The 55,717-nt window shown below is 64.7% G+C and carries 51 protein-coding genes, 1 tRNA gene and 1 pseudogene (2 of these 53 cut by a window edge); 21 read left to right on the plus strand and 32 right to left on the minus strand.

Features of this window, described 5'->3' with window-relative positions:
* Positions 1-504, plus strand: partial view of a PhzF family phenazine biosynthesis protein gene (locus ABIA40_RS06550; RefSeq protein WP_404540021.1) — the 3' portion only. The gene continues 411 nt to the left of window position 1, outside the view; the window shows 504 of its 915 coding nt (coding positions 412-915); the start codon falls outside the window, past its left edge; the stop codon is at positions 502-504.
* A 59-nt stretch (positions 505-563) separates the two neighbouring features.
* Here the strand turns inward: ABIA40_RS06550 and ABIA40_RS06555 are convergent, their stop codons facing one another.
* Both ABIA40_RS06555 and ABIA40_RS06560 read right to left on the minus strand, forming a co-directional pair.
* Positions 564-1,025, minus strand: a complete 462-nt coding sequence (locus ABIA40_RS06555) for a DUF488 family protein (protein WP_404540024.1) — start codon at positions 1,023-1,025, stop codon at positions 564-566.
* A gap of 6 nt (positions 1,026-1,031) precedes the next feature.
* Positions 1,032-1,868 (minus strand): DUF72 domain-containing protein, encoded by an 837-nt coding sequence (locus tag ABIA40_RS06560; RefSeq protein ID WP_404540027.1) that lies wholly within the window; start codon positions 1,866-1,868, stop codon positions 1,032-1,034.
* A 98-nt stretch (positions 1,869-1,966) separates the two neighbouring features.
* On the opposite strand from ABIA40_RS06560, the gene ABIA40_RS06565 reads away from it, so the two are divergent.
* From ABIA40_RS06565 to ABIA40_RS06580, 4 genes are all read left to right on the plus strand, one after another.
* Positions 1,967-2,362, plus strand: a complete 396-nt coding sequence (locus ABIA40_RS06565; RefSeq protein ID WP_404540030.1) for a hypothetical protein — start codon at positions 1,967-1,969, stop codon at positions 2,360-2,362.
* A gap of 142 nt (positions 2,363-2,504) precedes the next feature.
* Entirely contained in the window at positions 2,505-2,708 is a 204-nt protein-coding gene (locus ABIA40_RS06570) for a hypothetical protein (protein ID WP_036043631.1), read from the plus strand.
* A 242-nt stretch (positions 2,709-2,950) separates the two neighbouring features.
* The gene (locus ABIA40_RS06575; RefSeq protein WP_404540033.1) at positions 2,951-4,078 is read left to right on the plus strand and encodes a glycosyltransferase family 2 protein; all 1,128 of its coding nucleotides are present in this window, start codon (positions 2,951-2,953) and stop codon (positions 4,076-4,078) included.
* Between the two features lie 6 nt (positions 4,079-4,084).
* Positions 4,085-5,587, plus strand: coding sequence for a glycosyltransferase family 39 protein (locus ABIA40_RS06580; protein ID WP_404540036.1), 1,503 nt, complete (start codon positions 4,085-4,087; stop codon positions 5,585-5,587).
* Positions 5,588-5,841: 254 nt separating this feature from the next.
* Here ABIA40_RS06580 and ABIA40_RS06585 read toward each other — a convergent pair whose 3' ends face one another.
* The gene (locus ABIA40_RS06585) at positions 5,842-7,731 is read right to left on the minus strand and encodes a CHASE2 domain-containing protein (protein WP_271544819.1); all 1,890 of its coding nucleotides are present in this window, start codon (positions 7,729-7,731) and stop codon (positions 5,842-5,844) included.
* 56 nt (positions 7,732-7,787) lie between these two features.
* A complete protein-coding gene (locus ABIA40_RS06590) occupies positions 7,788-8,312 on the minus strand; it encodes a FecR domain-containing protein (protein WP_271544817.1) in 525 nt (174 codons plus the stop codon).
* A 661-nt stretch (positions 8,313-8,973) separates the two neighbouring features.
* Between ABIA40_RS06590 and ABIA40_RS06595 the strand changes: the two genes are divergently transcribed.
* Complete coding sequence (locus tag ABIA40_RS06595; RefSeq protein ID WP_225139793.1) at positions 8,974-10,053, plus strand: tlde1 domain-containing protein; 1,080 nt, start codon at positions 8,974-8,976, stop codon at positions 10,051-10,053.
* Between the two features lie 34 nt (positions 10,054-10,087).
* Here the strand turns inward: ABIA40_RS06595 and ABIA40_RS06600 are convergent, their stop codons facing one another.
* From ABIA40_RS06600 to ABIA40_RS06610, 3 genes and pseudogenes are all read right to left on the minus strand, one after another.
* Positions 10,088-11,425, minus strand: a complete 1,338-nt coding sequence (locus tag ABIA40_RS06600) for a caspase family protein (protein WP_271544813.1) — start codon at positions 11,423-11,425, stop codon at positions 10,088-10,090.
* A gap of 104 nt (positions 11,426-11,529) precedes the next feature.
* Positions 11,530-12,168, minus strand: coding sequence for a glutathione binding-like protein (locus tag ABIA40_RS06605; RefSeq protein ID WP_271544811.1), 639 nt, complete (start codon positions 12,166-12,168; stop codon positions 11,530-11,532).
* A gap of 13 nt (positions 12,169-12,181) precedes the next feature.
* Positions 12,182-12,762: pseudogene (locus ABIA40_RS06610) on the minus strand (isochorismatase family protein).
* Positions 12,763-12,888: 126 nt separating this feature from the next.
* Here ABIA40_RS06610 and ABIA40_RS06615 point away from each other — a divergent pair.
* Both ABIA40_RS06615 and lepB read left to right on the plus strand, forming a co-directional pair.
* Positions 12,889-13,728, plus strand: a complete 840-nt coding sequence (locus ABIA40_RS06615) for a LysR family transcriptional regulator (protein WP_404540042.1) — start codon at positions 12,889-12,891, stop codon at positions 13,726-13,728.
* A 1,323-nt stretch (positions 13,729-15,051) separates the two neighbouring features.
* Positions 15,052-15,795 (plus strand): signal peptidase I, encoded by a 744-nt coding sequence (gene lepB, locus ABIA40_RS06620; protein WP_404540046.1) that lies wholly within the window; start codon positions 15,052-15,054, stop codon positions 15,793-15,795.
* 241 nt (positions 15,796-16,036) lie between these two features.
* On the opposite strand, the gene groL is transcribed toward lepB, so the two are convergent.
* Complete coding sequence (gene groL, locus ABIA40_RS06625; protein ID WP_057029537.1) at positions 16,037-17,677, minus strand: chaperonin GroEL; 1,641 nt, start codon at positions 17,675-17,677, stop codon at positions 16,037-16,039.
* A gap of 47 nt (positions 17,678-17,724) precedes the next feature.
* Positions 17,725-18,039, minus strand: coding sequence for a co-chaperone GroES (locus ABIA40_RS06630; RefSeq protein WP_025037205.1), 315 nt, complete (start codon positions 18,037-18,039; stop codon positions 17,725-17,727).
* Positions 18,040-18,438: 399 nt separating this feature from the next.
* Here ABIA40_RS06630 and ABIA40_RS06635 point away from each other — a divergent pair, with 399 nt between their 5' ends.
* Positions 18,439-18,726 carry an usg protein gene (locus tag ABIA40_RS06635; protein WP_036015394.1) on the plus strand — a complete coding sequence of 96 codons (288 nt, stop codon included), beginning with the start codon at positions 18,439-18,441 and terminating at the stop codon, positions 18,724-18,726.
* 115 nt (positions 18,727-18,841) lie between these two features.
* On the opposite strand, the gene ABIA40_RS06640 is transcribed toward ABIA40_RS06635, so the two are convergent.
* Positions 18,842-20,977 (minus strand): tetratricopeptide repeat protein, encoded by a 2,136-nt coding sequence (locus ABIA40_RS06640; protein WP_404540050.1) that lies wholly within the window; start codon positions 20,975-20,977, stop codon positions 18,842-18,844.
* 419 nt (positions 20,978-21,396) lie between these two features.
* Here ABIA40_RS06640 and ABIA40_RS06645 point away from each other — a divergent pair, with 419 nt between their 5' ends.
* Both ABIA40_RS06645 and ABIA40_RS06650 read left to right on the plus strand, forming a co-directional pair.
* Positions 21,397-21,924 carry a cupin domain-containing protein gene (locus ABIA40_RS06645; protein WP_404540053.1) on the plus strand — a complete coding sequence of 176 codons (528 nt, stop codon included), beginning with the start codon at positions 21,397-21,399 and terminating at the stop codon, positions 21,922-21,924.
* Between the two features lie 150 nt (positions 21,925-22,074).
* The gene (locus ABIA40_RS06650; protein ID WP_404540056.1) at positions 22,075-23,274 is read left to right on the plus strand and encodes a rhomboid family intramembrane serine protease; all 1,200 of its coding nucleotides are present in this window, start codon (positions 22,075-22,077) and stop codon (positions 23,272-23,274) included.
* A gap of 118 nt (positions 23,275-23,392) precedes the next feature.
* Here ABIA40_RS06650 and ABIA40_RS06655 read toward each other — a convergent pair whose 3' ends face one another.
* The 7 genes from ABIA40_RS06655 to ABIA40_RS06685 form a co-directional block, all read right to left on the minus strand.
* On the minus strand, positions 23,393-24,643 hold the full coding sequence (locus ABIA40_RS06655; RefSeq protein WP_404540059.1) for a NupC/NupG family nucleoside CNT transporter: 1,251 nt from the start codon (positions 24,641-24,643) through the stop codon (positions 23,393-23,395).
* A 295-nt stretch (positions 24,644-24,938) separates the two neighbouring features.
* A complete protein-coding gene (locus ABIA40_RS06660) occupies positions 24,939-25,697 on the minus strand; it encodes an SDR family oxidoreductase (RefSeq protein WP_275511250.1) in 759 nt (252 codons plus the stop codon).
* Between the two features lie 26 nt (positions 25,698-25,723).
* On the minus strand, positions 25,724-26,482 hold the full coding sequence (locus ABIA40_RS06665) for a proteasome-type protease (RefSeq protein ID WP_025037198.1): 759 nt from the start codon (positions 26,480-26,482) through the stop codon (positions 25,724-25,726).
* Positions 26,483-26,696: 214 nt separating this feature from the next.
* Complete coding sequence (locus tag ABIA40_RS06670) at positions 26,697-27,104, minus strand: carboxymuconolactone decarboxylase family protein (protein ID WP_271544789.1); 408 nt, start codon at positions 27,102-27,104, stop codon at positions 26,697-26,699.
* Between the two features lie 70 nt (positions 27,105-27,174).
* A complete protein-coding gene (locus ABIA40_RS06675) occupies positions 27,175-28,023 on the minus strand; it encodes a transglutaminase domain-containing protein (protein ID WP_404540064.1) in 849 nt (282 codons plus the stop codon).
* Positions 28,024-28,141: 118 nt separating this feature from the next.
* Positions 28,142-29,086 carry an alpha-E domain-containing protein gene (locus ABIA40_RS06680; protein ID WP_036015356.1) on the minus strand — a complete coding sequence of 315 codons (945 nt, stop codon included), beginning with the start codon at positions 29,084-29,086 and terminating at the stop codon, positions 28,142-28,144.
* Between the two features lie 4 nt (positions 29,087-29,090).
* Positions 29,091-30,509, minus strand: coding sequence for a circularly permuted type 2 ATP-grasp protein (locus ABIA40_RS06685; RefSeq protein WP_036015353.1), 1,419 nt, complete (start codon positions 30,507-30,509; stop codon positions 29,091-29,093).
* 278 nt (positions 30,510-30,787) lie between these two features.
* Between ABIA40_RS06685 and ABIA40_RS06690 the strand changes: the two genes are divergently transcribed.
* From ABIA40_RS06690 to ABIA40_RS06700, 3 genes are read left to right on the plus strand one after another with little or no spacing between them, the layout of a single operon-like run.
* The gene (locus ABIA40_RS06690) at positions 30,788-31,525 is read left to right on the plus strand and encodes a molybdopterin-binding protein (protein WP_271544785.1); all 738 of its coding nucleotides are present in this window, start codon (positions 30,788-30,790) and stop codon (positions 31,523-31,525) included.
* Positions 31,526-31,561: 36 nt separating this feature from the next.
* The gene (gene gpt, locus ABIA40_RS06695) at positions 31,562-32,089 is read left to right on the plus strand and encodes a xanthine phosphoribosyltransferase (RefSeq protein ID WP_404540069.1); all 528 of its coding nucleotides are present in this window, start codon (positions 31,562-31,564) and stop codon (positions 32,087-32,089) included.
* 23 nt (positions 32,090-32,112) lie between these two features.
* Positions 32,113-32,775, plus strand: coding sequence for a hypothetical protein (locus ABIA40_RS06700; RefSeq protein WP_271544781.1), 663 nt, complete (start codon positions 32,113-32,115; stop codon positions 32,773-32,775).
* A gap of 18 nt (positions 32,776-32,793) precedes the next feature.
* Here ABIA40_RS06700 and ABIA40_RS06705 read toward each other — a convergent pair whose 3' ends face one another.
* The gene (locus ABIA40_RS06705) at positions 32,794-33,816 is read right to left on the minus strand and encodes a methionine synthase (protein ID WP_404540072.1); all 1,023 of its coding nucleotides are present in this window, start codon (positions 33,814-33,816) and stop codon (positions 32,794-32,796) included.
* A 118-nt stretch (positions 33,817-33,934) separates the two neighbouring features.
* On the opposite strand from ABIA40_RS06705, the gene ABIA40_RS06710 reads away from it, so the two are divergent.
* The 3 genes from ABIA40_RS06710 (at position 33,935) to ABIA40_RS06720 (ending at position 36,348) form a co-directional block, all read left to right on the plus strand.
* Complete coding sequence (locus ABIA40_RS06710; RefSeq protein ID WP_271544777.1) at positions 33,935-34,636, plus strand: glutathione S-transferase N-terminal domain-containing protein; 702 nt, start codon at positions 33,935-33,937, stop codon at positions 34,634-34,636.
* A gap of 126 nt (positions 34,637-34,762) precedes the next feature.
* Positions 34,763-35,371 (plus strand): 2-hydroxychromene-2-carboxylate isomerase, encoded by a 609-nt coding sequence (locus ABIA40_RS06715; protein WP_271544775.1) that lies wholly within the window; start codon positions 34,763-34,765, stop codon positions 35,369-35,371.
* A complete protein-coding gene (locus ABIA40_RS06720) occupies positions 35,371-36,348 on the plus strand; it encodes an NADPH:quinone oxidoreductase family protein (RefSeq protein WP_271544773.1) in 978 nt (325 codons plus the stop codon). The genes ABIA40_RS06715 and ABIA40_RS06720 overlap by 1 nt, the downstream gene beginning before the upstream one ends.
* Before the next feature lie 104 nt (positions 36,349-36,452).
* On the opposite strand, the gene ABIA40_RS06725 is transcribed toward ABIA40_RS06720, so the two are convergent.
* The 8 genes from ABIA40_RS06725 to ABIA40_RS06760 all read right to left on the minus strand — a co-directional run bounded on the left by ABIA40_RS06725 (position 36,453) and on the right by ABIA40_RS06760 (position 46,796).
* Positions 36,453-37,343 (minus strand): crotonase/enoyl-CoA hydratase family protein, encoded by an 891-nt coding sequence (locus ABIA40_RS06725; protein ID WP_404540077.1) that lies wholly within the window; start codon positions 37,341-37,343, stop codon positions 36,453-36,455.
* Positions 37,344-37,482: 139 nt separating this feature from the next.
* Positions 37,483-38,901 (minus strand): amidase, encoded by a 1,419-nt coding sequence (locus ABIA40_RS06730; RefSeq protein WP_404540080.1) that lies wholly within the window; start codon positions 38,899-38,901, stop codon positions 37,483-37,485.
* Positions 38,894-40,066, minus strand: coding sequence for a M20 aminoacylase family protein (locus ABIA40_RS06735; RefSeq protein WP_404540083.1), 1,173 nt, complete (start codon positions 40,064-40,066; stop codon positions 38,894-38,896). Before ABIA40_RS06735 ends, ABIA40_RS06730 begins: the two co-directional genes overlap by 8 nt.
* Before the next feature lie 14 nt (positions 40,067-40,080).
* A complete protein-coding gene (locus ABIA40_RS06740) occupies positions 40,081-41,586 on the minus strand; it encodes a M81 family metallopeptidase (RefSeq protein ID WP_404540085.1) in 1,506 nt (501 codons plus the stop codon).
* Positions 41,587-41,819: 233 nt separating this feature from the next.
* The gene (locus ABIA40_RS06745) at positions 41,820-43,469 is read right to left on the minus strand and encodes an ABC transporter ATP-binding protein (RefSeq protein ID WP_271544765.1); all 1,650 of its coding nucleotides are present in this window, start codon (positions 43,467-43,469) and stop codon (positions 41,820-41,822) included.
* Between the two features lie 128 nt (positions 43,470-43,597).
* Positions 43,598-44,485, minus strand: coding sequence for an ABC transporter permease (locus ABIA40_RS06750; protein WP_271544763.1), 888 nt, complete (start codon positions 44,483-44,485; stop codon positions 43,598-43,600).
* A gap of 18 nt (positions 44,486-44,503) precedes the next feature.
* On the minus strand, positions 44,504-45,445 hold the full coding sequence (locus ABIA40_RS06755) for an ABC transporter permease (protein ID WP_271544761.1): 942 nt from the start codon (positions 45,443-45,445) through the stop codon (positions 44,504-44,506).
* A 220-nt stretch (positions 45,446-45,665) separates the two neighbouring features.
* A complete protein-coding gene (locus tag ABIA40_RS06760) occupies positions 45,666-46,796 on the minus strand; it encodes a M20/M25/M40 family metallo-hydrolase (RefSeq protein WP_157280662.1) in 1,131 nt (376 codons plus the stop codon).
* Positions 46,797-47,062: 266 nt separating this feature from the next.
* Between ABIA40_RS06760 and ABIA40_RS06765 the strand changes: the two genes are divergently transcribed.
* The gene (locus ABIA40_RS06765; RefSeq protein WP_404540089.1) at positions 47,063-48,670 is read left to right on the plus strand and encodes an ABC transporter substrate-binding protein; all 1,608 of its coding nucleotides are present in this window, start codon (positions 47,063-47,065) and stop codon (positions 48,668-48,670) included.
* Between the two features lie 393 nt (positions 48,671-49,063).
* Here the strand turns inward: ABIA40_RS06765 and ABIA40_RS06770 are convergent, their stop codons facing one another.
* Positions 49,064-50,314 (minus strand): multidrug effflux MFS transporter, encoded by a 1,251-nt coding sequence (locus ABIA40_RS06770; RefSeq protein WP_404540093.1) that lies wholly within the window; start codon positions 50,312-50,314, stop codon positions 49,064-49,066.
* 326 nt (positions 50,315-50,640) lie between these two features.
* Between ABIA40_RS06770 and ABIA40_RS06775 the strand changes: the two genes are divergently transcribed.
* A complete protein-coding gene (locus ABIA40_RS06775) occupies positions 50,641-51,948 on the plus strand; it encodes a hypothetical protein (RefSeq protein WP_404540096.1) in 1,308 nt (435 codons plus the stop codon).
* A 124-nt stretch (positions 51,949-52,072) separates the two neighbouring features.
* Here ABIA40_RS06775 and ABIA40_RS06780 read toward each other — a convergent pair whose 3' ends face one another.
* The 3 genes from ABIA40_RS06780 to ABIA40_RS06790 form a co-directional block, all read right to left on the minus strand.
* Positions 52,073-52,486 (minus strand): Fic/DOC family protein, encoded by a 414-nt coding sequence (locus ABIA40_RS06780; protein ID WP_404540099.1) that lies wholly within the window; start codon positions 52,484-52,486, stop codon positions 52,073-52,075.
* Between the two features lie 174 nt (positions 52,487-52,660).
* Positions 52,661-52,861: a hypothetical protein gene (locus ABIA40_RS06785; RefSeq protein ID WP_404540101.1), complete on the minus strand. Its 201-nt coding sequence runs from the start codon at positions 52,859-52,861 to the stop codon at positions 52,661-52,663.
* 93 nt (positions 52,862-52,954) lie between these two features.
* Positions 52,955-53,043 (minus strand) — tRNA-Leu (locus ABIA40_RS06790).
* Between the two features lie 169 nt (positions 53,044-53,212).
* On the opposite strand from ABIA40_RS06790, the gene ABIA40_RS06795 reads away from it, so the two are divergent.
* Positions 53,213-53,623 carry a twin-arginine translocation pathway signal gene (locus ABIA40_RS06795; RefSeq protein WP_157280657.1) on the plus strand — a complete coding sequence of 137 codons (411 nt, stop codon included), beginning with the start codon at positions 53,213-53,215 and terminating at the stop codon, positions 53,621-53,623.
* 25 nt (positions 53,624-53,648) lie between these two features.
* Here ABIA40_RS06795 and ABIA40_RS06800 read toward each other — a convergent pair whose 3' ends face one another.
* Positions 53,649-54,851, minus strand: a complete 1,203-nt coding sequence (locus ABIA40_RS06800) for an FAD-dependent monooxygenase (RefSeq protein WP_404540103.1) — start codon at positions 54,849-54,851, stop codon at positions 53,649-53,651.
* A gap of 20 nt (positions 54,852-54,871) precedes the next feature.
* Positions 54,872-55,117 (minus strand): zinc-finger domain-containing protein, encoded by a 246-nt coding sequence (locus tag ABIA40_RS06805; RefSeq protein ID WP_008562814.1) that lies wholly within the window; start codon positions 55,115-55,117, stop codon positions 54,872-54,874.
* Between the two features lie 308 nt (positions 55,118-55,425).
* On the opposite strand from ABIA40_RS06805, the gene ABIA40_RS06810 reads away from it, so the two are divergent.
* Positions 55,426-55,717: the beginning of a hypothetical protein gene (locus ABIA40_RS06810; protein WP_275503286.1), read on the plus strand. The gene runs 845 nt beyond the window's last position; the window shows 292 of its 1,137 coding nt (coding positions 1-292); its start codon is at positions 55,426-55,428; the stop codon falls past the right edge of the window.

Genomic DNA, 55,717 nt, shown 5'->3' on the forward strand with positions numbered 1-55,717 from the left:
GCCGCGAGCTGCATCTCGCTCGTTGCCGACGACATCAGGGCCGACAATCACGAGCCGCAGATTGTCACCGTCGGAAACGCGTTTCTGGTGATGGAGCTGCATTCGCGTGAGGCGCTGAAGCGGGCCCGGCCCGATGCTGCGGCCTTTGGCAAGGTCTTGCCGCGCGATGGTGCCCGCGCGGTGTGGTTCTATACGCGCGATGTGCCGGCGGCGGAGGCGCCTTGCGAGCGACAGGCGCGCATGTTCATGCGCGGTGCCAGCGGCCTCGTCGAGGATCCCGCCACCGGCAGCGCCACGGTTGCCGCCGCCGCGCTGTTCGCCGATCTCGATCCCACGCGCGACGGCGAGCTGAAGCTGACCGTCGGCCAGGGTTTTGACATGGGTCGTCCAAGCATCCTCTCGACCCGCGTGCGCAAGCAGGACGGCAAGATCGTCTCCGCCCACGTCGGCGGCGCTTGCGTGCAGATGATGGAGGGGACGTTCCGGCTGGCGGGGGAGGGGTAGGTCAATCTATCCGTCATTCCAGGGCGCGACGAAGTCGCGAACCGGAATGACGGCGACAACTACACCTGCCGCCCCGCCAAATTCTTCACCGCAACCCCATCGCGCTCCTCGATGATCTCCGCGATCATCTGGCGGTGGCAGTGGGTGTGGTCGCGCTCGTAGCACAGCAGGCACACCGGGCCGGCCTTTTTCACCAGCGCAGAAAGCTCGTCCATCTCTTCTTTCGCCTGCGGCGTCTTCAGGTGCTTGGAGAATATCTTCTCCAGCACGTCGTATTGACCGCTGCGGGCGGCGAGGCGGCCTTCCTTCGGCGTGCCGAGCGCGGCGAGATGGACATAGCCGATGCCGCGCTCGTCGAGGCCCGCCGAAAGCTGCTTCTTGGAAAAGCCTGGCCGGCGCGACGAGGTCACCGCGCGCACGTCGACCACGAGCTTGACGCCGGCCTGTTCCAGCTCGTCCAGCACGGCCTTCGGCGGTGTCTGCTCGTAGCCGATGGTGAAGAGCTTCTTCGCCTTTGCCATGGGGCCTCAACTCACCCGTGCGATCAGTTCCATGGCGCCGTGCGGTGCGCGCACCTTGCCCTCGTGGATGACGTAAGCGAACACGTCGCGCGGCTCCTTCTTCGGCTTGGCCTTGTCAACCTTCGGGAGATCGTCGGGTTCACCGCCCGAAGCCCAGTCCTGGAAGCGCTCGGCCCAGGCGTCGAGCTGCTTCGGCGGATAGCAGGTCTTGATCTCGTCATTGCCCTTCTGCAGCCGTGCATAGACGAAATCGCCGGCGACATCTGCGATGGCGGGATATTTGCCGTGCTCGGCGAAAACCACGGGCGTCTCGAACTCGCGGATCAGCGCCACGAAGTCCGGCGTGCAGAAGCTGTCATGGCGCACTTCCACGACATGGCGCAGCGCGCGCCCCTCAAGCTTGCGCGGCAACAGCTCCAGGAACTTGCCGAAATCGGCACCATCGAACTTCTTCGTCGGCGCAAACTGCCACAGCACCGGCCCGAGATGATCGCCGAGTTCCAGCACGCCGGAATCGTAGAACCGCTTGATGGAATCGCCGGCCTCCGCGAGCACGCGGCGGTTGGTCGCAAAGCGCGGTCCTTTCACCGAGAATACGAAACCGTCAGGCACCTCGCTCGCCCATTTGCGAAAGCTCTCCGGCTTCTGCGAGCCGTAATAGGTACCGTTGATTTCGATCGAGGTCAGCTTCGAGGCGGCATAGGACAGCTCCTTCGCCTGCGCGAGCTTCTCCGGATAGAACACGCCGCGCCAGGGCTCGAAGGTCCAGCCGCCGATTCCGATGAAGATGTTGCCGGATTTTTTGGACGCAGTTTTTGCTTTGGCCACGGGAGTATCTCGCATCGACGGGGAGGGATCTCATCCTAATCAAACCAGATGTGATTGGCCAGTTGGCCGGTCCGGTCTAAGCTCGCGACGGACCCGCGAAGAAGGAGAACAAGATGCGGATGCTGCCGGTGGGGGTCGCGCTCGTCATGATGACATCTGCTGCCATGACAAGTTCTGCCGTGACAAGTTCTGCCGTGGCGGATGACGACGACACGAAGGGCGCGCAAAAGCTCGCTCAGCAGGGCCGCGACGGCTACTGGCATTGCCTCGCGCGGGAATATTCGCGCGAGTCCAATCAGGGCCTGTCGGAGCAGGATTTCGGCCGCTCGGTTGCGGGCGCCTGTCCGTCGGAGCGGCAATATTACCGGGTCACGCTGCTCGATTATCTCACCACGCAATATCCTGATATCGATGCCGGCGCCCATCTCGCCACCGCGAATAGAGCGGTGGAGGCGGCGCAGAAGGACATCGTGATGGCCTTCGTCAAGCACCGGCCGCCCCAGAAGTAGGGGAGTGGCGAATGGCGAATAGCGAATAGGGCGACAAGGCAGGCCATGCTCATTCGCCACTCGCCATTCGCTATTCGCCCTGGGCCTTCCAGTCGCGCGCTCATCCATGGTATCAGTGAGCCCGTCTGGAGCAGGAACTTGCATGTCGTCTGAGTCGGTGGGTGGCATTCTGGGGGCGATCGTCGCGGCGGTCGTCCTTGCGGTTGCCGTCGTGTTCGGGCCGATCGGCCAGTACGGCAAGCCGCCCAAGCCGGCGAAGGCCGAGCCGGCTCCTGCGGCGGCGCCCGCAGCCCCGGTCGCGCCCGCGCCGCGCGGGCCGGTCATCCGGGAAGTGCCCAACCAATAGGACATGAGAATCGGGCTTCCAACCCCCTTGCGGAACGCCTTTGCCATCCCCATCTAGCTTCTAACGGCGGCGTTGAGCGTAAAGACCTCCGTCGCTGGAACGACCTTGGAATAGCTTAAGGCTTGCGCCGGATGTACGCGCAGCCCGCCGTTCCGGGGTCGTTGGCATTTTAGGCCTCTTTTCGGCCATTCCCCAGAACCTCGGCTTGGCAGCGCAGGATGCGGCGGATATACGCTGCCGTCATGAACGAAGCGATCAGACCGGGCATCGACAACTGGGCTCAAGAGGGGCCGGAACTGTCGGTCATCGTCCCGACCTTCAACGAGCGCGACAACGTCACCGTGCTGTACCGGCGCCTCGAGGCGACGTTCGCCAACGTCGCCTGGGAGGTCGTGTTCGTCGACGACAATTCGCCCGACGGCACCTGGGATGTCGTGCGCGAGCTGGCGCAGCGCGACAGCCGCGTGCGCTGCGTCCGCCGCATCGGCCGCCGCGGCCTGTCGGGCGCCTGCATCGAGGGCATCCTTGCCTCCAGCGCGCCCTATGTGGCCGTGATCGATGCCGACCTCCAGCACGACGAGACGCAGCTGCCCAAGATGCTGCTCTTGCTCGCGAGCGATCAGGCCGACCTCGTCGTCGGCAGCCGCTACATCGAGGGCTACAGGAGCGAAGGCTTCAACAGGCAGCGCGCCGGCGCCAGCGCGCTCGCGACCGAGGTCGCCAAGAAGATGCTGCGGGTCGAGATTGCCGACCCCATGAGCGGCTTCTTCATGATCCGCCGCGACCGCTTCGAGCAGCTCGCGCCAAAACTCTCCGTGCACGGCTTCAAGATCCTGCTCGACATCGTCGCGACCGCGCATGGCAGCTTGCGGGCGGTCGAGATTCCCTACACCTTCGGCGCCCGCCAGCACGGCGAGAGCAAGCTCGATTCCATGGTCGCGCTCGACTTCCTCGGTCTCGTCTTCGCCAAGCTGACCAACGACGTCGTCTCGCTGCGCTTCATCCTGTTTGCGATGGTCGGCGGCATCGGCCTCGTTGTGCACCTGACCACGCTGTTCATCGCGCTTCGCCTGTTCAACGCGCCGTTCCCGGAGGCGCAGGCCGCCGGCGCCATCGTCGCCATGACCAGCAATTTCATCCTCAACAATTTCCTCACCTATCGCGACCAGCGGCTGAAGGGCTTTGCGCTGCTGCGCGGCCTGATCGCCTTCTACATCGTGTGCAGCGTCGGCCTGCTCGCCAATGTCGGCGTCGCCTTCTCGGTCTACGACCAGGAGCCGATCTGGTGGCTGGCCGGCCTGGCCGGCGCGTTGATGGGCGTGGTGTGGAACTACGCGATGTCCGGACTGTTCGTCTGGCGCAAGAAATAGCGCGTGATGGGCGGGGCCGATGCGCGGATCGTCCGCAACACCGCGCTGCTGATTGTCGCGCTGGTGGGATTGCGGCTCGTCGCAGCCGCCTTCACGCCGATCACGTTCGACGAAGCCTATTACTGGATGTGGTCGAAGAGCCTCGCCGGGGGCTATTACGACCACCCGCCCATGGTCGCCTATGTGATCCGCGCCGGCACCATGATCGCGGGCGATACCGAGCTCGGCGTCCGCCTCGTCTCGGTCCTGTTGGCGCTGCCGATGAGCTATGCGGTCTATCGCTCGGCCGCGATCCTGTTCGGCGGCACACGCGTGGCCGCGACCAGCGCCATCCTCCTCAACGTGACACTGCTGGCCTCCGTCGGCACGCTGATCGTCACGCCCGATGCGCCGCTGCTGGTCGCCTCGAGCTTCGTGCTGTTCTTCCTCGCCAAGGTGCTGGAGACGGGACGGGGCGCCTGGTGGCTCGCGGTCGGCGCCGCAGTCGGCGCGGCGCTATTGTCGAAATACACCGCGATGTTCTTTGGCGCCGCGATCCTGATCTGGCTCGCTTGCGTGCCGAAGCTGCGGCGCTGGTTCCTCTCGCCCTGGCCCTATCTCGGCGGCCTCGTGGCGCTGGCACTGTTCTCGCCGGTGATCCTCTGGAATGCCGACCATCAATGGGTCTCGTTCGCAAAGCAGCTCGGGCGTGCCAAGATCGAGGACTTCCGCCCCGTCTTCATCGCCGAACTGATCCCGACCCAGATCGCGTTCGCAACGCCGCTGGTCTTCATCCTCGGTGCGATGGGCCTGCACGCGCTGACCTGGCAGCGCGCCGGCGCGCTCGCCTCGCGCGTGCTGATCGAGACGATGTTCTGGACCATCGTCGCCTATTTCGTCTGGCATTCGCTGCATGCCCGGGTCGAGGCCAACTGGTTCGCGCCGGTGTATCCGCCGTTCGTCATTGCCGCGGCCGCCGCTGCCAATCTTGCGCAATGGAAGCCGCGCCAACGGCGCCTCGTCGACTTCTGCTTGCGCTGGGCCGCGCCTGTGGGCATCGTGATGTTTGCAGCCTTGATCGTGCAGGCCAACACTGGCTGGCTTTCGGGCTACCGCCGTGACGCCACGGTCCGCAGCGTCGGTGTCGGCTGGCGCGAGCTCGCCTCGGAGATCGAAGCGGTGCGCGTGCGCGTGGGTGCGAGCTGCGTGCTTGCACAGGATTACGGCACCACGAGCTGGCTCGCCTTCTATCTGCCGCGCGGCACCTGCGTCGTGCAGCAAAGCCAGCGTATCCGCTGGGTCAACATGGCTGAGCCGGATCCCAAGCTGCTCGCGGGCAAGCTGCTCTATGTCGACGAGCTGCGCGCCGACGGTCATCCCGCCCTCAATGCTCTCTTTGCAAAGGTGACGCAGGTGGCGCAACTGCAGCGCAAGCGCGGGCCGCTCGTGGTCGAGACCTACGGCATCGACCTGCTGGAAGGCGCCAGAGGCGAAGTGCTGGACCGCTCGCCGCCACCGGAAGCGCGGTAGCGCCTTAGAGCGGAATGGCTTGAGGTCGAATCAATTGCCGCGCGCTCGGTGCAACCTCTCCCGCTTGCGGGAGAGGTCGCGCCCACCGGGTCGCGCCGTAGGCGCGCCCGATGACAGGCTCCGGCGCGGGTGAGGGTTTTCTCCTCTAGGGGATTGTCCCATTGCGGAAACACCCTCTCCCCAACCCTCTCCCGCAAGCGGGAGAGGGAGCGCACCTCCGTCTTTGCTACGATCGAGCATCACTTCATCGCGCTTTAGTCGATCATCTCGGCCTTGTCAGCATCCTGTCCCGGCCCGTCGCGATCGCGCCAGAACCAGACGGTTACGACGCCGGAACGGCCGCGGACCTGGGCGAGCAAGGGGCCGGACAGAACACCGTCGGGCGCGCCCTGGAAGTCGGCCGCATCCAGCAGCGTGTCGCTCAGCGCGAGGCGCGCATCGTTCTGGGCGGCAATCTCCATCAGCCGGCTTGCGACGTTGACGGTGTCGCCTGTCGCCGTGATGTGCTGATGGCTTTCGCCGAGTCGCGAGGCGACGATCGGGCCGCAATGTGCGCCGATCTTGTAGCCGAGTTGACCTGCGATCGCCGGCGGCAGCGAGGCGATCCAGCGTGCGAGGCCGCGATGCAGATCGACCGCGCATTTCAGCGCGCGCGCCGAATCGTCGGGCATCGCGCGCGGTAGCCCGAACAGGATCATGGCGCCGTCGCCGAGAAAGCCCGTGATCATGCCGCCGCAATCGATCGCGATCCGGTCGACCAGCGCATGAAACGCCTTCAGAATATCCGTGAGCTCGTCCGGATCGATCCGCTCGCTCAAACCGGTGAAACCGGAGAGATCGACGAACACCACGGCTGCATCCTGCCGCACCGGCTTCGACAGGAAGTTCGGATCTCGCGAGAGCCAATCCCGCAGCGCCGGAGCCTGGAATTGCGCAAGCGACCTGCTCTTAGCGGCGAAATATTGCGTGCGGCGGCCTCCGGCCCACAGCTGCACGCCGGCAAAGACCGCAACCGGCGGCACGGCGGCGGCGAGCGTGGTCGCGGCGTTCAGCCAGACGCCGTGCGTGAACGCGAACAGGTTGAGCCCGGCCCAGGCGATCATCACCGCGGCCGCCGCCATGGTGCCGAGCGCGATGCGCCGCCAGGCGAGCAGGCCGACCAGCAGCACCGGCAGCAGGATCGCCGTGAGCGCGTCGGCAATGCGGACCCGGTGGTCACGCAGGATGGCATCGCCGGCGACGAGATGCGTGATTGCGGTCGAGACCACCTCGACGCCGGGCATCAGGGAATCGAACGGCGTCGGATAGAAGTCGCCGCCGCCGGCGACGGAGGCGCCGATCACGACGATACGGTTCTCGATGGCCGCGCGATCGAGCGTGCCGTCGAAGATGCTCTGTGCGCTGACGGTGCGGATGGTGCGGCGCGGGCCGTAATAGGTGATCGGCAATGCCAGATTGCTGTCGGTCGGCACCACGCGATCCCCGAGCATGAGATGGCCTGGCGCGACGGTCAGCGGCTCGTCGAGCGCGCGGGCCGCGACGCGCAACGGAAACGACAGCTCGACCTTGTCGCGGGTCCGGAACAGCATCGGCACCGAGAGCGGCGAGCCTGATTGCCCGGTCGCGACATTGACGATGCCGACCTCGGCGTGCTCGGCGAATGCGGGCAATGGCTGCAGGAAACGCTCGGCCTCCGGCAGCACGGCGAGGGGACCTTCTCGGCTGGGTGCCACTGTTTCGCTGGCGGAGGGGAAGATCGCGGCGGCGGCGAGCACCATGGGACCGGTGGCCAATGTGTTGGCCAGCGTCGCATCGCCGATCGCGGCGCTGCGGTCGACCAGCAGCAGGTCGATCGCTACGACCTTCGGCTTGAACTGCACGATGGTGTCGACGACGCGGGCAAGATCGGCGCGCGGCAGTGGATAGGTGCCGCCGCGCTTCACGACGGTGTCGTCGATCGCAACGATGGTGACGAAATCCGGCGGACGCCGCACGCCGCGCGCCTGCGTCCGCCAATCCGTCAACGTGGCTTCGAGGCGGTCCAGGAAGCGCAGATGGCCGTCGGCGTGCATGGCATAGATGCCCGCGCCCCACAGTGCGGTGAGGACGAGTGCCACCAGGATCTGAACGCGTCGGCTGCGCATGCGGTCTTGCAATCGTATGATCCAAATCTCATGGGCCCGGCTTTGCCGGCCCGGGCTCATTGCCCGAGTCTGGCCATGAGCGCGTCAACGCGCGGCTGGCCCCAGGTCTTGACGGTCAACGGACCGGTTGGCTCGACATCGACGCCTTCTCCGGGGCCGAGCACGACGGCGCGTCCACGAGCCCTGCGGCTCACGCCAACCCGGCCGTCTGCGACGAACACGGAAGTCTTGGCGTCAGCGACATCGACCGCCCATTTCGTGCCGCGCACCGCGGCAATCGCTTGCGGCGTCAGCACCTTGAAGGGATTGCCGCGCGGCTTCTTGGGCACCTCGATCAGCAGCGCTTTGCTGCTCAACTCCACGGAGTCTATATGTCCGTCGCGGTTGGCGTCCTTAAGTTCAAATCTGGCGCCGTTTTCCGCAACGATGGTGATGCCGTTGTCGCAGCGCCAGGTCTGCGTCCCGGCAGCCGACGGCGATGCCGTGCAGCCCGCATTCGCCGCAGGCTGCGCAGTCGCAGATCCGATCAACAGAAACGACCCCGCCAGGGCGAAAAACCCTGCGCGCGCGATCCCTCTCATGCCAGCCTCCGTTTTGCGTGCTCGGCACAGCTCAGGGCAGGATGATACGGTACCGTATCACGCGCAGAGGCTGCTGAAAAGTGCCGAAGTGGGAGCTATTTTCTCGCGGCGGCGATGTCCAGAACCGCGACGATCAACTTTCAATCACGGCGCCGTGCCGCGTGAGGTCGCCCGGCGCCATAAGCATGCACCATTCCCGCGCGGCCGACGAGGCCAATCCGACGCATCGTCCACCAGCCTCGCGCAACGCTGGCACGTTACGTTCAGGGGCAGTTGAGGACCACGAAAATGACGTTCTCAAGTGCGTCATGGATGTGGCCGCAGACGTCCGCAGAGCGTGCTGAACCGGCCGAGAATTATAGTTAACAGACCCGACTAAGTCCGTAGTTCTGCGGGCTTTTTTCTCAAAACGGGACAGCATTAACGAGCTGCCGCAGATCCGCCCGAACTTAATCCGCATTTAACTAAAAGTCGCCTTAATGACGCTCCGACCCTCTGCGAGATGCTGTTCCCGGATCGTGACCAGCGGCACTTCGAAGGGGGACTGAGTGACACCGTCCTGGACGCAAGGCGAATGAGTACGAGTATCGCTGCGCAGAGTAACGCGGCACGGAAGTCCAAGAATTTCTCGAAGACCAATTCGCGGAAATCTTCCCGGAAAATGACCACGACCAATTGGCTTGGCGCCGCGGCGATCGGCTGTGCCGTGATGGGCGCCGGCTGGACTATCCACAGCAACATCTTCGGCGCGAGCGTCTATCCCTCGGTCGGCAGCGTCGGCTACGACGAGCCGGTGATCAAGCGCGCGCCCAGGGTGGTGCTGCGCGAGGCCGGCGAGGCCATCAAGGAAACCTTCGCGCTGCTGCCCGACCGCCTCCAGGTCGCAGCTCCGATCTCGCGCGAAATGTTCAACGAGCGCTTTGCGGCGGCCGCAACGCAGGGCGTGCCGTCGAATGCCACAAGCGCCGCACCCCCGGCGCAGGTCGTTGCGGTGGCCAAAGACGCCCCGAAGCAGGGCGTGATCGCGAAGGTCGCGGAGGCGCTGAAGCCGGCAGCCAAGGGCGCCGACAACGCCGCGGACAAGACCAAGCGCGCGCCGGCTGCCCAGCTGCAACTCGCCTCGGCCGACCCGGCCGAGATCGTGCCGGCGCCCGAAGCCAAGCAAAAATCCTTTGCCGATCGCGCCAAGGCCGCGGTGATGTCGATCACCGCTCCGCGCCAGGCAATGGTGGAAAAGCTGTGGGGCAAGCGCGAAGCGTCCGGCGGGCTGCTCGCCTACGCCTCGGCCGATGCCAGCATCACCGCGTCCATCGCCCCGAAGGAGCAGAACCCGATGTTCGGCGGCGCTCCGCCTTATGAGCGGGACACCGCGGTCTACGACATCACGGCCAAGATGGTGTATCTGCCCGACGGCACCAGGCTCGAGGCGCATTCCGGCCTTGGCGCCAACCGCGACGATCCGGACTCCCGCCGCCTGCGCATGCGCGGCGTGACGCCGCCGCACATCTATACGCTGAAGCCGCGCGAGGCGCTGTTCCACGGCGTGCCGGCGCTGCGCCTCACCCCGATCGGCGGCGAGAGCGCGATCTACGGCCGTGACGGCCTGCTCGCCCACACCTTCATGCTCGGGCCGGGCGGCGATTCCAACGGCTGCGTGTCGTTCAAGGATTACTACGCGTTCCTCGACGCCTACCGCAACAAGGGCATCCGCAAGCTCGCGGTGCTGGCGCGGGTGGAGTGAGGCGTAGCGTGGCCGCCGGTGCGGGCACAGCCAGCTATCGCTTGACGAAGGTGAAGCTGCACGGACGCTGTTCGTTGCGTTTGCCGCTGCCACGACTGCGCTCGAATTGCGCGTCGATCGTGTATGCGTAGGATGAGCCGGGGGCGACGTTGTTGATGGTGTAGGCGCTCGGACCGGTGAGGCCGCGTGCACTGAGCGTGCTCTTCCCATCAGCCGATATCTGACCGTCGATTTCGAGCGTACTGTTCGTACGCGGGTCCCGGTCCTCTGCATGAAATACGCCGTTCGCGACCGTGGCCGACAGCGCGCGGGTATAGCCCAATGCCTTGCCCGAGCTGGCGCAGTTCACGGTGACGTCCCACTTGCCATCGAACGTCTTGTTCTCGCCGCTCGTCGGCGCAAGTGCCACCTTTTGTTTCAGGCTTTCGATCCGCGCCCTGGCCAGATTGGCGAAGGTGCAATTCGGAAAACGTGCGAGGTGATCCTCAAAGGCGCCGACGGTGCCGATTCCATCGGCGGCCCTCCAATGTACTTCCGCGGATGCGCAAGGATCAGGCCGAGATGCACCTTGCGGAGCCGCAACCGTGACCGATACCGGTCCGTTCAGGTAGAACCTCCCGATGATCGACAGCGAAAGCTCCGGGAGCTGGGTCTTGCCGCTGCTCTCGTAGACGTCGCTGCTGATGTCGCGGAAGACATCGCCGATCTCCTGGGGCTGCTCGATGTGCTTGAGGAACGCGGTGGTATAGGGACTGTTGCGGCCGGTGCCATCGGCGGCCACCTGACCTGATTGCGTCGAGAACGACACGATCGTGCCGCGAGGAGCATCGACTTTCGACAGCCCCCGTCCGATCGAGGCGGCGCGCGTCGTGCCGGCGGAACGCTTGAGAGTTTCCGCCAGCGGATTGTCGCGGCAGGAATCCAGCACCAGGATGCGCAGGTTCTTGGCCTGCTGCAGATCGTTCACGATATCGTCGACCCGCACGAAGCGTTTGAGATCCGCCTCATCCGTGAGCACGGCATCGACGGGCATGAGGTAATTCACGCCGTTGTACTGCATCGCATGGCCGCTGTAGTAGAACATGGCAACATCTGCTCGGCTCGCCGCTCGCGCAAAGCGGATGGTCAGGTCCTGCATGTCGGCCTGGCGCAAATCGATGCCCTGGAGCACCTCGAAGCCGCTGCGCCTCAGCGAGGCAGCGACGTCCTCGGCATCATGCAGGGGGTTGGAAAGCTTCGCGGTCGAGACGTAGGCGCCGTTGCCGATGACCAGCGCGACCCGCGTGTCCGCCGATGCCGGAGCAAGGCCCAGCCAGCAGGCGAGGAGAGCGACGCAAGTCCGTGCCAGGCACATTCCGGAAGAAGCACGCATGAATGCCGTCCCAGGAAATATCGAAAAATATCCCTGAGATTAGCGCATGCCGCGCCGACATCAATGCTCTGCCTTGCCTGCGGCGCAGATCGCACCGCATCCCGTCACGCCGCGCTCGCCGCAACGGTCTTGCGCAGCGCCATCTCGGTCGCGATCGCGCGCCGGACCGCGGGGCGGGCCTGCATGCGTTCGAGATAGGCCGCGAGCGATGGCCATTGCGCGATGTCGATCCCTGCCGGACGGAGCAGCAGCAAGGTCCAGGTGAGATGGGCATCGGCCACGGTGAAGCCGTCGCCGACGAGGAATTCGCGGCCCGCCAGATGCGCTGCCGGCACCGACAAGGTCTGCATGATCCTCGCGCGCGGCTTGGCCAGCGAGCCGTCGTCCTTGTACCAGAAGGTCGGAAACAGGAACGCCTTGTGGATCTCGGCGCTGACGAAGCTCAGCCATTCCTGCAGGCGATAACGATCGAAGTCGCCGGGCCGCGGCGCAAGGCGTGCCTCCGGCTTCACATCGGCGATGTATTGCAGCACCGCTGCGCTTTCCGTCAGCCGCTCGCCGTTCTCCAGCACCAGGACCGGCACCGCGCCCTTCGGTGACACGCGGAGGAAATCGCCGCCATCGTCCACGAGCCGCTTGGTCCAGATATGGGCGAGGTGATACTGCGCCTCGATCCCGGCCTCCAGCAGCGCGATGCGGCTCGAGAGCGAGCAGGCCATCGGAAAGAAATAGAGCTGCAGCATCGGGACGGTCTCCTCAGGTCAGTGCGTCGCTCTGCGCGATGATCGCGAAGCGATCCGACAATTCGGCCAGAGCGACCTCGTGAACAATTCTCGCCGGCAGCGTGCCGCCGCGCCCGTCGGGAAGATCGCGCGTGGCGCAGGCGTCGGCCGCGATGGTCGTGCGCAGGCCGAGATCGAGCGCGGCGCGCGCGGTCGAAGACACGCACATATGCGTCATGAACCCCGCGAGCACGATGTTCTTGCGCGCCGTGGCGGCCAGCCGGGCCTGCAGGTCGGTGCCGGCGAAGGCATTCGGCAGCGCCTTCTCGGTCACGGGCTCGGTCGCAAGCGGCGTCAGGCGCTCGACGATGGCGCCGCGCGCCGCCTCGCGGTCGAACAGGCCGCCGGCGCGGCCCTTGTGCGCGACGTGGAAGATCGCAGCTTTGCTCTCCCGTGCGCGCGCGAGCAGGCGCGCAGCCGCGGCGATCGCCGCTTGCGCATCGGGCAGGGCGAGCGGGCCGGCGCAATGTCGATCAGAACGAGGCATGTCTCGTTGAGCTGGGGCGGATCGAGATCGGCGCCGGCGAGTTCGAGCAGCGTCTTTGGAGCGGTCATGCCGTCAGGCCCTCGTGAATTCGGATGCGTTGACATTAGCGCAGCAGCAGCCTGCCATTGTGCAGGACTATTGCAGCTGATGGCTGCAAATTTGCAGGCAGCGGCGGCGCCTGCTAGGCTCGCCCGATGAATTGGGACGATCTGCGCATCATCGCTGCGGTCAGGGACGAGGGCACCTATGCCGGCGCCAGCGCGCGGCTGCGCATCGACGAGACCACCGTCGGCCGCAGGCTTGCGCGCATCCAGCGCGATCTCGGCGTGAAGCTGTTCGATGCGGTGGACGGCGTGCGGCGGCCGACGCGCCAGTGCGAGGCGGTGCTCGCGCATGTCGGTGCGATGGCCGCGCATGCGGCGGCGATCGACCGCATCAAGGAAAGCCAGGTCGGCCCGGTCGGGCGGCTGCGCATCGCCTCGACCAATGCGGTCGCCGAGGAGCTGCTGGCGCCGCATGCGAGCAGCTTCCTGCGCGATCATCCGGGACTGACGCTGCAATTCCTCACCGCGAGCGGCAACGTCAAGTTCTCGCGCTGGCAGGCCGATCTCGCCATCCGCCTGCGCAAGCCGGAGAAGGGCGACTTCACCATCTCCAAGCTCGGCGACGTCAGGCTGTACTTCTTCGAGCCCGCGGACCGCGGCGGCAGTGAGCCCATTGCGTGCGTCTATCCGGACGAGCTCGACGCGATTCCGGAAGCGCAGTTCTTGCGTGCGAAGCGGCTGACGAACGTGCGCTGCGTCACCGACAATATCCGCATCATCCGCACCATGATCCAGTCGCATCAGGCCATCGGCGTGCTGCCCGAGCACAGCTGCGGGCCGCTGCTCGCCGACCGCAGCCTGCGCGCCACCCTGCTGCCGAAGCGCCGCGACGTCTGGCTGCTCGTGCAGAACCACCTCAAGCGCGATCCTGCGACACGCGTGACGATCGCGTGGGTGAGGGCGTGCTTCCAGGACGTCTCGCGCAATTGACATCGCATGTTACCGTGATCGTCGCACCACGGCGCAAGCAGATCGAAGTGGACGGAGAAGTTCGGGCGCAGCCGCCGCTAAGTCTGTGTAGTTGGAATGGTCATCGGCCCTTACGTATATGCGACCGATGAACGCAGAAGTAGCAGAGCGTATTGATTGTATCTTTAGCTCCCGCTTTTATGGATGCTACTTCAGCGGGTAGTATTTTTCGGGTGGTGGTCTTCGTGTCATTCAACCCGGTCATTGCCCTAGCCCGCCGTTATTTGCGCTACCAATTCGTAAGCGCCAACAATCATCTCCATAATCGTTCGATGCCTAAGCGGAAGGTGAGTGCGCGTCCCAACTCTCGGGAGACACGCTCGAAAACCAACCTTTCAACTCAGATCATTGGAGGAATTGCATGCCCCATTCGATATTTGCGGCTGGTACCTCGAGGATTGAGACCCGGCATAGAGAATTTGGCACGGAAGTTGTTCATGTGCCCGGATTGAAACCCCATGACCTGATACTTCTAACCCCATACACGCAGAATGGTGGCCCGTCTGGCCCTGAAGGAAAGGGGCCCCTTTATTGCGCCTTCATCAGCGAGAAAAATCAGGAGGCCTTTGAAATTCTCGTTTATGACATTCAGGGTGGCAGATTCAACGTTGTGGTGACCGTGGATTGGGCTGTCGTCCGCCAATAGTGCCCCAGACGATCAGGATCAGTTGTGAATCGACTTGCTGCACTTGATAACTTGCAGGTCGATACAAAAAACTTTGTAGTGCAGCTGCTGCCCTGCTACTGAACAGCAAATCACATTCAATACCGATTTGTGCCCTGGGCCTCGCGCCCGGGGCGTTTTGTTTTGAGCGTAGCGGAGTCGGGTGTGACCGAGAGGAAGCTCGCCACCAAAGGTGTCCCATAAGAGCGGAAAGAATTCTTATTGGGACGCTGCGACTAGGTCCTTTGCACACGAATCTTCAGGGTTCGTTCAAGAGCCTCAAGCCGCCCGGCCGTCCCGCCTATATCTTATTTGAAAGCGAGGGCAGACTGATGCGCGATTGGTGGGCTCCTTGCTCAAGCGACTGCCCGCCCATGTATGCCAATTGTTGCTTCCGGCCTCTGGACCGGCAACGGAAAACACGCGGGCGGCGCAAGGTGCTCCAGCGAAAAGTTCGGAGGCGGGCTGCAATGCAGCAAGCGGCCCTTCACATCGGTGTTGCCGCGGTCTGCGATGAACGCGATCGGCGCGAGGCGCGACCAATTTGAGCTCGTCGGGGATTGAGCGCGCTCGCAGGTTGCGTCATCCTGGAGCCGCAACGTCTTGATCAGGGAAGGCACATGACCGTTCTTCAGGAATCGATCCGCCCCGCAGCACGATCCAGCGACTGGAAGGCGATCGTCGTCCTGATCCTCATGATCCCGGTGCTGTGGTCGCCGGTGATCCTGTTTCGCTTCGTCCTGTATCAGCCGTTCAACATTCCGTCCGGTTCGATGACACCGGCGCTGATGGTCGGCGACTACGTCTTCGCCGCGAAATATCCCTACGGGTATGGCCGCTATTCACTCCCTTTCGCGTCGTCCTGGATCTCGGGCCGCATCCTCGCCGCCGATCCCGAATACGGAGATATCGTGGTATTCCGGACGGCGAAGGACAGTTCTGCCGACTACGTCAAGCGCGTCGTCGGCCTGCCCGGAGACCGCATCCAGATGCGGCAGGGCCGCCTCATCCTCAACGATCGCCCGGTGACCCGCGTCGCCCTGGAAGCGACATTTGCCGACGAGGCCTGCGGCGTGGACGACGGTGCGGCCGTCAAGCGCTGGCGCGAGACGCTGCCGAGCGGCGCGTCCTATGTGACATATGACTGCCTCGACGACGGCTATCTTGACAACACCAACGTCTTCACCGTGCCGCCGGGCCACATCTTCGTGCTCGGCGACAACCGCGACAATTCCACCGACAGCCGCATGTCGACATTCGGCTTCGTGCCGATGGACAATCTCATCGGCAAGGTGACGCGGATCTTCTGGTCGCTCGACGAAGACGGCGAGCCGCGCTTCGAGCGGATCGGGAAGGCGGAGTGAGGGGGAGCCTTTCCGCCGTCATTCCGGGGCGCGCCCTCTTGGGCGCGAGCCCGGAATCCATAATCACAGCCAGATGGAGTGGGCCCGCTATGCCCGTCGCCCGTGAGTTTCGTGGTTATGGATTCCGGGCTCGCGCCCAAGGGGCGCGCCCCGGAATGACTGGTTGAGAGAACAGAGGCCCCCCAAAACAAAAACCCCGGCATCGCTGCCGGGGTTTCGTAGTTCTCGAGGTGGTTGGACCTCAGAAATCCATGCCGCCCATGCCGCCGCCCGGGGGCATCGCCGGGCCGGCGCCGCCCTTCTTGGGCAGCTCGGCGACCATGGCTTCCGTGGTGATCAGGAGCGCGGCCACCGAGGCAGCGTTCTGGATCGCGGTACGGACCACCTTGGTTGGGTCGATGATGCCCTTCTTGACGAGGTCGGCATATTCGCCGGTCTGGGAGTCGAAGCCGTAATTGTAGGCCTTGTTCTCCAGGATCTTGCCGACGATCACCGAGCCGTCTTCACCGGCGTTGATCGCGATCTGGCGAGCGGGGGCCGACAGCGCCTTGCGCACGATCTCGACTCCGGTCTTCTGGTCGTCGTTCTTGGTGCGCAGACCCTTGAGCTGCTCGGAGGCACGGAGCAGAGCGACGCCGCCGCCCGGAACGATGCCTTCTTCCACGGCTGCGCGGGTCGCATGCATCGCGTCATCAACGCGATCCTTGCGCTCCTTCACCTCGACCTCGGTCGCGCCGCCGACGCGGATCACCGCGACGCCGCCCGCGAGCTTGGCAAGACGCTCCTGGAGCTTCTCACGGTCGTAGTCCGAGGTGGTCTCCTCGATCTGCGCCTTGATCTGGGCCACGCGCGCCTCGATGTCGGCCTTCTTGCCGGCGCCGTTGACGATCGTGGTGTTCTCCTTGTCGATCATCACCTTCTTGGCGCGACCGAGCATGTTGAGCGTGACGTTCTCGAGCTTGATGCCGAGGTCTTCCGAGATCGCCTGGCCGCCGGTCAGGATCGCGATGTCCTGCAGCATGGCCTTGCGGCGATCGCCGAAGCCCGGAGCCTTGACGGCCGCGACCTTCAGGCCGCCGCGCAGGCGGTTCACGACCAGGGTCGCCAGGGCTTCGCCTTCGACGTCCTCGGCGACGATGACCAGCGGCTTGCCGGTCTGCACCACGGCCTCGAGCAGCGGCAGCAGCTCGTTCAGCGAGGAGAGCTTCTTCTCGTTGATGAGGATGTAGGCGTCATCCATCTCAACGCGCATCTTGTCGGCGTTGGTGACGAAGTAGGGCGAGATGTAGCCGCGGTCGAACTGCATGCCCTCGACCACGTCGAGCTCGGTCTCGAGCGACTTGGCTTCCTCGACGGTGATGACGCCCTCGTTGCCGACCTTCTTCATGGCGTCGGCGAGGAACTTGCCGATCTCGGCATCGCCGTTCGCCGAGATGGTGCCGACCTGGGCGATCTCGTCGTTCGAGGTGACCTTCTTCGAGTTCTTCTCGAGGTCGGCCACGACGGCTTCGACCGCGAGGTCGATACCACGCTTGAGGTCCATCGGGTTCATGCCGGCGGCGACCGACTTGGCGCCTTCCTTCACGATCGCCTGGGCGAGCACAGTGGCGGTGGTGGTGCCGTCGCCGGCGGCGTCAGCGGACTTGGAGGCGACTTCGCGCACCATCTGCGCGCCCATGTTCTCGAACTTGTCGTCGAGCTCGATCTCCTTGGCGACGGTGACGCCGTCCTTGGTGATGCGAGGAGCGCCGAACGACTTGTCGAGCACGACGTTGCGGCCCTTGGGACCGAGCGTGACCTTCACCGCGTTGGCGAGAACGTCGACGCCGCGCAGCATCTTGTCGCGCGCTTCAACCGAGAATTTGACTTCTTTGGCTGCCATCTGGAGTTTTCCTTAGGTGAGTTTGACTGGAGGGAGGAGAGGGGCTCTTAAGCCGCCTTCTTCTTGGACTCGCTGACTTCGAGAACGCCCATCACGTCGCTCTCCTTCATGATCAGCAAGTCCTGGCCGTCGATCTTGACCTCGGTGCCGGACCACTTGCCGAACAGCACGCGGTCGCCGACCTTCAGGTCGATCGGGATCAGCTTGCCAGCTTCGTCGCGGCCACCGGGGCCAACGGCGACGACTTCGCCCTGGGAGGGCTTTTCCTTGGCAGTGTCGGGAATGATGATGCCGCCAGCGGTCTTCTCTTCTGCGTCGATGCGCTTGACCACGACGCGGTCGTGAAGCGGACGGAATTTCATGCAGTCCTCCTAAGCAATTGCACGTGTTGAGGATTTTGAGATTGTTAGCAGTCGTTGCCCGTGAGTGCTAGCACGGGCGAGCCTGAAATAGGACAGGAATTTTGCGGGGGCAAGGGTTTGTAGCAGAAAAATTAGCAGCCGAAAGCGCGGACTGCCAGAAACCCCTCGCCATCGTTAACCGCCTTGGAGGCCTCTCGACGCCTCTTGGGTGACCGTATTAGCACGGAGTCGTCTCTGCTGCTAAAGCATTGAATTTCAACAGCTTGTTAAACTTTTGGGCTTGAGATGAGTTGTCAGTTTGCGTCACATTTCTCTCATGTGAGCGCATCGTTTCCGGGTGGCTCCCCGGGGCACGGACCAAGCCACTCGCCGGATGCGCTCCTGCAAAGGAGGTTTGGCATGGGACTGCGCGTTGGGGGCGTTTCCGAGGAATTCCGGAAACAGATGCTGGGCTACGGGCTGACGACGGCACAAATTCTCTATCGGATGCCGGATCATCCCTCGCTGCTCCAGACCTATGTCTGGCAGAACTACGACATGTTTCCGAAATTCCCCGCGCTGACCGATTTCCTGGCGTTCTGGCAGGAGAAGCTCGACGGTCCCCTCCATTCGGTGACGGTGGCCCATTCCAAGCTGATCAAGCCGGCCGAGCTTCGCGCCGTCGACGGCGTGTTCCGTCTGCATTGAACGGAGCACCGGTCTCGTAGGGTGGGCAAAGGCGCGCTCTTCGCGCGCCGTGCCCACCGTCTGTTTCCGATTGAGAGAAGTCGTGGGCACGCTGCGCTTTGCCCACCCTACGATGTCACGCACCGACAGCGCCGTTGCAATAGCGTGTCCACATCGCGCGATAGGCCGCGTCCACCGCTTGTGCATATGAGATGGGGTTGCCCGCGGCCGCGGCGTTGATCGTTGCGGGCAGTTCGCGGCGCAATTTGTCGAGCTCGCCGATCTCGGCCGCGCGGCTGGCCGCGATCTCGACATAGGCCTCCTCGCTGTCGGCGACCCAGTCCGGCAGGCCAAGTGCGGTGAGGATGGCGCCGGCAGCGCGGCCGGGCAGGCTGTTGCCGAGCTTCGCCACCACGGGCACGCCCATCTGCAGGGCTTCCCATGTGCTGACGCCGCCGTTCTGCGGGAACGGATCGAGAGCAATATCGATGCGATTGAACGATGCCAGATGCTCGTCGCGCAAGGTGGCCCCGAGCAGATCGACGCGTTCGGCCGGCAATCGGCAGGCCGCAAATCGCGCCAGCAGCTTGTCGCGGACCAGCTGGTCGTCGAGCGCAACGTCCTTGATCAGGAGGCGCGAGCCCGGCACCCACTCGAGGATCCTGGACCAGACTGCCGCCGCCTCGTCCGAGATCTTGCTGATGCGGTTGAAGACACCGAACGTGACGAAGCCGTTCGAGAGAGCCGGCGTTGCGGCTCGCGCAATCCCGGCCGGCAGCGGCGCCAGCGTCACGAAGCACGGCAGGTCGACCACCTTCTCTGCAAACAGATGCCGAACCTCGTGCGGAATCCCGACCGGATCCGAGAACAGATAGTCGATCGCCGGCAACCCGGTGCCGGTGCCGTGGCCCCAGCCGTGCGCCTGGATCGGTGCCGGCTTGCGCGCAAATACGCCGAGGCGGTTTCCTCTTGTATGGCCGGACAGATCGATCAGGATATCGATGCGATCGGCGCGAATCTGGACGGCAAGGCGATCGTCGCTCCATTGCGAGGCGTCGCGCCAGCGATCGGAAATGCCTTGAAATTCGCGTGTCGTCGCATCCACTCTCGCCGAGCACGAATAGCAAACGATTTCGAACTGGGCGCGGTCGTGGTGTTGCAGGACAGGCTTGAAGATGAACGCAGCCGAATGCGCGTTGAAGTCTGAGGAGACGTAGCCCAGCACCAGGCGACGATCCGGATCGCGGCTGTTGTCATGCGGTGCCGCCGCTTCTGAAGCGATTTTCGCCCCGATCCGCTCCCACCATACGCGTCGCGCCTGCTGATGCCGCTCGACGCTGGCGTCCGGCACGAAATCGAGCGTGAAGATCTTGCTGGAGATCGCACTCTCGAGGTCGGGCCTGATGTCGAGGGCTCTGTCGAAACTGGCGAGGGCTTCGTCGACCCGGCCCAGTCCGGCAAGACAAAGGCCCAGCACCAGATGAGCTTGATCGGAATCGGGCGCGATCGCGAGCGCCTTCTCGCAATCGGATAGTGCCTGGGCCACCTGCCGGGTCTGGAGCAAGACATTGGCGCGCCAAAGCCATCCGTTCACGTCGTCAGGGGCGAGGGCGATTGCCCGGTTGCAATCCGCCATGGCCTCGTCGAATCGCTGCAACTCCCGGAGTGCCACGGCGCGGTTCGCCAGCGCCGCCGCATAGTCGGGCTTGATCGCGAGCGCGCGGTTCAGGCTTGCAAGAGCCTCGTCGTAGTTGCGCAGACGGCAGAGCGCAGAGCCACGGCCGTTGTAGGCTTCGGCAAGATTTGCGTCGATGGCGAGCGCCCGATCGTAGCTGTCGAGCGCTTCCTGGTAGCGATCAAGGGCCGCGCTCGCGTTCCCGAGGTTGGAGAGGGCGAGGGCGTAGTTGGGCCGCAAGGCGAGGGCCTTGCGGTAGCTCTCGCGGGCCTCAGCGTGACGTTTCAGCCCGTTCAGCGCGACGCCCAGACTCATATGGGCTTCGGCCGAGCGCGGATCCGCGGCAACCGCCCGGCTCAGCAGGATCTCGGCCTGCTGATAATTCCCAGCATCGGACTCCAACGCGCCGAGCATATGCAGCGCGATGAATTGATTGGGCGCGATCTGCAGGAGCTGGCGATAGGCAGCCTTGGCTTCGGAGAGGCGGCCCTTCTTGTGCAACTCGAGCGCTTGCCCGAGCAACGGCAGCACGTCGGCCTGTTGCCGCTTCTGAAGCCGGGCATTTTGAAATGCACGCTGACCGACATTGCTGCCCATGAATCAATTCCCCGAATGTCCCGGCGAGACTAGTTGAACGCGAGAACGAAGACGAGACGACCCCCGCCCGCCACGACAGCTTGGGGCAAGCTACGATCGACAACGCGATCGCGTGACTGGGCAACATCCTCTTACCCTCCCCTGGAGGGGGAGGGTCGATCGCGCGAAGCGCGAGCGGGGTGGGGTGATCTCTCCACACGGGCAGTATGCGACGTGGAGAGACCGTCACCCCACCCCGTCTCACATTTCGCTGCGCTCAATGTGAACCGACCCTCCCCCTCCAGGGGAGGGTATGATCGCGGATGCGGCGCTACTCAACCCAACGAGCTCTGCAATTGCTGCCTCGCGCGGGACTAGGGTAAGCTGGCGTACAAGCCATACCCGTGCGACGGGCGCGGCTCAGAACAGGGAGGCACACAATGGCCAAGCAAAAGGCATCGAGGCCCGCATTGAAGACCGCGGTGAAGAAGCGGAGCGGCGCCAAGGCGGCGGCGCGATCCTCGGCACGCAAGGTCGTGAAGGCGAAGGCGCGTAGCGCCGCTGCGAAAAAGCCCGCACGTCCGAAGCAGCGCATCGCCGTCAGCCATCACCGCGAGGAAGACTTCAAGGCCGACGGCCTGCGCGCCTACGCGAAGTATCGCGATCTCGGCATCGCCGAGGCGACCCATGGCCTCGCGCAGGCGCATGTGATCCGCTTGCAAGGCCCCTGCAATCCGGCCGAGGTCTCCAAGCTCCACTATCACGACGTCGAATTCCAGATGGTCTACGTGCTCAAGGGCTGGGTGAAGACCTATATGGAAGGCCAGGGCGAGACCTTGATGCAGCAAGGCAGCGCCTGGACCCAGCCGCCGAAGATCAGGCACATGATCCTGGACTATTCGGACGACGTGGAGCTGCTGGAGGTGATCCTCCCCGCTGAGTTCAAGACGGTGGAGCTGAAGGCGTAAGCGCAACTCTCGATCGCTAAAATGCGGTCGATCCGAGAAACCGGGCGGTCAGCAATCGGGATGATTTCAGCCGCCCCGCAAGCCTGGCGCTAACCAGTCGAAAATACCTCTCGCGTCAACTCAAGGCTGTGACAACGCGGGAGATGCTTCATGGCGACCAACACTTTTGGCCGACGCGGCACCGTGGCGCCAGCTCCAACAGCATCGTTTCGACCCGCCGCCGCGCCGATCGTCATAGAGAAGCCCTCCTCAAGCGAGGAGACGCTGTTTGCCGACAACAAGCTTCTGGCCGACATTCCCTTCCTCACCATCGGCCTGATCTTCGGTCTGCTCCTGATCTTCGTTCTGCAACGTAGTCTCGCCATCGACATCGCGCGAGACGGCGACCTCGATGTCCGCTCGTTGATCGCTCAAGGCGCGTCCGGCTACGATCTCGTCGTCGGACGGGGGGAGTGGTGGCGGATCGGCCTTGCACCGCTTCTGCATGGCAGCGGATGGCACCTCGTGAGCAATTGCGTTGCGCTGTTCATCGTCGGCGTCAGGCTGGAGTCGCTGATCGGCCGCGGCTGGTTTGCGCTGATCTTCGTTGCCAGTGCACTGGCCGGAGAGGCCGGCTCGCTGCTGGGCAACGGTCCCGGCACGGTCGGCGTCGGTGCATCGGGCGCCATCACCGGGCTGATCGCCGCGCTGTTCGTGGCGAGCTTCGATCCCGAAGCGGACGCCGATCAAACTATATCGCGGCTGAAGACGTCGCTGTTTTTCGGCGTTCCCGCACTGCTGCCAATGGCCTTTGGTGCGTCCGGCAACGTCAACTATTACGCCCATGCAGGTGGCGCCGTGGCCGGCGCCGCGCTCGCCGTCACGCCGTGGCTCGCCTTCTGGTCCTATGACAGCCTGCCGCGGAGCGCGAGCATGACCTTGTTGGCAGGATCCATCGGATCTCTCATCTGCGCCGGCTTCGCCGCCGCGCATTATTCGGCCTACATGGCCGATGCCGCGCACTATATCCGCGCCTCGGAAGTGCCGATGAAGGGCGATGAGATGGCCAGCCGGTCGCTCGATCTCGTTAATCGCTACCCGAAAGACGCGCGGGCTCACGTCTACCGTGCCGTCTTCTTCCTGGAACAAGCGGATATCAAGGCCGCCGAGAGGGAAGCGCAAACCGCCATGTCGCTCGCAGCTTCGGATGTGGCGGGTGGGCCGGTCCGCTCCGGGGCGCAGGGCTTGATGGCGGTGTTGCTGTGGGTGCAGGGTCGAACCGACGAGGCAAAGGCCATGGCGGCCGAGCCGTGCCGTGCCAAGATGCCTGAGGTGCGTCGCATCCTGCAGAAGTCGAAATTGTGCGGTTGAGGCCTATACTCCTTCGGTCGTCATTGCGAGCGCAGCGAAGCAATCCAGAAATGTATCCGCAGAGGCAGTCTGGATTGCTTCGTCGCAAGAGCTCCTCGCAATGACGGTGGAGAGAGACCTACGCCAACACCCCCACCACCGCTCCCATCAGACACGTCGTGAGCGTCCCCGACACGATCGACTTCAGCCCCAGCGCATTGATCTCCTCGCGCCGCTCCGGCGCCATCACCCCTAAGCCGCCGATCATGATGCCGAGGCTGGCGAAATTGGCGAAGCCGCACATCGCATAGAGCATGATCAGGCGCGAGCGCGGATCGAGCGTATCGGGCGGCAGCTTCGAGAAGTCGACATAGGCGATCAATTCGTTCAGCACCGTCTTGGTGCCCATCAGGCTGCCGGCGGTGATCGCCTGATCCCACGGCAACCCCATCAGCCAGCACACCGGCGCCATGACGAGGCCGAGCAGCCGCTGCAGCGAGATCGCGGCGCCGCCGACGTGTGGGAGCAGGCCGAGGATTGCGTTGACGAGATAGACCAGCGCCACCAGCACCAGCAGCATCGCGACGATGTTGATCAGCAGCTCGATGCCCGCGCTGGTGCCTTTCACGATCGCGTCCATCGTGCTGACGACCTCCGTTTGCGGATCCTCCAGCGCGCCGCCGGTGCGCTTGTCGGAGGTTTCAGGCACCATGATCAGGCTGATCAGGATCGCCGCCGGCGCGCCGAGCACCGAGGCGATGACGAAATGTGCGGCGGCGTCGGGAATAAGCGGGGCCAGCAGCGTCGCATAGAGCACCAGCACCGTGCCGGCGATGCCGGCCATGCCGCCGGTCATGACCAGGAACAACTCGCTGCGCGTCATCTGTGCCAGATACGGCCGCACGAACAGCGGTGCCTCGACCATGCCGAGGAAGATGTTGGCAGCGGTCGAAAGCCCGACCGCGCCGCCGACGCCGAGCGTGCGCTCCAGCAGCCAGGCCATGCCGCGGACGATCGGTGGCAGCACGCGCCAATAGAACAGCAGCGTCGTGAGCACGCTCATGACCAGCACGATCGGCAGCGCCTGGAACGCCAAAATGAAGTCCGCGCCCGGCGCCTTCAGATCGAACGGCAGGGGTCCGCCGCCGATATAGCCGAACACGAACGCGGAGCCGGCCCGCGAGGCCGCCGAGATCGCGCCGACCGCCTCGTTGATGGCGCCGAAGGCATGAGCGACGACCGGCAGCTTCAGCAGCACGAGGGCGGTGACGAAGGTCGCGGCGAGGCCGATCGCCGCCTGGCGCAGCGACACGGCGCGCCGATTCTCCGCCAGCGCGAAGGCGATCAGCAGCAATGCGAAAATGCCGAGTGCAGATTGCAGGCGCAGCATGATGTCCCAAGCCCCTCGATGATTATGGCCGTGCCTGCGCTGCAAAGGCAATGCCGACGGGGCGGGGAAGCGGGCCGCGTTGTTGGGGCTCCGCTCTCTTCGCGTCATTGCGAGGAGCTCTTGCGACGAAGCAATCCAGAATCTCACCGCGGCGGCAGCCTGGATTGCTTCGCTGCGCTCGCAATGACGATTGTTGAGATGGCGTGGAGACTTAACTCGCGTCACACCCGCGGCCCGGCAGCAGCAGGCGCCTCTTGACGCCTACTGTGCATGGGGTTGTTTTCGCGTTTTTTGTTCAGCCCCGCCCCACGAACGGCATCTTGGTCGCCATGACAGTCATGGTCAGCACGTTGGCATCGAGCGGCAGGCTGGCCATGTAGGCCACGGCGTCGCCGACGGCCTTGGCGTCCATGCGCGGCTCGTGCTTGGTGGTGCCGTCGGGCTGCAGCACGCCGGGGCCGTTGACCATGCGGTCGGTCATCGGGGTTGCGGCATTGCCGATGTCGACCTGGCCGACGGCGATGTCGTACATGCGGCCGTCGAGATTAGAGGCCTTGGTGAGGCCGGTGATGGCGTGCTTGGTCGAGGTATAGGCCGCCGAGAACGGCCGCGGCGCGTGCGCCGAGATCGAGCCGTTGTTGATGATGCGGCCGCCGCGCGGGGTCTGGTCCTTCATGATGCGGAAGGCGTGCTGGGTGCACAGGAACGGGCCGGTGAGGTTGGTGTTCACCACGGCCTGCCATTGCTCAAGGCTGAGGTCCTCGAAGTTGACGGCCGGCGCGCCCATGCCGGCATTGTTGAAGAGCACGTCGAGCCGGCCATAGGTCGCCTTCACCTTGTCGAACAGCGCGGCGATGGAGTCCGGCTTGGTCATGTCGGCGGTGACGCAGAGGCTTTTTCCCGCGGGACCGAGCTTTGCAGTCTCCTCGAGCATGTCGAGCCGGCGGCCTGCGAGCACCACGGTGAAGCCACTGTTCATCAGCGCCAGCGACGCCGCGCGCCCGACGCCGGTGCCGGCGCCCGTCACCAATGCGATCTTTTTCGCTTCACTCATCGTTTCCTGCCTTCTCTCTTCTGCTGTCAGGTTTTGGGTTCTTTGTCGTTCTTGTAGGGCGGGCGCGGAATGTTCTGATGAGCCGCGCGCAAGGCCGCCGACCAGCGCGAGCGAAGGTCGTGGAAATAGGGCTCGCCCGCCTCGATGCGATGGTTGAGATCGGCTTCGCAGGCGTCGGTGCGCACCACCAGCACGTCGATCGGCAGGCCGACGCCGAGATTCGAGCGCATCGTCGAATCCATCGAGATCAGGCCGGTCTTCAGCGCCTCATAGAGCTCGACGTCGTAATGCATGGCGCGGTCGAGCACCGGCTTGCCGTATTTGTGCTCGCCGATCTGCAAGTAAGGCGTGTCGGTGGTGCACTCGATGAAATTGCCGGCGGTGTAGACCATGAACAGGCGCATCCGCGCGCCCTTGATCTGGCCGCCGAACAGAAAGGAGACGTCGAAGGACACGTCCTCGGATTTCAGCGCCGGCCCTTCGGTGGCGTGCACCGCCCGGATCGCCCGGCCGATGCGCTGGGCGGCCTGGAACATGGTCGGCGCGTTCATCAGCGTCTCGATCTCGCCCGTATTGGGGTCTTCGAGGCCCTCGGTCAGCGTCGACAGCACCGACTGGCTGATGGCGAGGTTGCCGGCACTGGCGATCGCCATGATGCGCTCGCCGGGCTTGGAGAAGATGTGCAGCTTGCGGAAGGTCGAGACGTTGTCGAGGCCGGCATTGGTGCGGGTATCGGCGATCATCACCAGACCGTCCCGAACCAGGATTCCGCAGCAATAGGTCATTTCCAGTCCCCGAACGCGTTTGCGCGGAATTACTAGCCAATTTCAGGGAGCCATGAAACCCCCGATTCCCGCGGGGGAAGGCTGTCATTCCGGGGCGCGACGAAGTCGCGAGCCCGGAATCCATCGAGCCGCAGCGTTGGTGGATAAATGGATTCCGGGCTCGCGCGACGCGCCCCGGAATGACGAGCAAGGTACGCTGCGGCGACCGCCCACCTCAACCCGCCGCATCCACCAGAAACGCCTCGTCAACCGGCACGCCGAGCGCCGTCACCAGCCGGTTCGTCTCCGCGGCCATGCCCACGATGGCGAGCAGTTCGCCATATTCGGCCTCGGTCATGCCCCTGGCCCGTGCGGCGGCCGTGTGCGAGTGGATGCAATAACTGCAGCCGTGCGCGACCGACACCGCGACGTAGAGCATTTCCTTGACCTTGGGATCGAGCGCGCCGGGAGCCATCACCTCCTTGATGCTCTCCCAGGTTCGCCGCAGCGTCTTCGGATCATGCGCCAGCGCGCGCCAGAAATTGTTGACGAAGTCCGATTTCCGCACCTTGCGGATGTCGTCGAAGACGGCGCGCGCTTCAGCCGAGAGTTCATCATCCGAAAGCAGTTTCACAGTCGCCATGGCTACCTCGCGGGTCTCATCCGATCCCGCGATTGTAGCACGCCGAATGTGTTCGGCCGGCGGCTGCTAACTAGCCCTGCCGCTGGGACTGCGATTGCGACTGCCCGCCGCGGCCGGCCTGTTCGACCTTCACCGCCACCGTCAGCGTCTCCGTGCCGCCGCCGTAGCGCGTGCCGCGCACCGGGGCCGCGCCGAGATAGTCGAGCCCGATCGCGAGGCGGACATGAGCATCGGTAGCGCAGATGCTGTTGGCGGGATCGAAGCCGACCCAGCCGAGATCGGGCACGTAGGCCTCAGCCCAGGCATGGCCCGCTTCCTGATGAACCGTATCATCTGCGCGCAGGAAATGCCCGGAGACGAACCGCGCCGGCACGCCGCCGGCGCGGGCGCAGGCAATGAAGATGTGCGCGTAATCCTGGCAGACCCCGCGCTTGAGCGTGAACGCCTCCGCTGCGGACGTGCCGCTGTTGGTGGGGTCCTCGTCGAACGTCATGTGATCGGCCACCTGGGTCATCAGCGTGTGCAGGAAGCCCAGCGTGTCGCTCTCGGCCTCGCTGCGCAACTGGCGCGCGACCGCCGTCATCGCCGGATTGACCGAGGTGAGGTCGGTGACGCGCAGGAACATGCCGGGGGGAAAACGCTCGTCGCTGCCGCGCAGCACGCCGCCGGTGTCGTGGGTCTCGATCAGCCCTTCGGCAATGATCTGGATGTCGCCGACGGGCCCGCAGGACAGCACGTGGGTGACGTTGCCGAACGCGTCCTCATGCATGTCGAGCTTGGTGTCGGTGGAGACGTCGATCTGCCATTCCGCGACGTACTGCCCGTCATGGCTGCCCGGCGTCATGCGCAGGATCTGGATCACGCTGGTGGCCGGCGGCTCGTAGCGATAGGTCGTGCTGTGCTGGATTCGCAGGCGCATGGTGTTTTGATTCCGTCATTCCGGGGCGGTCCGCAGGACCGAACCCGGAATCTCGAGATTCCGGGTTCGCGCTGCGCGCGCCCCGGAATGACGAAGGCTGAGGTAGGTCCCTGTTCGACTAGATCAAATACTGCTTCGTGATGATTTCGCCCAGCCTGGAATTGTCCGCGATGAATTCCTGAATGAATTCATGCACGCCATGCTGGAAAATGTCGTTCATGTTGCTGTGTTCCAGCCGGTTGCGGATGCCGCGGGCGTGGCGCTGGGCCGGGCCCTGGCGGCCATAGGCGACGCCGATCTGGTCGAGGTTGCGCACGAGGTTGCCGTAGCAGCTGGCGAGCGAGCGCGGCAGCGTGTCGTTGAGGATCAAGAGGTCCGCGATCAGCCAGGGCTTCAGCGTCTCGCGATAGACCCAGTGATAGGCCGTCAGCGCCGAGACCGAGCGCAGGATCGAGCTCCACTGGTAGAAGTCGAGCGGCCCGCCGACATGCTCCTCCTCGGGCAGCAGCACGTGATACTTCACGTCGAGGATGCGCGCGGTGTTGTCGGCGCGCTCCAGGTGCACGCCCATGCGCGAGAACCAATAGGCGTCGTTGCGCAGCATGGTCCGATAGGCCGAGCCGTCGAAGCGCAGCGAGGTCTCCTGCACGAAGCGCAGGAATTTTGCGAGGTCCTCGCGCGTCGAGGTGCCCTTGCTCCACACCGCCTGAAGCTCGATCCAGGCCGAGTTGATGGTGTCCCACATCTCGCTGGTGAGGGCCGTACGCACCGAGCGCGAGTTCAGCCGCGCCGCTTCGATGCAGTTTCGGATCGAGGACGGGTTGTTCTGCGAGAACGAGAGATACTCGACGACGTTGTGCTCGTTGGCTTCCTCATAGGCCTGATAGAAGCTCGCGGCGACGCCGGCGGTGAGCAGCGCCGAATCCCATTCATTGGTCTTGCCGATATAGGCGGCGGGAAGCGCGGTGACGCGCAGCGTCGCATCGATGGTGCGCGCGAGATATTCGGCCCGTTCGACGTAGCGGGCGAGCCAGTAGAGGTTTTCGGCGGTACGCGACAGCATCTCTCTACTCGTCCAGAATCCAGGTGTCCTTGGTGCCGCCGCCCTGGCTCGAGTTCACCACCAGGGAGCCTTCCTTGAGCGCGACGCGGGTGAGCCCGCCCGGCACGATGGTCGTGCTCTTGCTGCCCGTGAGCACGAAGGGGCGAAGATCGACGTGACGTGGAGCGAGGCCCGACGCCGTGCAGGTCGGGCAGGTCGAAAGCGCCAGGGTCGGCTGGGCGATGAAACCTTCCGGCTCGCGCTTGAGCTTGTCGCGGAACGCTTCGATCGTCGCCTTGGTCGCGGCGGGGCCGATCAGCATGCCGTAGCCGCCGGAGCCGTGCACTTCCTTGACGACGAGCTCGCTTAGATTGTCCAGCACATAAGCGAGGTCCTTCGGCTCGCGGCAGCGCCAGGTCGGCACGTTCTTCAGGATCGGCTCCTCGCCGAGATAGAATTTCACGATGTCGGGCATGTAGGAGTAGATCGCCTTGTCGTCGGCGATGCCGGTGCCGACGGCGTTGGCGAGCGTGATGTTGCCGGCCGCGTAGGCCGACATCAGTCCGGGCACGCCGAGCACCGAATCGGGACGGAAGGTGAGGGGATCGAGGAAGTCGTCGTCGACGCGCCGATAGATCACGTCGACCCGCTTCAGCCCTTCCGTCGTCCGCATGAACACTTCGTTGTTCTTGACGACGAGGTCGCGGCCTTCGACCAGCTCGATGCCGAGCTTGTCGGCGAGGAAGGAGTGCTCGTAATAGGCCGAATTGTAGACGCCCGGGGTGAGCAGGGCGACTGTCGGCTCGCCGGAGGCGCTTTGCGGCGCGACCGAGCGGAGCGCTGCGAGCAGCTCGTCCGGATAGCGCTCGACCGGCGCCACCCGGTGGCGGGCGAACAGATCCGGAAACAGCCGCATCATGATCTCGCGGTTTTCCAGCATGTAGGACACGCCCGACGGCGTGCGGGCGTTGTCTTCCAGCACGATGAAGTCCTCGGCATCGACCCGGACGATGTCGATGCCGGCGATGTGCACGTAGACGTCGTGCGGCACCTGCTGGCCGTTCATCTCGGGCCGGAACACCGGGTTCTGGAAGATCAGATCGTCGGGCACGATGTCGGCGCGGAGGATGTCGCGGCCGTGATAGATGTCGCGCAGGAACATGTTGAGCGCGCGCACGCGCTGCTTCAGGCCCTTCTCCAGCCGCGCCCATTCCTTGCCGGACATGATCCGCGGAATCACATCGAAGGGGATCAGGCGCTCGGTGGACTCGGAATCGCCGTAGACCGCGAAGGTGATGCCGATCCGGCGAAACAGCAGCTCGGCTTCCTGGCGGCGATATTCGAGCGCCTCGGGAGGCGTCTCCTTGAGCCAGCGCGCCAGCTCCTGGTAGGCGGGGCGGAGGTCCCCGCCGGGAATGTTCATTTCGTCAAACGCGACTGCCATAGATCCCGACTTGTCTCCCCAGGCGTTGCGCCATGCGCCAGGTCGCGTCGGCCTTGATGAGACCGCAACGTCCTATGGCCATGCGTCAACAGTGCATGACTTTCATGTGGTAGCAAGGGCCGGGCCAGCGCGATAAGCATGGAGAGGGGGCATTTGCCGGCGACGGCCGACGGCGTGCCTGAAAAAATGGCTGAAGACTGCTTATTTCAGAAGCAAAACCGCGTGACTTCAACGCGTTACCTCGGCAAAGTCGGCGTCACAGGTGAGGGACTTAAGGCATGAGCGAGATCGTCACGGCGGGCATTCTGGTCATCGGAGACGAAATCCTGTCCGGCCGGACCAAGGACAAGAATATCGGCTTCATCGCCGAATACCTGACCAATATCGGCATCGACCTGAAGGAGGTCCGCGTCGTCTCCGACGACGAGCCCGACATCATCGCTGCACTGGATGCATTGCGGCATCGCTACACCTACGTCTTCACCACGGGCGGTATCGGGCCGACCCATGACGACATCACCGCAGATGCCGTCGCCAAGGCGTTCGGCGTCGGCATCGACCATCATCCGGAAGTGGTCGCCCGCTTCCGCGAGCGCTGGAGCGAGCAGGACCTCAACGAGGCCCGGCTGCGCATGGCCCGCATCCCCGACGGCGCCGAGCTGATCCAGAGTGCGACCATTCTCGCCCCCGGCTTCAAGATCGGCAACGTCATCGTCATGGCCGGCGTGCCCTCGATCATGCAGGCGATGATGGACATCGTCTCGCCCAAGCTGAAGTCCGGCGTGCGCATGCTGTCGGACTCGGTCCGCGCCAATGCGCGCGAGGGCGACATCGGCGGCCCGCTGCGGGAGATCGCCGCCGCCCATCCCGACACCATCATCGGCAGCTATCCCTTCATGGACGAGGAGCAGAAGCCCAACACCAATCTGGTGGTGCGCTCGCGCGATCCGGAGAAGCTCGCGGCGGCAATGGCCGCGGTGAAGGAAATGCTGGCGGGATTGAACGTCAACCGCTAGCAGGGAATTGCCGGAGGAGATTGCAGGAGACAGGCGATGGCTGGTGAAGCACCGGAACTGAGCGCGCAGGAGCGGGCAGGCAAGGCCTTCCCCGTCTCGTGGGACCAGTTCCACCGGGATTGCCGGGCGCTGACCTGGCGGCTCAACGAGGTCGGTCCGTTCCAAGCGGTGATTGCGATCACCCGCGGCGGCCTGGTGCCCGCCGCGATCGTGGCGCGCGAGTTAGGGGTGCGCATCATCGATACGGTCTGCATCGCCAGCTACGACCACAACAAGCAGGGCGAGCTCCAGGTGCTCAAGGGCATTTCCGAGGCGACCATGACGCTCGGCGGCGGCACCGGCAAAGGCCTGTTGATCGTCGACGACCTCGTCGACACCGGCAAGACCGGCAGGATGGTGCGCGAGATGCTGCCCGATGCGCATTTCGCCACCGTCTACGCCAAGCCGATGGGACGCCCGCTGGTCGACACTTTCATCACCGAAGTCTCCCAGGATACCTGGATCTTCTTCCCCTGGGACACCGCACTGTCCTACCACCCGCCGCTGCGCGACGGCGCGGCGTGACCAGAGCGAATGGCGAGTAGCGAATGGCGAGTAAGACCGTCCCCACTCGCCATTCGCCATTCGCCACTCACCCCCTGCAAAACCGCGTCACGCCCACCGGCGACATCATCGCCACCCCACACCGCGGTCTGTTCACCGGCAATCGCGGCATCATCCACGATCCCGCGACGAAGACGCTATTGAAGAAGCGCTGGTCGACGCCGGCCTGGATCACATGCCTGTGCGAATTCCGCGGCTGGCGTCGTCCGGTGATGGCGCGGCGGAGCTGGACCGAGCTGTTCTTCCTCGACGAGGCGACGGCCTTCGCGGCAGGACACCGGCCCTGCTTCTTCTGCCGGCGCGACGACGCCAAGCGGTTTCGCGCGGCGTGGGAGAAGGGCAATGGCGCGAGCGACATCAGCGCCAAGGCGATGGATGCCGTTTTGCATCGCGAGCGTCTCGATCGCGGTCGCAAGCAATTGCACCCGCTCCCGATGCCGTTGGCAGACCTGCCCGACGGCGCAATGGTGCAGCAGGGCGAAGACAGCTTTCTGGTGAGGCAGGGACAGGCGCTGCTGTGGTCGCCGGCGGGTTACGCGTCGCATGCACGCCTGGTCGATCAAGCGATGTTGTTGACACCGCCTTCGACGCTGCGCGCCATCATGGCCGGCTATCGGCCCGTGCTGCATCCGACGGCGTCGGGCTGAAGCGCCGACGTTTCGTGATCATCCCAGCCTCTCGCGCGCCAGCGCCGCGCCGGCGCCGAGCGTCATCAGCTTGGCTTCGGCGATCTCGCGCCGCATCGGCGCCATGCCGCAATTGGTCGTGGCGATGATGTTGCTCTTCGGCACGAATTGCGACACCGCCTCGATCACCTTCACGACGTCCTCGGCGGCCTCGACCGTATCGCTGGCGACGTCGATCACGCCGGCCTGCACGATCTTGTTCTTCAGCAGCGCGAGCAGGTCGAGCGGCACCTTGGAATTGCGGCACTCGATTGCGACCTGCTGGATCGGGCTCGCGTCGATGGCCGGGAAGATCTGCTCGTATTGCCGCCATTGGCTGCCGAGCGTCTCCTTCCAGTCCGTATTGGCCTTGATGCCGTAGCCGTAGCAGATGTGCACGGCGGTGGCGCAGGTGAGGCCCTGTGCGGCGCGCTCGAGCGCCTTGATGCCCCAATCGTTGACCTCGTCCATGTAGACGTTGAAGGCGGGTTCGTCGAACTGCACGAGATCGACGCCGTCGGCCTGCAAGGCCTTGGCTTCCTCGTTCAAGAGCTCGGCGAAGGCAAAGGCCATCTTGACCCTGTCGCCATAATAGCGGTCGGCAATGGTGTCGATGATCGTCATCGGGCCGGGCAGGGTGAATTTCAGCTGCTTCCTGGTGTGCGTGCGCGCGACGCGCGCCTCGAAGGCATGGACGCGATCCTTCAGCCGCAGCGGCGCGACCACCTGCGGCACCATCGCCTTGTAGCGGTCTTTCCGGATGCCCATCTCGACCTTGTGGGCGAAATCGATGCCCTCGATCTTCTCCAGGAAGCCGTGCACGAAGTGCTGCCGGGCCTGCTCGCCTTCGGTGACGATGTCGATGCCGGCGTCCTCCTGGAGCTTCAGCCAGATTAGCGTCGCATCGCGCTTGGCGCGGAGCAACTCGTCGCCTTCGGACTTCCAGGGCGCCCAGAGCATGTTCGGCTCGGCGAGCCATTCCGGCTTCGGCAAGGAGCCGGCGATCGTGGTTGGAAACAGCATGGCGGCCCTCCCGGCGGGTTGTTGCGCCCCTTCCTGCCATGTCCTAACGTCGAGGTACAGAACAACAAAAGTCGTCATTGGCTGGCGGCAGCGATAGGGACGGCGCAAGGGAAGGCCCATGATCGACCTCTATTACGCGCCGACGCCGAACGGCTGGAAAATCTCGATCATGCTGGAGGAGCTCGGGCTTCCCTATCGGGTGATCCCCGTGAATATCCGCGCCGGCGAGCAGTTCAATCCTGAGTTCCTGGAAATCTCTCCGAACAACCGCATTCCCGCGATCGTTGATCACGAGCCCGCAGATGGCGGCGCGCCGTTCTCCGCGTTCGAGACCGGCGCGATCCTGATCTATCTCGCGGAGAAGACCGGACGCTTCCTGCCCGCCGATTGGCGCGGCCGCTCCACCACGATCCAGTGGGTGATGTGGCAGATGGCGGGCCTTGGGCCGATGCTCGGCCAGCACGGCCATTTCGCGCTCTATGCGGCCGAGAAGATCCCTTACGCGATCGAGCGCTATCGCGACGAGGCGGCGCGGCTCTACGGCGTGCTCGATCGCCAATTGGCCAGGACCGGCGCTTATGTCGCCGGCGATTATTCCATCGCCGACATCGCCTGCTTCCCCTGGACCATGACCCACAAGGCGCAGGGTTTTACGCTTGACGACTATCCCAATGTGAAACGCTGGTATGCCGAGGTCCGGGCAAGGCCGCAGGTGCAGGCGGGGCTTGCGATCGGAAAATTCGTGAAAGAGCCGTTCGACGAGGAATCACGCAAGATCATGTTCGGACAAAGGGCTAAGGAAGTGTTGGGAAGGAAGTGACTCGTCATTCCGGGGCGCGCGAAACGCGAACCCGGAATCCATCAGGCAGCGTACCGAGAGGCAAAATGGATTCCGGGTTCACGCCAAAGGGGGCGCGCCCCGGAATGACAGCAAAAAGGAACCCCCATGATCGAATTCTTCTTCGACTGCTCCAGCCCCTGGACCTATCTCGCCTTCCACAACATCCAGCCGCTCGCCAAGGAACTGGGCGCCGAGATAACTTGGCGTCCGATCCTGGTCGGCGGCATCTTCAATTCGGTCAATCCGAGCGTCTACGCGCAGCGCGAGAAGCCGGTGCCGCTGAAGGCGCGCTACATGAAGAAGGACCTCGCCGACTGGGCGCGCTCGGCGGGCCTTGCCATCAAGATGCCGCCGACGGTGTTTCCGGTGAACAGCGTGAAGGCGATGCGCGGCTGCCTGTGGCTCGGTCAGGACATGGTGCCGTTCGCGACATCAGTGTTCGAGGCCTATTGGGGCGAGGACAAGGACATCTCGCAGGACGCGGTGCTTGCGGAGATCTGCAGAAAGGTCGGCATCGACGAACAGAAGTTCTTCGCCGGCATTGCCGAGCAGGGCATCAAGGACCAGCTCAAGGCCAATACCGAGGAGGTCGTCGCGCGCGGCGGCTTCGGCTCGCCGACGATTTTCGTGAACAAGACCGACATGTATTTCGGCAATGACCGCCTGCCGCTGATCCGCGAAGCGCTTCAGCGCAGCAAGGCGAGCGCGGCCTGATGGTGCGCGCCGTCGTCTGCCGCGAGCTCGGCGCGCCCGAGCGTTTGCTGCTGGAGGAGTTTCCGCCCCGCGCGCTCAAGCCGGGCGAAGTGCGCGTCGCCATCCGCGCCGCCGGGCTGAACTTCCCCGACGTGCTGATGGCCGCCGGCGAATACCAGCTCAAGCCGGAGCTGCCGTTCACGCCGGGCATGGAAGCGGCCGGCGACGTCATCGAGGTGGGGTCGGAGGCAAGCGGCGTTGCCGTCGGCGACAAGGTCATCGTGAAGATGCGCTTTGGTGCCTTCACGGATGAAGCGGTGGTCACGCCGTCGCAGCTCACTCCCATGCCGTCCACCTTCGACTATGCGGAGGCTGCCACCTATCTCGCAGGCCACGGCACGGCCTATCATGCGTTGATCGATCGCGGCCGGGTCGCGCCCGGCGAGGTGCTGCTGGTCCACGGCGCCGGCGGTGGCGTCGGCCTTGCCGCCGTCGAGATCGGCAAGATGCTGGGCGCGACCGTGATCGCGACCGCCTCCAGCGACGAGAAGCTCGGAATCGCGAAATCGCGCGGCGCCGATCATCTCATCCGCTACGACCGCGAGCCGTTCCGCGATGCCGTCAAGCGCATCACCGACGGCCGCGGCGCCGACGTCGTGTTCGACCCCGTCGGTGGCCAGGTCTTCGAAGATTCGATGCGCTGCATCGCCTGGGGCGCGCGGCTCTTGGTGATCGGCTTCACCGGCGGCATCGGCTCGGCCAAGACCAATCTCTTGCTCATCAAGGGCGCCAGCGTGCTCGGCGTACGCGCCGGCGAAGCGGTGCGCAAGAATCCTGCGCTCGGCGAGGTCCGCCTGAAGGCGCTTTTGCAATGGGCGGAGGAGGGCAAGCTGCGCCCCAACGTCTCGCACCGCCTGCCGCTGGAAGACTACGCGAAGGCGATGCGGCTGCTAATCGACCGCAAGGCTATCGGGCGGGTCGCGCTGGTGATGGAATGACGGTGCCGTAGGGTGGGCAAAGGCGCCCTTGCGCCGTGCCCACCATCTCTCCCGATTGCAAAAAATGCGTGGGCACGCTTCGCTTTGCCCACCCTACGAGAGCGCTATTTATACTCTCGCTCCGTCCACCACGGGAAATAATCCGGCATATCGGTCGACACCTTGTTCTTGAACTGCGCGGGACGCTTCTCCAGGAACGAAACCACGCCTTCCTTGACGTCGTCGGAGCGGCCGCGGGCATAGATGCCGCGGCTGTCGACCTTGTGGGCTTCCATGGGATCGTCGGCGCCCATCATGCGCCACATCATCTGGCGGATCAGCGCGACCGACACCGGCGCGGTCTTTGCTGCAAACTCCTTGGCGAGCGCGCGGGCGGTCGGCAGCAGATCATCGGGGGCCACGACCTTGCTGACGAGGCGGCCCGCAAGCGCTTCCTGCGCCGGGAAGACACGGCCCGAATAGCACCATTCCAGCGCCTGCGAGATGCCGACGATGCGCGGCAGGAACCAGCTCGAGGCCGCCTCGGGCACGATGCCACGCTGGGAGAACACGAAGCCGAACCGCGCAGCCTCCGAGGCGATGCGGATATCCATCGCAAGCTGCATGGTGACGCCGATGCCGACGGCCGGGCCGTTCACCGCCGCGATCACGGGCTTGAGGCATTTGAAGATGCGCAACGTCACCTGGCCGCCGCCGTCACGCACCTGCGGGTCGCTATAATCAACCTTGCCGTCAGCGAGGCGCTTCACCGGCCCGCGCCGCGCGTCCCGGTCGAACGTGTCGGCGCCGGAGGACAAATCGGCGCCCGCGCAAAAACCGCGGCCGGCGCCGGTGACGATGATGGCGCGGACATCGTCGTCCTTGTCGGCGGCGTCGAACGCGTCGATCAGCTCGGCTTGCATCTGCGCGTTGAAGGCGTTGAGCTTGTCGGGCCGGTTCAGCGTGATGGTGAGGATCTGATCGGCGACCTCGTACTTGATCGTCTCATACGCCATGGTGGTTTCCTTCCCTGTCATTCTTGAATCAATTCTGTCATTGCCGGGCTTGACCCGGCAATCCATCTTTTTGAAGAGGATGGATGCGCGGGGCGAGCCCGCGCATGACGAGTTGTGCTGAGACGCTAGATGCGCGCCGCTACGTTGCCGGCGGCTTCGGCCAGGGCCGCTGCGGGCCGCGCAGACCTTCGAAGGTCTTGGCCATGCCGAGCACGCCGATGTCGTCGAAGCGGCGGCCGGCGATCTGCACGCCGATGGGAAAACCTTTGGCGTCGAAGCCGCCGTTGAGGGAGATCGCCGGGTTCTCCGACATATTCCACGGCACGGTATAGGCGATATGCTCGAACGGCTTCATCGGATCGTTGGTGGGCGAAGCCCATTCCGCCGGATAGTTCACGTTCGGCGCGGTCGGCGAGATCACATAGTCGAGCTCGCAAAAGAGCTTTGCCGCAGCCGCGCGGATCGCCATGGTCTGGTTGAAGCCGCGGATGACGTCGACGCCCGAGAGCTTGGCCCCGGACTCGCCCCACTTGAAGATATAGGGCAGCACCTTGGCCTGCTCGGCCGGCGTCAGCTTGGACAGATCGTCCCACATCCGCGCGCGCCAGAAATTGTCGAGGCCGTCGAGCATCTCGCGCGTGAGGATGCCCTCGACCTCGGTGATGACGCTGCCTGCGGACTCGAACGCCTTCGCGGCCTTCACTGCGACCTCGCGCACCGGCTTCTCCAGCGCCAGGCCGCAGCCGGGATCGAGCATCAACCCGATGCGCAGCTTGCGCGGAGATTTCTCCAGCCCCTTCCAGTTCAGCAGCTCGGCCGGCAGGCTCATGCCGTCGCGCCGGTCGGGCTTTGCGATCGCGCTCATCATCAGCGCGCAATCGTCGACCGTGCGGGTCATCGGGCCTGCGACACGGCCGACATAGGTGGGGTCGATCGGCACGCGGCCAAAACTCGGCTTCAGGCCGACGAGGCCGCACCAGCCGGCGGGCAGGCGGACCGAGCCGCCGATATCGGTGCCGAGATGCAGGGGACCGTAGCCAGCCGCGGCGGCGGCGCCAGCGCCGGCGCTGGAGCCGCCCGGGTTCTTGCTGAGATCCCACGGGTTGCGCGCGAGCGCGTGGAACGAGGAGAGCCCGGAGGACAGCATGCCGTAATCGGGCATGGTGGTCTTGGCGAAGATGATGCTGCCGGCCTCACGCAGCCGCGCGGCGGGCGGTGCGTCCTTCTCGGCCGGCACGAGCTTGACGCTGGCGGCCCCCAACGGCACCGGTACGCCCTTGGTCGCGATGTTGTCCTTCACCGTCACGGGCACGCCGTCGAGCGGCCCGGAGGGCTCGCCGCCGGTCCAGCGCGCGGTCGAGGCCTTTGCGGCCTCGCGCGCGCCATCGGGGTCGAACGCATAGAGCGCCTTCAGATGCGGTTCCCACGCCGCGACATGCGCGAGCACGTCCTCCAGCACCTCGCTCGGCGAGAATTGCTTGGCGCGATAACCCGCGATCAGGTCGACCGCGGAAAGATCGTGCAGCGAGGTGACCGCTTCCTCGACGCGCTTATGCATTGCCACCCACCGGCATGCGCGTCTCGACGATGCGGGCGAACATGCTGGCGCCGATCGGCAGGATCTTGTCGTCGAGCACGAAGCCGGGATTGTGCACGGGCACCGAGCCGTCATGGCCGACCCAGAAGTAAGCGCCGGGAATCGTCTCCAGCATGTCGGCGAAATCCTCGCTGCCCATCTTCGGCTGGATGCGGGTGATCACGTTGGCGGGATCGACGATCGTGCGCGCGACCTCCTCGACCACCTTGGACTGCTCGACCTGGTTGACCAGAACGCCGAACGTGTCGCGGATGTCGACGTCGATCACGCAACTATAGGCGCTTGCGATGCCGGCGCAGATGGTGCGGATGCGCTCGGCGATCAGGGCGCGGACTTCGTTCGAGAAAGTGCGGATGGTGCCGCACAGATGCGCATCGCCCGGAATGACGTTGTAGGCGGAGCCGGCATGGATCTGGGTGATCGAGATCACCGCGGCCTGCAGCGGGTCGACGTTGCGGCTGACGATGGTCTGGATCGCCTGCGCCAGCGTCGTTGCGATGACCACCGCATCCTTGGAGCGCTCGGGCATCGCACCATGCGCGCCGTAGCCGGTGATGCGCAGGTCGAAGAAGTCGGCACTGGCCATGGCCGGGCCCGGAAGGATCGCGATCTCGCCATGGTTGAGGTCGGGCGCGTTGTGCAGGCCGTAGAGCTCGTCGCAGGGAAATTTCTCGAACAACCCGTCCTTGATCATGGCGCGGGCGCCGCCGAGGCCTTCCTCGGCCGGCTGGAAGATCAGATGTACCGTGCCGTCGAAGTTCCGGGTCTCGGCGAGATACCGCGCGGTGCCGAGCAGCATGGTGGTGTGGCCGTCATGGCCGCAGCCGTGGAAGCGGCCGGGGATCTTCGAGCTCCACTTCAGATTGGTGTTCTCTTCCATCGGGAGCGCGTCCATGTCGGCGCGAAGCCCGATGCGCTTGCTGCCCGTGCCCTTGCCCTTGATGACGCCGATCACGCCGGTGCCGCCGAGGCCGCGATGCACCTCGATGCCCCAGCTCTTCAGCTTGTCGGCGACGATGCCGGAGGTGCGCACTTCCTCGAAGCCGATCTCGGGATGGGCGTGGAGGTCGCGTCTGATTGCGGTGAGCTCGTCGGCGTAGCCGTCGATGCGATCGATCGTGGGCATGTGGTCCTGTCCGGTTAGCGTGAGGGAGGCGTGAATACGGGGCCGTTCGGCTTGATGCGGATGCCCGGGCGCAGGCGCGTCCAGGGCAGCGAAGCGGTGTCGGCCGGCATCGCACCGGGGGCGGCACAGATCATCAGCTTTTCCGCGATCGGCTCGAAATCGGCGCGGAAATGCACCGAGCTCTTGTTGACCAGAATCTTCTGTTCGGTCGGCTCGATGCCGACATAGCGGTACATCGCCTGGTCGGCGAGCTGAGCCTTGTGCGAGGAGACGACGATGCGGACATCGCCGATGCGCAGGGCTGCGGACGGGCCCATCTCCATCTCGCGGCCGCCGTAATAGGGACCGGGCGCGATGAAGCGGCCGTCCGAGAGCTGCTCGACCACGAAGGTCTCGCGATAGGGCTCGTCGCCGGGGATGCCGGACTTGCCACCGAGCGACAGCGTCACGGTGGCGCCGACGCCGGCTGCGTGCGCGGCCCTGGCCGATTCCGGATCGTAGATCGCGCCGGTTGCGGCACTCGCCTTGTTGCGCACCAGCGCGCGCAGCATGCCCGTGGTGTCGGAATCGCCGCCGGCGCCCGGATTGTCCTGGGTGTCGGCGATGATGATCGGCTTGCGCGCGCTCTTGGCAAGTTCCATGGCGTGGCGCACGCCATCGTCGGGCGTCCAGATCTTGCCGTCGAAATCGTTCTCGTGGCTTTCGATCAGCGTCAGAAGCGCGTCGGCCGCACGATCGGCGTCGTCTTGCGTCTTGCCATAGGCGAACACGCTCGGGCCGCAGTCGCGGAAATCGGCGGCGGGGAAGCCCGGCGCGAAAGAGAGGGTGGGAACGGCATCGCCCTCCAGCGCGGCGAGCTTTTCGTAGATGCTCTTCGTGGGCTGGTCGTTGGTGCATTGCCAGCTGATCGGGATCAGGAACGGCAATTGCCGGAAGGCCTTTGCGAAGCGCTGCTTCGTCTGCAGCAGCAGCGCGAGATGGCGCGCGCAGGCGCGGCCGGTCTCGGCCATGTCGACATGCGGATAGGTTCGGTAGGCGATCAGCGCGTCGGCATGCTCCATCATCTCGGGCGTGACGTTGGCATGGAGATCGAGGCTGGTGACCAGCGGAACATCCTTGCCGATGACGCGGCGCACGCGCGCGAGGATTTCGCCTTCGCCGTCGTCGAGATGCTCGGTCACCATGGCGCCGTGCAGGTCGAGATAGACCGCATCGATCGGCCCGGCGGCTGCGATGCCGTCGACCATCACCTTCACGATGCGCTCGAAGGCGTCCTTGGTGACGTGAGCGGACGGGCTCGCGCCGCAGGCGATGGTCGGAACGAGTTCCCAGCCGTTCGCCTCGGCACTGTCGACGAAACCGGCGAGGCCGACATTGATGCGCCGCATCACCTTCAAGACGTCGCTACCTCTGGTCATCGCCGGCCAGCCGCCGCCGTGCTGGAAGTCGGCGAAGGTCGCCTTGGTCGGAGCGAAGGTGTTGGTCTCGTGCAGGAAGCCGCCGACGGCGATGCGTGTCATTCAGTTCAGGTCCAGCGTTGGAAAGTGCGCGACGTTAGCCTTGGCCTTGCGAAGAGAGCAAGGCAGGAAGCAATCGTGCCACGCATAGGGTCAGATCGTTTTGGGAATGCTGCTCCGCCGTCATTCCGGGGCGCGCGTAGCGCGAGCCCGGAAACCATCGTGCGACAGAGTTCGCAGCCTGATGGATTCCGGGCTCATCGCTTCGCGATGCCCCGGAATGACGGCGGAGAGAGTTAAGCCGTCGCCCCCACGCCTTCCGCCACCGGCCGGAAGTTCGCAAAATCCCAACCCCGCCCGGGCGCCGCATCCAGCAGCGCCTTGGTGTAGGCCTCCTTCGGATGCGTCAGTACTTCGGCGGCGGGTCCCTGTTCGACGACGCGGCCGTGCTGCATCACCACGACCTCGTCGCAGATCTGGGCTGCGACGCGCAAATCGTGGGTGATGAACAGGATGGCGATGCCGAGCCGCTTCTGGATCTCGTCGAGCAGCTCCAGCACCTGCGCCTGCACCGAGACGTCCAGCGCGGAGACCGCTTCGTCCGCGACCAGCACGTCCGGATCGAGCGCGAGCGCCCGGGCGATCGCGATGCGCTGGCGCTGGCCGCCGGAGAATTGGTGCGGATAGCGCGTCACGGCGTCGGCGGGCAGGCCGACCAGCTCGAGCAGCTCGCGCGCCCGCTTCATCGCGTCGGCGTGCGCCACGCCGTAATTGACCGGGCCTTCGGCGATGCTCTCGCCGACGGTGATGCGCGGATTGAGCGAACGATAGGGATCCTGGAACACGATCTGGATCTTCTGCCGGTGCGGCTGCAGCAAGCGACGCGAGATGTCGGCGATCTCGCGGCCGGCGAGGCGCACGCCGCCGGAGGTCGGATCGATCAGGCGCACGATGCAGCGCGCAACCGTCGACTTGCCCGAGCCGCTTTCGCCGACGATGCCGAGCGTGCGGCCCTTGCGCAGGGTGAGCGTGACCTTGTCGGCAGCGACGACCTCGCGGCCTTTGCCGAAGAAGGAGCGCTCCTTGTAGACCTTGCCGAGCTCGTTGGCCTCCAGCACCACTGGCTCGCGGGTTTCCTCGCGCGGCGGGCGCGGCACCAGGCTCGGCACCGAGGAGAGCAGGTTGCGGGTGTATTCCATGGTCGGATTGCGCAGCACGGTCTCGAGCGGGCCGGTCTCGACCAGGCGGCCCTGCCGCATCACCGCGACGCGATCGGCAATCTCGGCCACCACGCCCATGTCATGGGTGATGAACAGCACCGCCGTGCCGTGATCGCGCTGGAGGTCGCGGATCAGGGTCAGGATCTGCTTCTGTGTGGTGACGTCGAGCGCGGTGGTCGGCTCGTCGGCAATGAGGAGCTTCGGCTCCAGCACCAGCGCCATCGCGATCATGATGCGCTGGCGCTGGCCTCCGGAGAGGCGGTGGGGGTAGGAGGCGAAGATGCGCTCGACCTGGGGCAGGCGCACCTGCTCCATCATGTCGAGGATGCGCTGCTTGCGAGCCCTCGCGTCGAGGCTGGTGTGGGCGCGGAGCACCTCGTCGATCTGGCGGCCGACCGGCACCACCGGATTGAGCGCGGTCATCGGCTCCTGGAAGATCATCGCCATCTTGGTCGCGCGCAGCTGGCGCAGGCGGCGGTCGGTGGCGGTGAGCAGCTCCTCGCCGACCAGCTTCACGCTGCCGCCGGTCGGCACCAGCGTGCCCTTCGGCAACAGGCCCATGGTGGTGAGCGAGGTCACCGACTTGCCCGAGCCGCTCTCGCCGACGAGGCACAGCGTCTCGCGCTCGCGCACCTGGATCGAGATGCCGTCGATGATGTTGGCGCCTTTCGGCTGCTTGCCGATGGAGACGACGAGATTGTTGATGTCGAGGATGGTGTTGGTCATCAGGTCACTCCGTCGTCATTGCGAGGAGCGAAGCGACGAAGCAATCCAGAAATCTCTCCGCAGATGCAGACTGGATTGCTTCGCTTCGCTCGCAATGACGGAACAAGGGGATGGGCCGGCGAGACAAGTCACTTCCCCTCCCGCTGCTTCATGCGCGGATCGAGGGCGTCGCGGGCGGCGTCGCCGATCAGGTTGATGCTGAGGATGGCGATGGAGAGCAGCAGGCCCGGCCAGAAGATCAGCGACGGCTTGATCTGGAAGTACTGGCGGCCCTCGGCCATGATGTTGCCCCAGGTCGGCGTCTCCGGCGAGATGCCGGCGCCGAGGAAGGACAGGATCGCTTCGGTCAGGATTGCGCTGGCGCAGATATAGGTGCCCTGGACGATCAACGGTGCGATCGTGTTCGGCATCAGGTGGCGCCACATGATCTTCGGCAGGCTCGAGCCGACCGAGATCGCGGCCTCGACGTAAGGCTCCTCGCGGGCCGACAGCACGACCGAGCGGACCAGGCGTGCAACGCGCGGAATCTCGGGGATCGTGATCGCGATCAGCACGGTCCAGAGGCTGGCGCCTGACAACGACACCACGGCGATCGCGAGCAGGATGCTCGGCATCGCCATCAGGCCGTCCATGACGCGCATCATGATGGAATCGACCAGCTTGAAGAAGCCGGAGACGAGGCCGATCGCGAGCCCGATGGCGATCGACAGGATCGCCGCGCCGATGCCGATCAGGAGCGAAATGCGGCCGCCATAGATCACGCGCGACAACACGTCGCGGCCGTAGGCGTCGGTGCCGAGCAGGAACTGTGCGGAGGACGGCTTGAGCCGCTGCGACGGGGCGAGCTGGACCGGATCATGCGGCGCGATCAGCGGCGCGAGGATCGAGACCACCACGATCAGCGCGAGCAGGCACGTCGCGGTGGCGATGATCGGGGTCGAGGTGAGGAATCCGAATCGCGGCCGCAGCGGCGACGTGATCGGAATGGAGGACTGGGGAAGGGTATCGACCGACATTTTGTTCTTGTCCTTGCCTCAGTACCGGATCCGGGGATCGAGCAGGGTGTAGGCGACGTCGATGAGAAGATTGACGACGACGTAGATCAGCGAGGTCAGCAGGATCATCGCCTGGATCACCGGATAGTCGCGCGCCAGCACCGCATCGACGGTGAGACGCCCGATGCCGGGGATGTTGAACACGCTCTCGGTGACGACGACGCCGGAGATCAAGAGCGCAAAGCCGGTGCCGATCACGGTGATCACGGGCACGGCGGCGTTGCGCAGCGCATGGCGCATCATCACCGCAACCTCGTTGATGCCCTTCGCGCGCGCCGTTCGCACGTAGTCTTCGCCGAGCACGTCGAGCATCGCCGCACGCGTCATGCGCGCGATCAGTGCGACGTAGATGAAGGACAGCGCGCAGGTCGGCAGGATCATGCGCTCGAAGAACGGACCGAAGCCGTTGAAGATGCTCCGGAAGCCCTGCACCGGCACCCAGCGCAGCTCGATCGCGAAGACCTGGATGAGGACATAGCCGACCACAAACACCGGCACCGAGAAGCCGAGCACGGACAGACCCATCACGAAACGGTCGATCCAGGTGCCGTGCTTCCACGCCGCGATCACCCCCAAGGGAACTGCGACCATGACGGCGAGGATGATGGTGCACAACGCGATCGAGATCGACGGCTCGACGCGCTGGCCGATCATCTTCATCACCGGCAAATTGGAGATCAGCGACGTCCCGAGGTCGCCGTGCAGCAGCTTGTTCACCCAGGTGATGAACTGCACGATCAGCGGCTCGTTGAGGCCGAGCGATTCGCGGATGCGCTCCAGCCGTTCCGGGGTCGCGTTGTCGCCGGCGAGGATCGCGGCGGGATCGCCGGGGGTGAGGCGGAGCAGGAGGAAAACGAACAGCGCGACCACGCCCATCACGGGCACGGCGGCGAGAATTCGGCGAAGGAGATATCCGAGCAAGTTGGATCCGTCAGTTTAGAGTCAAATTGGGCAGGGCTCTTCGGCCAGCCTGCCATCAGCCTAACATTTCAGCAATTCCCGTGCCACGAGGGCCACAGTTTTTGCGGTGCAGCCAATCTTCGTAGGGTGGGCAAAGCGGAGCGTGCCCACCTGCTTTCAGTCGGGAATACGGCGGGCACGGCGCTTTGCGCCTTTGCCCACCTACGGGATCGCTTCGCGATCACGCCAGCGTCGCCAGCAGCCCCGCCATCAGGCGGCCTCGCTCAACGAGACTCTCGACTTCGATATACTCCTCGAGCGTGTGGGCATTGCCGCCGCGCACGCCGAGGCCGTCGAGCGTCGGGATTCCCATCGCGCCGGTGAAGTTGCCGTCGGAGCCGCCGCCGGAGCTTGCATGCGGCAGTTCCATGCCAAGAGATCTGGCGATGCCGCGCGCCTTCTCGTACAGCGCCATCGTGCCCGCATTCGGCTCCCAGACCGGCCGCGTCACGCCGCGCGTGACCTTGAAAGTGACGTCGTCTTTGGTGCCGGACAGCGCCAGCATCCGCTCGACACCGCGATCGAGATCGGCCTGGCGCTTGGCCATCGACAGCGCTTCGCCGGTCGCGGTGGTGGCGACGCAATTGACCCATTGCCCGCCATGCACAACGCCGACCGAGAAGGTGCAGTCCTCCGTCGTCATGGCGTCGATGTTGAGAATTTGCCGCGCCATCTCGCGGATCGCCGAGCGTCCCGCCGACAGCGTGGCGCCGGCGTGGCTCGGCCGGCCTGTCGCTTCGAGGTTGAAGCGTGCGATGGCATAACGTCCGGTAGTGACGCCGTTGTCGGCGCGGCCGGGCTCCGGCACCAGCACGTATTTGTTGCGCGCGGCCTCGGCCTCGATGATGTCGCGTGTCGAGGGCGTGCCGACTTCCTCGTCCGGCGTGAACAGCACGGTAATCGGCAGCGGCGTGGTGAACGATGCGCGCGCCAGCTGCCGGATCGCTTCCAGCGAGAGATAATTGCCGCCCTTCATGTCGAAGATGCCGGGGCCGTAGCACTTGTTGCCTTCGCGCCGCCATTTCAGCTTCTCGATGGTGCCGACCGGGTGGACGGTATCCATGTGTCCGGCGATCAGGATGCCGGGCTCGCCCTGCTTTGGATGCGGAAAGCGCGCGCGGATCACGCCGCCAAAACCCTGCCGACCGGCGATGCGCTCGATCGTCGCACCCATGATCGCCATGTCCCGCGCTGCGATATCGAGCATGCGGTCCACGGCGCCCGCGTTCCAGGTCGGGCTTTCGCATTCGACCCAGGTGCGCAGGCCCGCGAGCATTGCCTCGGAATCAAAGGGGAGATTGGCAGGATTCATCTCAATGTCTCTCGAGCTTGGAAAGATGGAACGCGCATTGCATCGGCGCGGGCAGGACGAGTGGAGGTGTTGTAGAGCCAAATCGATCCCTGTGGAGCCCGTGCCTGCGCCGCAAGGGCTTGCAACGAAACCGGATTGACGCGCTCGGCACTGTCTGCAAGTCTCGAAAAGATAAAGGCATGCATGAGGTTAGTTCGCCCAACGAACGGACTTCATGCTCAATCAATAACCTGCCTTTGAACAGTTTCACGTCAGGAGAACTTTCCATGTTCCATTTCATGCGCCGGGGGCCTCGCGCGTTCGCCTCCACACTCGCGCTGTCAGTCGTCGCGCTCTCGACCGCGCTGGCCTCGCCGGTGTTTGCAGCCGGCAAGACCCTCACGGCGGTGCTGCACTCGGATTTGCGCATCATCGACCCGATCTTCACCACGGCCTACATCACGCGTGACCATGGCTACATGGTTTACGACACGCTGGTGGCCACCGATTCGAACTTCAAGGTCCAGCCGCAGATGGCTGACTGGAAGATCTCCGACGACAAGCTCACCTACACCTTCACGCTGCGCGACGGTCTGAAGTGGCATGATGGTGCGCCGGTGACGGCGGAAGATTGCGTCGCTTCGCTGAAGCGCTGGGCCGCGGTCGACGGCATGGGCCAGAAGCTCATGGACTTCACCGCCAGCATCGAGGCGACCGACGCCAAGACCATCACGCTGAAGCTGAAGGAGCCCTATGGGCTCGTCCTCGATTCCATCGGCAAGCCGTCCTCGCGCGTGGCCTTCATGATGCCGAAGCGCCTTGCGGAGACGCCGGCGGACAAGCAGATTCCCGAGCAGATCGGCTCGGGCCCCTTCAAGTTCGTGCAGGGCGAATTTCAGCCCGGCGTGAAGGCGGTCTACGTCAAGAACACCGATTACGTTCCGCGCAAGGAGCCGGCGAGCTGGACCTCCGGCGGCAAGGTGGTGAAGGTCGACCGCGTCGAATGGATCACCATGCCGGACTCGCAGACCGCGGTGAACGCGCTGCAGTCGGGCGACATCGACTTCATGGAGAACCTGCCGTTCGACATGTTGCCGGTGCTGGAAGCGAACAAGGAGCTCAAGATCGAGGTCCTGAACAAGTTCGGCTTTCAGACCCTCGGCCGGATGAACTTCCTTCATCCGCCGTTCGACAACGTGAAGGTGCGGCGGGCTGCCTTGCTGGCGATGAACCAGAAGGACGTGCTCGACGCGCTGGTCGGCAATGCCAAGTACCAAAAGATCTGCGGCGCTTTCTTCGTGTGCGACACGCCGCTCGCGACCGATGTGGGCTCCGAGACCCTGGTCAAGGGGAACGGCATGGCGCAAGCCAAGAAGGCGCTCGCCGAGTCCGGCTATGACGGCACGCCGATCGTGATCATGGCCCCTGGCGACGTCACGACGTTGAAGGCGCAGCCGATCGTTGCGGCCCAGCTGCTGCGCGAGGCCGGCTTCAAGGTCGACCTGCAGGCGACCGACTGGCAAACGGTGGTGAGCCGCCGCGCCAGCCAGAAGCCGCCGAAGGAAGGCGGCTGGAACATGTTCTTCACCAACTGGGTCGCGGCCGACGTCTCGAACCCGATCGCCAATCTCTCGATCAGCGGCCTGGGCAAGAAGGGCTGGTTCGGCTGGGCGGAGGATGCCAAGATCGAGCAGCTCAAGGACGCTTTCGTCCGCACGGCTTCGGTCGACGAGCAGAAGAAGATCGCGGCCGACATCCAGAAGCAGGCCTATGAGCAGGTGATCTACATTCCGCTGGGGCAGTATCTCATCCCGAGCGGCTGGCGCAAGTCGCTGAACGGTGTGCTCGACGGTCCCGCGACCCCGGTATTCTGGAACGTCGACAAGACGGAGTAAGCGCCGCGCGCCTTGCATGTGAAAAACGAACGGCGCCGCAGTCTCCTGCGGCGCCGTTTTTTATCAAGCAGCGCTTCTATGAAGCAGTCGGTGATCGCTCTCGTCTAGCAGTGGCTGTCGCGCAGCTGCTCGAGCCCTTCCCTCACGAATGCCAAGCTCGAGTCCTTTCGTTCATCGGAACGAGGCTGCGAAATCGGCTGTTCGATCTCGGACGCGGGCTGATCCGACCTGTTCTCTTGTTCCATCTCGCCAATCCTTTGAATTGCTGCGGTACAACATCGCGAGGGGCGGGAAGTTCCTAAAAGCATGATCCGGAAAGGTGCGAAGCGGCTTTCCGGAAAGATCATGCGCAACAACTATCACGATGACGATCCATCCGAATCTCATCGCGCTTTAGCTGATCGGACGATGTTGCGGCCTGAACAGCCGTCCCTTCTCGACCACCAGCACGATCGCCAGCGCGGCGAGGGTGGACAGGAAAAAGCCGATCGAGAACGGCAGCAGCGTGCCGTCGAAGCTCTGCCCGATCGCCATGCCGACCACGATCCCGATCAGCGTGGTGATCGAGCCGTACAGCGAGGAGGCGGTGCCTGCGATGTGGCCCTGCGGTTCCATCGCCAGCGCGGTGAAGTTGGCGACCATCATGCCGAACGAGAACATCATCAGGGCCGAGAGCACCATGAACAAGGCGAGCGGCAGCACGCTAAGGCTTTCCGTCAGCAGCATCACGCCGGCCACGGCCGTGTAGAGCGTCAGCGCGCCGTGCGAGATCACGCGCATGCCGAGCCGCCCGACCAGTCTTGCATTGAGGAATCCGGCGATGGCGACGCCGGCCGCGATCGCCGCGAAAGCAAGCGGGAAGTAGTGGCCGAGGTGATAGATGCCGGTGAAGATCTGTTGGGCGCAGAAGACGTAGGCGAACAGTGCGCCCATCACGCTGCCGGCAGCCGTGGCATAGCCGATGGTCTGGCGATGGGTCACGGTCTGCCGGTACGCGGAGAGCACGTCGGCGGGCGCCAGCGATCGGCGCTCCGACCGGGGGAGAGTTTCAGGCAGCCGCAGCACGCACCATGCGAGCGCGAGCAGGCCGTACAGCATCAGCACGACGAAGATGCCGCGCCACGCCGTCACCAGCAGCACCGCCTGTCCGAACGAGGGGGCGACCACCGGCACCGCGATGAACACCATCATGGCAAGCGACATCACGCTCGCCATGCGGCGGCCGACATAGCAATCGCGCACGATCGAGGTCGCGATCACGCGCGTCGCCGCGGTGCCGAGCCCCTGGAGCGCGCGCGCCAGCAGCAGCGTCTCGAACGAGGGCGCGGCGACCGCCAGCACGCTCGCCACCGCATAGACCGCCATGCCGCCGAGCAGCACCGGTCGGCGCCCAAAGCGGTCCGACAGGGGACCCATGACGAACTGACCGGCGCCGAAGCCGATCAGGAAGATCGACAGCACCAGTTGCAGATGGTTCTCGACGGGAATCTTGAAGGCGGCGCCGATATTGGGCAGCGCCGGCAGCATCATGTCCATCGCGAGCGGATTCAGCGCCATGATGGACGCGATCACGATGACGAATTCCGGAAAACCCATTGGGCGGTGTCCCGAGGACACCCAACCGTCGGCATTGACGTCGGACAAGAAGCTTACCTCTGCAATCGAGCCACTTATCTAGCTTCGATGCTGCGTCGCACAACCCATGTTTCGGGATGGCTGGCAGGCGGGGCAGGAGAGGTCAAGATCAGGTGAGGGCCCGTCGCCGGCCGGATGGTCGTCCTCGACCGCATCGCCGCGCACATCGAAACGTTTTCCGAAGCCGCGTCAGCGGACGGCTGGGGCCGGCAACCAGGGATTCACCATAGGACGCGCCCGGCACGCCGGGGAGATGAATCGGCAACCCGTCCTGTCCATTGTGGTCGGACCGGCTGCCGCAACGGCGCCGCGAGAAGCCAAACAGGGTATCGCCCGTGTCCGACATATCAGGTGCAGCACGATGGTTGGCGCCTGCGGCCAAGGCTGCCGGGCGCAACGTCTGGCTTGCCGGCGTGGTCACGCTGACCGCGCTGCTGGTGCTCGGTAATCTCGCCAACGATGCCTCGCTCGACCTGCCGTATGGCTGGGACGTCCGGGTCAATTGCGCGGCCGTCGATGCGCATGCCGACGGGCTCGATCCCTACTTCGTCAAGAACCTGAAGGGCACCACCTATTCTTATCCCTATCTGCCGGTGACGCTGGACGTCTTCCGTCCGCTCTGCGCGGGCGGCGTTCTGCTCGATCATTACAGAAGCATCTTTCTCGTTCTCGCCATGCTCTGCGCGCTGCTTTTGCCCGGCTTTGGAACGCGTGCCAGCGCGCGCGATGCTGGCTTGAAGGTGCTCTGCGCGCTCGGCGCGTTCGTCGGTTTCGAATTCGTGGTGGCGTCGGGGAATTTTGCGCTGCTGAGCGGAGTGCTGACCGCGATCGCGCTGAAGCTCCTGCTACGCCCGCTCGCATCCGAACAGAATTCGAACTTTTCCTCGCGCCTCGCCGGTGCTGCGGTGCTCGGCCTCGTGACCTCGTTCAAGCTGGTGTTCGTCCCGGTGCTGGCGGCGCTCTATTTCCTGCCGCTGCCGCGTGGCCGCAAGCTGGCCTTGATCGCGGTGGCCGCCTTCGCCTTCGCGTTGCCGGTCGCGCTGTCGCGCTTGCTGTATCCCGATCTGTTCGCGAGCTGGCTGCTCGCGATCGCAGGCCAAATTCCCGGCCAGCACGCCGTCGGTCTCGTCGAGACCAATCCGTCGCTGTTGCTGCTGGCGCGTGACCTCATGGCCCAGGCCGGCTTCGGTGGCGGCAAGCCGGCGATGCTGGCGGCCTATGCGTTCGCGGCACTCGCGCTCGTGCTCGTACCGTTCGCGCTGTCCGTCCTGCGCGCGGCCGCGAGCGGATCGGTGCGGGGAGGAGCATCGCTGCTGACGCAGCTCGATCGCTGGCTGATGGATCACCCGCGCACGGCCATGCGCATCACGGTGCTTGCCATGTTCGCGCTCTATCTCAGCTCGCCGCGTCTGAAGGAATATGCCTTCTTCGAGCTCGCGCTTCTTGCCGCGATCCTCATCGTCGATCTTCCGCCCCTGGCGCTCGCCGCCAGTCTCGGCATCGGCCTCGCCTTCCCGGCACTGATCTCGCTACTGGGCGCGCCGATCGAGGGCACCTTCATCCTCCTCGTCACCGCGCTGATCTGCTTCTGGATCGTGCTGCTCGATTTCCGCGCAGAGCCAAAGCGACTCGAGCAAGGGTGATACAAGCTAGTGGTGCGGGCAGCCAACCGGCACAGCGCTTGCGCACCGAGGGATTTCGCCGTCAGCAGACGGCGTTTGCGTCCGACAACCAAGGCAACATTCCGTTTCAAGCGGAATGTAGGAGCTAGTCGGTTTTGTTCTCGACAAGGACCTGAATCACGCCCGCAAGAGGCGCTTCGTCGCCATCGAAGGCAGTGATCATTGCATTGAGAAAGGCGTAGGGATCAAGGTCCTTAAGATCAATCGGATGCCCAGCTCGGTCCGCCAGCAGCAGGAAGAACGACAGCTGTGCGCGACCATTGCCTTCGCGAAAAGCGTGGATGACGTTGAGTTCGGATAGGAAATGGGCCGCCTTTTCTGCGAATGCCTCCGGCTCAAGGCCGGCCAGAAATTTGTCCTGCTTCAGCTGTGCGAACAGTAGCTTCGCCTGGTCTTCGATGTTCTCGGGAAAGCAGAATGGGTTTCCGCCTTTTGACATGCGAACGGTCCGAATCTTGCCAGCCCAGTCGTACACATCCTGGAAAAGGTGTTCGTGCACTGCCTTGAAATGCGCGAATCGAGTTTGCCGGCCGGAAGTTCCTCATCGGCCCGGGCATCGCTCACTTCCGCTTCGAAGGAATGAAGCTCCTCAGGGTTTCTGAGATCGAGCTTGTTCTTTAGAACTGTTGTGCCGGGATAACAGTAGTCGTCAGCGACGGCGTCGTACATCAGGCTAGGGCTTGCGGTAGGCCTTGATGATGGCCTTCCTGCGCTCTTCGGGCGTGCGTGCCTTGCTCGCCGTGATAGCAGAGCTGCCCTTCATCTCGGCCGAATAAACGATCCCTTCCACGGAGCTGATCTTCCTGAAGCGTGCGCTGCCGATCACAAAACCGGAGCCCTTGCCCTTCTTGGAGGATGATTTCTTGGTTGTCATACGCAAACCATAGCACAGATCGGGCCGACTCGCCCGAGGCATTGAACATCAATGCGAAGCGGCAGTGGCCCTTTTGGCGTACTTGCAAGGAAGTGGTGCGGGCAGCCGGGGTCGAACCGGCACAGCGCTTGCGCACCGAGGGATTTTAAGTCCCTTGCGTCTACCAATTCCGCCATGCCCGCTTGATCCAACGAGATCAAACACTTAAGTCCGTTCCGGCGGTCTGGAATTGGCGCGTTCGCCGGAGGGACGGTTCTTCCTTAAGCGAGCCGGGGGCACAAGGCAAAGCCTCAATCCGGACATCTGTTGCTGCTTTAGGCATTCTCAATCCACGGGGGCTATTCATCCGGCATGGCTGCTTCGTTTTCCTTTTCGCTGCGCGGCGTTGGCGCGCTGTTCGCGCTGCTTGCGGCTGGCCTCGCGCTGTCCGGCTGCGCCGGCGTGAGCGAGACGATCGCACCGGCCTTTGCCGATCCCGCCAAATACGAATTGTACGATTGCAAGCAGCTTGAGACCGAGCGCAAGGACCTCGCCAAGCGCACCGCCGATTTGCAGCGGCTGATGGAGAAGGCCGAGACCGGGGCGGGCGGTGCCGTCGTGTCCGAGCTCGCTTACCGCAACGACTATGTCGCCGTGCGCGGGCAGGCCCAATTGGCCGAGGACGCTTGGCGCCGCAACAGATGCCGGGAGACGCCGCCCGAGGCGCCGCCGCCTCCGGCATCGCCCGCGGCCAGCGCCAAATCCGGCAAAGCGGCCCGCTGAGGCATGCTGCCGGCGCCGCTCCGCATCAGGGCCGCCAGCCGTAGATCCAATCCTGTCGCGCCAGCATGCGCTGCGGGCCGAGCGCGCGGATCGCAACATCGCGTGCGAGCGCGAGCGGCCCGCTGAGATGATAGATGCGGCCCTGCTGCCGCGCGGTCCGCTGCACCCGCCGTACCCGCGCCTGGCGGGCACGGCCGTATTGCGTCAGCGCGGCGGCAACCGCTTTGCTGCCCTCGGCGGCTTCCAGGCTCAAATGCCGGGCGAGCACGGCGGCATCCTCGATCGCCATGCCGGCCCCTTGCGCTGCGAACGGCAGCATCGCGTGCACGGCATCGCCGAGCAGCGCCACCGAACCCTTGCTCCAGGGGCATCCCTCGGGAACGCCGAACAGCGCCCATTTGCGCCAGCTGTCGACCGCGGCGAGCAGCATCCGCGCCGCCGGCGGCCAGCGCGGGCCGGCAAAGGCGTCCATCACCTCGCTGACATCGCCGGGCGTGCTCCAGCCCGGCCGGTTCCAGGTGCCGGGCAGCACCGCGACCACGTTGATCTGGCGTCCGCCCGCAATGGGATAGGCGACCAGATGGGCGTTCGGTCCCATCCAGAGCTGCACCCGGCGCGCGGTATAGTCCTTCGGCAATTGCGTGGCATCGAGCGTGCCGCGCCAGGCGATCAGGTCGGAAAAGCGCGGCTGCACCTCAGGAAACAGATGCTGGCGCACCGTCGACCAGATGCCGTCGGCGCCGATCAGTGCGCTGGCGAGATCGCTGCGGCGGATCGTGCCGCTGCGATGGACCACGGTCAGGCCCTTGGCGTGAGGCGCGACGTCCTCGAAGGTCGCGCCCAGCTTCAGGTCGATGTCGGGATGGTCGGCGACGGCGCCGGCGAGGGCCGCTTGCAGGTCGGCACGGTGCACCACCCAATAGGGCGCTCCGGCGCGCAGCGAGGCGGCTTCGCCGAGCGGCATGCGCAGCAGCTCGCCGCCGGCGCGCGCGCTCATGATCGAGAGCGCTTCGGGGGTGACGGCGCGCAGTTTGAGGCGTTCGGTGAGGCCGAGCTCGACCAGCACGCGGCTGGCATTGGGCGAGAGCTGCAGGCCGGCGCCGACCTCCTCGAGGCGTTCGGCCTTCTCCAGCACGACGATGCGGAAGCCGCGGGCGGCGAGCGCGAGCGCGGCCGTCAGGCCGCCAATGCCGGCACCGGCGATGACAATCGTTCGGGAGAGCGCCACCCCTTAACCGATGGACGCGGTCAGGCCACCTTGTCCTTCAGCACACATTCCGGCGGGCGGGCTTCGCCCGGCTTCAGGTCGGCCGCGAAGCGGTACAGCGTCGAGCAATAGGGGCAGATGATCTCGTTGTCGTTGCCGAGGTCGAGGAAGACGTGCGGATGGTCGAACGGAGGATTGGCGCCCACGCACATGAACTCTTGCGAACCAATCTCGATGACGGGAACACCGGCATCGTTATGGAAGTGCGGGACGACATGGTCGGACATCGAAGTTCATCCTGGAGTGGCAATGGCGGCAGATACAGTCACGAACCGACGCGGCATCTTTGAGGCGCTGCGGACCATACTGGCGGGTACAGGTGATTGCTAGTCCAGCGGAACCGAAAAGCTTCGCAAGCGCCCCATGCTCATTTGCTCATGCAAATTCGACACAATCTTGCGGCCTGAGAGAAGCCCTTCTTTCGTCGGGGACGTTGTGTCGCAATTTTGGCATACTATCTCTGTGGTTGCGTGAAACCGGGACGAAAGACGTAGTGTTCCGCGCAAGCGATCTCAGGGCATCCGGGCTTTTCCACATGAAGTGGCTGCGAATCAGTACGGCGTTGGCGGGAATGGCCGTGTGCGGGTTCGTGCTCGCGCAGGTGGCGCCGCATGCCCGCGAGGCCGGCGCGATCCTGGCCGCCCAGGATGATCCGGTCGCGCTCTCCGAGCTGAAGCTCGATGCACTACTCCGGCACAACGACCGCCTGGTTCAGGACAATATCGAGGCCGCGCTCGCCTCCGGCGACGCCGATCTCGCCGACAGTTTCGTCACGCTGGCGCGCGAGCGCAACATCGCGCTTCCCGACGACCTCCTGAGCCGCGTCA

The sequence above is a fragment of the Bradyrhizobium sp. USDA 223 genome, from assembly GCF_044909005.1.
GTDB classification, from domain to species: domain Bacteria; phylum Pseudomonadota; class Alphaproteobacteria; order Rhizobiales; family Xanthobacteraceae; genus Bradyrhizobium; species Bradyrhizobium yuanmingense.

Bases quoted from the DNA above. Each gene is read 5' to 3' on its own strand.
- ABIA40_RS06805 (WP_008562814.1), bottom strand. From the start codon at position 55,117: ATGTCCGACCATGTCGTCCCGCACTTCCATAACGATGCCGGTGTTCCC.
- ABIA40_RS06750 (WP_271544763.1), bottom strand. From the start codon at position 44,485: ATGTCGGTCGATACCCTTCCCCAGTCCTCCATTCCGATCACGTCGCCG.
- ABIA40_RS06595 (WP_225139793.1), top strand. From the start codon at position 8,974: ATGACCACGACCAATTGGCTTGGCGCCGCGGCGATCGGCTGTGCCGTG.
- ABIA40_RS06715 (WP_271544775.1), top strand. From the start codon at position 34,763: ATGATCGAATTCTTCTTCGACTGCTCCAGCCCCTGGACCTATCTCGCC.
- ABIA40_RS06580 (WP_404540036.1), top strand. From the start codon at position 4,085: ATGGGCGGGGCCGATGCGCGGATCGTCCGCAACACCGCGCTGCTGATT.
- ABIA40_RS06560 (WP_404540027.1), bottom strand. From the start codon at position 1,868: ATGCGAGATACTCCCGTGGCCAAAGCAAAAACTGCGTCCAAAAAATCC.
- ABIA40_RS06630 (WP_025037205.1), bottom strand. From the start codon at position 18,039: ATGAAATTCCGTCCGCTTCACGACCGCGTCGTGGTCAAGCGCATCGAC.
- groL (WP_057029537.1), bottom strand. From the start codon at position 17,677: ATGGCAGCCAAAGAAGTCAAATTCTCGGTTGAAGCGCGCGACAAGATG.
- ABIA40_RS06685 (WP_036015353.1), bottom strand. From the start codon at position 30,509: ATGGCAGTCGCGTTTGACGAAATGAACATTCCCGGCGGGGACCTCCGC.
- ABIA40_RS06590 (WP_271544817.1), bottom strand. From the start codon at position 8,312: ATGAGAGGGATCGCGCGCGCAGGGTTTTTCGCCCTGGCGGGGTCGTTT.
- ABIA40_RS06745 (WP_271544765.1), bottom strand. From the start codon at position 43,469: ATGACCAACACCATCCTCGACATCAACAATCTCGTCGTCTCCATCGGC.
- ABIA40_RS06675 (WP_404540064.1), bottom strand. From the start codon at position 28,023: ATGCGCCTGCGAATCCAGCACAGCACGACCTATCGCTACGAGCCGCCG.
- ABIA40_RS06735 (WP_404540083.1), bottom strand. From the start codon at position 40,066: ATGCCCACGATCGATCGCATCGACGGCTACGCCGACGAGCTCACCGCA.
- ABIA40_RS06690 (WP_271544785.1), top strand. From the start codon at position 30,788: ATGAGCGAGATCGTCACGGCGGGCATTCTGGTCATCGGAGACGAAATC.
- ABIA40_RS06705 (WP_404540072.1), bottom strand. From the start codon at position 33,816: ATGCTGTTTCCAACCACGATCGCCGGCTCCTTGCCGAAGCCGGAATGG.
- ABIA40_RS06725 (WP_404540077.1), bottom strand. From the start codon at position 37,343: ATGGCGTATGAGACGATCAAGTACGAGGTCGCCGATCAGATCCTCACC.
- ABIA40_RS06575 (WP_404540033.1), top strand. From the start codon at position 2,951: ATGAACGAAGCGATCAGACCGGGCATCGACAACTGGGCTCAAGAGGGG.
- ABIA40_RS06760 (WP_157280662.1), bottom strand. From the start codon at position 46,796: ATGAATCCTGCCAATCTCCCCTTTGATTCCGAGGCAATGCTCGCGGGC.
- ABIA40_RS06700 (WP_271544781.1), top strand. From the start codon at position 32,113: ATGGCGAGTAAGACCGTCCCCACTCGCCATTCGCCATTCGCCACTCAC.
- ABIA40_RS06710 (WP_271544777.1), top strand. From the start codon at position 33,935: ATGATCGACCTCTATTACGCGCCGACGCCGAACGGCTGGAAAATCTCG.
- ABIA40_RS06680 (WP_036015356.1), bottom strand. From the start codon at position 29,086: ATGCTGTCGCGTACCGCCGAAAACCTCTACTGGCTCGCCCGCTACGTC.
- ABIA40_RS06605 (WP_271544811.1), bottom strand. From the start codon at position 12,168: ATGCTGCAGCTCTATTTCTTTCCGATGGCCTGCTCGCTCTCGAGCCGC.
- ABIA40_RS06740 (WP_404540085.1), bottom strand. From the start codon at position 41,586: ATGACACGCATCGCCGTCGGCGGCTTCCTGCACGAGACCAACACCTTC.
- gpt (WP_404540069.1), top strand. From the start codon at position 31,562: ATGGCTGGTGAAGCACCGGAACTGAGCGCGCAGGAGCGGGCAGGCAAG.
- ABIA40_RS06645 (WP_404540053.1), top strand. From the start codon at position 21,397: ATGGCCAAGCAAAAGGCATCGAGGCCCGCATTGAAGACCGCGGTGAAG.
- ABIA40_RS06585 (WP_271544819.1), bottom strand. From the start codon at position 7,731: ATGCGCAGCCGACGCGTTCAGATCCTGGTGGCACTCGTCCTCACCGCA.
- ABIA40_RS06555 (WP_404540024.1), bottom strand. From the start codon at position 1,025: ATGGCAAAGGCGAAGAAGCTCTTCACCATCGGCTACGAGCAGACACCG.
- ABIA40_RS06635 (WP_036015394.1), top strand. From the start codon at position 18,439: ATGGGACTGCGCGTTGGGGGCGTTTCCGAGGAATTCCGGAAACAGATG.
- ABIA40_RS06640 (WP_404540050.1), bottom strand. From the start codon at position 20,977: ATGGGCAGCAATGTCGGTCAGCGTGCATTTCAAAATGCCCGGCTTCAG.
- ABIA40_RS06565 (WP_404540030.1), top strand. From the start codon at position 1,967: ATGCGGATGCTGCCGGTGGGGGTCGCGCTCGTCATGATGACATCTGCT.
- ABIA40_RS06600 (WP_271544813.1), bottom strand. From the start codon at position 11,425: ATGCGTGCTTCTTCCGGAATGTGCCTGGCACGGACTTGCGTCGCTCTC.
- ABIA40_RS06720 (WP_271544773.1), top strand. From the start codon at position 35,371: ATGGTGCGCGCCGTCGTCTGCCGCGAGCTCGGCGCGCCCGAGCGTTTG.
- ABIA40_RS06660 (WP_275511250.1), bottom strand. From the start codon at position 25,697: ATGAGTGAAGCGAAAAAGATCGCATTGGTGACGGGCGCCGGCACCGGC.
- ABIA40_RS06615 (WP_404540042.1), top strand. From the start codon at position 12,889: ATGAATTGGGACGATCTGCGCATCATCGCTGCGGTCAGGGACGAGGGC.
- ABIA40_RS06785 (WP_404540101.1), bottom strand. From the start codon at position 52,861: ATGACAACCAAGAAATCATCCTCCAAGAAGGGCAAGGGCTCCGGTTTT.
- ABIA40_RS06570 (WP_036043631.1), top strand. From the start codon at position 2,505: ATGTCGTCTGAGTCGGTGGGTGGCATTCTGGGGGCGATCGTCGCGGCG.
- ABIA40_RS06650 (WP_404540056.1), top strand. From the start codon at position 22,075: ATGGCGACCAACACTTTTGGCCGACGCGGCACCGTGGCGCCAGCTCCA.
- ABIA40_RS06730 (WP_404540080.1), bottom strand. From the start codon at position 38,901: ATGCATAAGCGCGTCGAGGAAGCGGTCACCTCGCTGCACGATCTTTCC.
- ABIA40_RS06795 (WP_157280657.1), top strand. From the start codon at position 53,213: ATGGCTGCTTCGTTTTCCTTTTCGCTGCGCGGCGTTGGCGCGCTGTTC.
- lepB (WP_404540046.1), top strand. From the start codon at position 15,052: ATGACCGTTCTTCAGGAATCGATCCGCCCCGCAGCACGATCCAGCGAC.
- ABIA40_RS06765 (WP_404540089.1), top strand. From the start codon at position 47,063: ATGTTCCATTTCATGCGCCGGGGGCCTCGCGCGTTCGCCTCCACACTC.
- ABIA40_RS06670 (WP_271544789.1), bottom strand. From the start codon at position 27,104: ATGGCGACTGTGAAACTGCTTTCGGATGATGAACTCTCGGCTGAAGCG.
- ABIA40_RS06655 (WP_404540059.1), bottom strand. From the start codon at position 24,643: ATGCTGCGCCTGCAATCTGCACTCGGCATTTTCGCATTGCTGCTGATC.
- ABIA40_RS06665 (WP_025037198.1), bottom strand. From the start codon at position 26,482: ATGACCTATTGCTGCGGAATCCTGGTTCGGGACGGTCTGGTGATGATC.